At 69.8% G+C, this 56063-nt stretch carries 53 protein-coding genes, 3 tRNA genes and 1 pseudogene (2 of these 57 only partly in view); 27 read left to right on the top strand and 30 right to left on the bottom strand.

The features are described 5' to 3' along the window. Nucleotides 1-704, top strand: the 3' portion of a protein-coding gene (locus ABTU82_RS10140; RefSeq protein WP_116647229.1) for an L-lactate dehydrogenase. The gene continues 253 nt to the left of window position 1, outside the view; only the last 704 of its 957 coding nucleotides appear in the window; the start codon falls outside the window, past its left edge; its stop codon occupies nucleotides 702-704. A 67-nt stretch (nucleotides 705-771) separates the two neighbouring features. Here ABTU82_RS10140 and ABTU82_RS10135 read toward each other — a convergent pair whose 3' ends face one another. Both ABTU82_RS10135 and ABTU82_RS10130 read right to left on the bottom strand, forming a co-directional pair. Then, the gene (locus ABTU82_RS10135) at nucleotides 772-1239 is read right to left on the bottom strand and encodes a PCC domain-containing protein (protein WP_407173240.1); all 468 of its coding nucleotides are present in this window, start codon (nucleotides 1237-1239) and stop codon (nucleotides 772-774) included. A gap of 1 nt (nucleotide 1240) precedes the next feature. Continuing rightward, complete coding sequence (locus tag ABTU82_RS10130) at nucleotides 1241-2227, bottom strand: adenosine deaminase (protein ID WP_407173238.1); 987 nt, start codon at nucleotides 2225-2227, stop codon at nucleotides 1241-1243. 145 nt (nucleotides 2228-2372) lie between these two features. Between ABTU82_RS10130 and radA the strand changes: the two genes are divergently transcribed. Further along, nucleotides 2373-3737 carry a DNA repair protein RadA gene (gene radA / locus ABTU82_RS10125; RefSeq protein WP_407173236.1) on the top strand — a complete coding sequence of 455 codons (1365 nt, stop codon included), beginning with the start codon at nucleotides 2373-2375 and terminating at the stop codon, nucleotides 3735-3737. 178 nt (nucleotides 3738-3915) lie between these two features. Here the strand turns inward: radA and ABTU82_RS10120 are convergent, their stop codons facing one another. The 4 genes from ABTU82_RS10120 to ABTU82_RS10105 form a co-directional block, all read right to left on the bottom strand. Then, the gene (locus ABTU82_RS10120) at nucleotides 3916-4323 is read right to left on the bottom strand and encodes a dehydrogenase (RefSeq protein WP_116647226.1); all 408 of its coding nucleotides are present in this window, start codon (nucleotides 4321-4323) and stop codon (nucleotides 3916-3918) included. A 313-nt stretch (nucleotides 4324-4636) separates the two neighbouring features. Further along, nucleotides 4637-5338, bottom strand: a complete 702-nt coding sequence (locus ABTU82_RS10115; RefSeq protein ID WP_407173234.1) for a hypothetical protein — start codon at nucleotides 5336-5338, stop codon at nucleotides 4637-4639. A 45-nt stretch (nucleotides 5339-5383) separates the two neighbouring features. Beyond that, a complete protein-coding gene (locus tag ABTU82_RS10110; protein ID WP_116647225.1) occupies nucleotides 5384-5893 on the bottom strand; it encodes an amino-acid N-acetyltransferase in 510 nt (169 codons plus the stop codon). Nucleotides 5894-5978: 85 nt separating this feature from the next. After that, entirely contained in the window at nucleotides 5979-8501 is a 2523-nt protein-coding gene (locus tag ABTU82_RS10105; protein WP_116647224.1) for an ATP-dependent Clp protease ATP-binding subunit, read from the bottom strand. 225 nt (nucleotides 8502-8726) lie between these two features. Here ABTU82_RS10105 and ABTU82_RS10100 point away from each other — a divergent pair, with 225 nt between their 5' ends. From ABTU82_RS10100 to ABTU82_RS10090, 3 genes are read left to right on the top strand one after another with little or no spacing between them, the layout of a single operon-like run. Next, nucleotides 8727-9353, top strand: coding sequence for a hypothetical protein (locus ABTU82_RS10100; RefSeq protein ID WP_407173232.1), 627 nt, complete (start codon nucleotides 8727-8729; stop codon nucleotides 9351-9353). Further along, on the top strand, nucleotides 9353-9994 hold the full coding sequence (locus ABTU82_RS10095; RefSeq protein ID WP_407173230.1) for a hypothetical protein: 642 nt from the start codon (nucleotides 9353-9355) through the stop codon (nucleotides 9992-9994). The genes ABTU82_RS10100 and ABTU82_RS10095 overlap by 1 nt, the downstream gene beginning before the upstream one ends. Beyond that, entirely contained in the window at nucleotides 9991-10227 is a 237-nt protein-coding gene (locus ABTU82_RS10090) for a helix-turn-helix domain-containing protein (RefSeq protein WP_407173228.1), read from the top strand. Before ABTU82_RS10095 ends, ABTU82_RS10090 begins: the two co-directional genes overlap by 4 nt. A 265-nt stretch (nucleotides 10228-10492) precedes the next feature. On the opposite strand, the gene ABTU82_RS10085 is transcribed toward ABTU82_RS10090, so the two are convergent. After that, the gene (locus tag ABTU82_RS10085; RefSeq protein ID WP_407173227.1) at nucleotides 10493-11452 is read right to left on the bottom strand and encodes an endonuclease domain-containing protein; all 960 of its coding nucleotides are present in this window, start codon (nucleotides 11450-11452) and stop codon (nucleotides 10493-10495) included. 420 nt (nucleotides 11453-11872) lie between these two features. On the opposite strand from ABTU82_RS10085, the gene ABTU82_RS10080 reads away from it, so the two are divergent. Beyond that, on the top strand, nucleotides 11873-13195 hold the full coding sequence (locus tag ABTU82_RS10080; protein ID WP_116647221.1) for a hemolysin family protein: 1323 nt from the start codon (nucleotides 11873-11875) through the stop codon (nucleotides 13193-13195). Nucleotides 13196-13216: 21 nt separating this feature from the next. Here the strand turns inward: ABTU82_RS10080 and ABTU82_RS10075 are convergent, their stop codons facing one another. The 3 genes from ABTU82_RS10075 to ABTU82_RS10065 all read right to left on the bottom strand — a co-directional run bounded on the left by ABTU82_RS10075 (nucleotide 13217) and on the right by ABTU82_RS10065 (nucleotide 15793). Further along, entirely contained in the window at nucleotides 13217-13963 is a 747-nt protein-coding gene (locus ABTU82_RS10075; RefSeq protein ID WP_407173225.1) for a hypothetical protein, read from the bottom strand. 87 nt (nucleotides 13964-14050) lie between these two features. Next, nucleotides 14051-15517: a cardiolipin synthase gene (cls, locus tag ABTU82_RS10070; protein WP_407173223.1), complete on the bottom strand. Its 1467-nt coding sequence runs from the start codon at nucleotides 15515-15517 to the stop codon at nucleotides 14051-14053. Nucleotides 15518-15595: 78 nt separating this feature from the next. After that, nucleotides 15596-15793: a hypothetical protein gene (locus ABTU82_RS10065; protein ID WP_116647218.1), complete on the bottom strand. Its 198-nt coding sequence runs from the start codon at nucleotides 15791-15793 to the stop codon at nucleotides 15596-15598. Nucleotides 15794-15908: 115 nt separating this feature from the next. Between ABTU82_RS10065 and ABTU82_RS10060 the strand changes: the two genes are divergently transcribed. Further along, nucleotides 15909-17072, top strand: coding sequence for a DUF4192 family protein (locus ABTU82_RS10060; RefSeq protein WP_407173221.1), 1164 nt, complete (start codon nucleotides 15909-15911; stop codon nucleotides 17070-17072). Nucleotides 17073-17087: 15 nt separating this feature from the next. Here the strand turns inward: ABTU82_RS10060 and lysS are convergent, their stop codons facing one another. The 13 genes and pseudogenes from lysS to tilS form a co-directional block, all read right to left on the bottom strand. Then, complete coding sequence (lysS, locus tag ABTU82_RS10055; RefSeq protein ID WP_407173219.1) at nucleotides 17088-18605, bottom strand: lysine--tRNA ligase; 1518 nt, start codon at nucleotides 18603-18605, stop codon at nucleotides 17088-17090. Between the two features lie 62 nt (nucleotides 18606-18667). Then, nucleotides 18668-19519 carry a pantoate--beta-alanine ligase gene (gene panC / locus ABTU82_RS10050; protein ID WP_407173217.1) on the bottom strand — a complete coding sequence of 284 codons (852 nt, stop codon included), beginning with the start codon at nucleotides 19517-19519 and terminating at the stop codon, nucleotides 18668-18670. After that, a complete protein-coding gene (locus ABTU82_RS10045; protein WP_116647214.1) occupies nucleotides 19516-20244 on the bottom strand; it encodes a Rossmann-like and DUF2520 domain-containing protein in 729 nt (242 codons plus the stop codon). Before ABTU82_RS10045 ends, panC begins: the two co-directional genes overlap by 4 nt. Beyond that, on the bottom strand, nucleotides 20241-21941 hold the full coding sequence (locus ABTU82_RS10040; RefSeq protein WP_407173215.1) for a PH domain-containing protein: 1701 nt from the start codon (nucleotides 21939-21941) through the stop codon (nucleotides 20241-20243). Before ABTU82_RS10040 ends, ABTU82_RS10045 begins: the two co-directional genes overlap by 4 nt. Then, nucleotides 21938-22546, bottom strand: a complete 609-nt coding sequence (locus tag ABTU82_RS10035) for a PH domain-containing protein (RefSeq protein WP_116647213.1) — start codon at nucleotides 22544-22546, stop codon at nucleotides 21938-21940. Before ABTU82_RS10035 ends, ABTU82_RS10040 begins: the two co-directional genes overlap by 4 nt. Continuing rightward, nucleotides 22503-22985, bottom strand: a complete 483-nt coding sequence (locus ABTU82_RS10030; RefSeq protein ID WP_407173213.1) for a DUF3180 domain-containing protein — start codon at nucleotides 22983-22985, stop codon at nucleotides 22503-22505. The genes ABTU82_RS10035 and ABTU82_RS10030 overlap by 44 nt, the downstream gene beginning before the upstream one ends. Continuing rightward, entirely contained in the window at nucleotides 22982-23491 is a 510-nt protein-coding gene (folK, locus tag ABTU82_RS10025) for a 2-amino-4-hydroxy-6-hydroxymethyldihydropteridine diphosphokinase (RefSeq protein ID WP_407173212.1), read from the bottom strand. Before folK ends, ABTU82_RS10030 begins: the two co-directional genes overlap by 4 nt. Beyond that, nucleotides 23488-23895 (bottom strand): dihydroneopterin aldolase, encoded by a 408-nt coding sequence (gene folB / locus ABTU82_RS10020; protein ID WP_407173210.1) that lies wholly within the window; start codon nucleotides 23893-23895, stop codon nucleotides 23488-23490. Before folB ends, folK begins: the two co-directional genes overlap by 4 nt. Further along, nucleotides 23883-24701 (bottom strand): dihydropteroate synthase, encoded by an 819-nt coding sequence (folP, locus tag ABTU82_RS10015; RefSeq protein ID WP_116647210.1) that lies wholly within the window; start codon nucleotides 24699-24701, stop codon nucleotides 23883-23885. The genes folB and folP overlap by 13 nt, the downstream gene beginning before the upstream one ends. 134 nt (nucleotides 24702-24835) lie before the next feature. Continuing rightward, a pseudogene (folE, locus tag ABTU82_RS10010) lies at nucleotides 24836-25411 on the bottom strand (GTP cyclohydrolase I); the annotation flags it as partial. Between the two features lie 9 nt (nucleotides 25412-25420). Further along, nucleotides 25421-27424: an ATP-dependent zinc metalloprotease FtsH gene (ftsH, locus tag ABTU82_RS10005; protein ID WP_116647208.1), complete on the bottom strand. Its 2004-nt coding sequence runs from the start codon at nucleotides 27422-27424 to the stop codon at nucleotides 25421-25423. A 114-nt stretch (nucleotides 27425-27538) separates the two neighbouring features. Then, nucleotides 27539-28090 carry a hypoxanthine phosphoribosyltransferase gene (gene hpt, locus ABTU82_RS10000; protein ID WP_116647207.1) on the bottom strand — a complete coding sequence of 184 codons (552 nt, stop codon included), beginning with the start codon at nucleotides 28088-28090 and terminating at the stop codon, nucleotides 27539-27541. Nucleotides 28091-28099: 9 nt separating this feature from the next. Beyond that, on the bottom strand, nucleotides 28100-29110 hold the full coding sequence (gene tilS / locus ABTU82_RS09995) for a tRNA lysidine(34) synthetase TilS (RefSeq protein ID WP_407173207.1): 1011 nt from the start codon (nucleotides 29108-29110) through the stop codon (nucleotides 28100-28102). A 205-nt stretch (nucleotides 29111-29315) separates the two neighbouring features. Here tilS and ABTU82_RS09990 point away from each other — a divergent pair, with 205 nt between their 5' ends. Both ABTU82_RS09990 and ABTU82_RS09985 read left to right on the top strand, forming a co-directional pair. Continuing rightward, a complete protein-coding gene (locus ABTU82_RS09990; protein ID WP_407173206.1) occupies nucleotides 29316-30290 on the top strand; it encodes an acetylxylan esterase in 975 nt (324 codons plus the stop codon). 62 nt (nucleotides 30291-30352) lie between these two features. Continuing rightward, the gene (locus ABTU82_RS09985) at nucleotides 30353-30886 is read left to right on the top strand and encodes an inorganic diphosphatase (protein ID WP_116647204.1); all 534 of its coding nucleotides are present in this window, start codon (nucleotides 30353-30355) and stop codon (nucleotides 30884-30886) included. Nucleotides 30887-30945: 59 nt separating this feature from the next. Here the strand turns inward: ABTU82_RS09985 and ABTU82_RS09980 are convergent, their stop codons facing one another. Beyond that, nucleotides 30946-32406, bottom strand: a complete 1461-nt coding sequence (locus ABTU82_RS09980; RefSeq protein WP_407173205.1) for a peptidoglycan DD-metalloendopeptidase family protein — start codon at nucleotides 32404-32406, stop codon at nucleotides 30946-30948. Between the two features lie 220 nt (nucleotides 32407-32626). Between ABTU82_RS09980 and ABTU82_RS09975 the strand changes: the two genes are divergently transcribed. From ABTU82_RS09975 to ABTU82_RS09960, 4 genes are all read left to right on the top strand, one after another. After that, nucleotides 32627-32699 (top strand) — tRNA-Glu (locus ABTU82_RS09975). A gap of 27 nt (nucleotides 32700-32726) precedes the next feature. Continuing rightward, nucleotides 32727-32800: transfer RNA gene (locus ABTU82_RS09970), tRNA-Asp, on the top strand. An 85-nt stretch (nucleotides 32801-32885) separates the two neighbouring features. Then, nucleotides 32886-32958 (top strand) — tRNA-Phe (locus tag ABTU82_RS09965). A 403-nt stretch (nucleotides 32959-33361) separates the two neighbouring features. Next, a complete protein-coding gene (locus ABTU82_RS09960; protein WP_407173203.1) occupies nucleotides 33362-34015 on the top strand; it encodes a Pr6Pr family membrane protein in 654 nt (217 codons plus the stop codon). On the opposite strand, the gene ABTU82_RS09955 is transcribed toward ABTU82_RS09960, so the two are convergent. Then, nucleotides 33963-35033: an alcohol dehydrogenase catalytic domain-containing protein gene (locus ABTU82_RS09955; RefSeq protein WP_407173202.1), complete on the bottom strand. Its 1071-nt coding sequence runs from the start codon at nucleotides 35031-35033 to the stop codon at nucleotides 33963-33965. The two genes, ABTU82_RS09960 and ABTU82_RS09955, sit on opposite strands and share 53 nt — an antisense overlap. Before the next feature lie 147 nt (nucleotides 35034-35180). Between ABTU82_RS09955 and ABTU82_RS09950 the strand changes: the two genes are divergently transcribed. Next, nucleotides 35181-35828, top strand: coding sequence for a dihydrofolate reductase family protein (locus ABTU82_RS09950; protein WP_407173200.1), 648 nt, complete (start codon nucleotides 35181-35183; stop codon nucleotides 35826-35828). A 76-nt stretch (nucleotides 35829-35904) separates the two neighbouring features. Here the strand turns inward: ABTU82_RS09950 and ABTU82_RS09945 are convergent, their stop codons facing one another. Next, nucleotides 35905-36399 (bottom strand): MarR family winged helix-turn-helix transcriptional regulator, encoded by a 495-nt coding sequence (locus ABTU82_RS09945; protein ID WP_165817947.1) that lies wholly within the window; start codon nucleotides 36397-36399, stop codon nucleotides 35905-35907. 80 nt (nucleotides 36400-36479) lie between these two features. On the opposite strand from ABTU82_RS09945, the gene ABTU82_RS09940 reads away from it, so the two are divergent. The 3 genes from ABTU82_RS09940 (at nucleotide 36480) to ABTU82_RS09930 (ending at nucleotide 40474) form a co-directional block, all read left to right on the top strand. Beyond that, the gene (locus ABTU82_RS09940; protein WP_407173198.1) at nucleotides 36480-38639 is read left to right on the top strand and encodes an MMPL family transporter; all 2160 of its coding nucleotides are present in this window, start codon (nucleotides 36480-36482) and stop codon (nucleotides 38637-38639) included. Between the two features lie 132 nt (nucleotides 38640-38771). Then, nucleotides 38772-39524, top strand: a complete 753-nt coding sequence (locus ABTU82_RS09935; protein WP_407173196.1) for an SDR family NAD(P)-dependent oxidoreductase — start codon at nucleotides 38772-38774, stop codon at nucleotides 39522-39524. Between the two features lie 122 nt (nucleotides 39525-39646). Continuing rightward, nucleotides 39647-40474, top strand: coding sequence for an SDR family oxidoreductase (locus ABTU82_RS09930; RefSeq protein ID WP_407173194.1), 828 nt, complete (start codon nucleotides 39647-39649; stop codon nucleotides 40472-40474). A gap of 60 nt (nucleotides 40475-40534) precedes the next feature. On the opposite strand, the gene treS is transcribed toward ABTU82_RS09930, so the two are convergent. Continuing rightward, complete coding sequence (gene treS / locus ABTU82_RS09925) at nucleotides 40535-42844, bottom strand: maltose alpha-D-glucosyltransferase (protein WP_407173193.1); 2310 nt, start codon at nucleotides 42842-42844, stop codon at nucleotides 40535-40537. Between the two features lie 169 nt (nucleotides 42845-43013). Here treS and ABTU82_RS09920 point away from each other — a divergent pair, with 169 nt between their 5' ends. The 10 genes from ABTU82_RS09920 (at nucleotide 43014) to ABTU82_RS09875 (ending at nucleotide 53327) form a co-directional block, all read left to right on the top strand. Beyond that, nucleotides 43014-44351, top strand: coding sequence for an alpha-amylase family glycosyl hydrolase (locus ABTU82_RS09920; protein WP_407173191.1), 1338 nt, complete (start codon nucleotides 43014-43016; stop codon nucleotides 44349-44351). Nucleotides 44352-44457: 106 nt separating this feature from the next. Continuing rightward, a complete protein-coding gene (locus tag ABTU82_RS09915; RefSeq protein ID WP_407173190.1) occupies nucleotides 44458-45621 on the top strand; it encodes a polysaccharide deacetylase family protein in 1164 nt (387 codons plus the stop codon). Between the two features lie 114 nt (nucleotides 45622-45735). Further along, nucleotides 45736-46863: a glycosyltransferase gene (locus ABTU82_RS09910; protein ID WP_116647177.1), complete on the top strand. Its 1128-nt coding sequence runs from the start codon at nucleotides 45736-45738 to the stop codon at nucleotides 46861-46863. Nucleotides 46864-47131: 268 nt separating this feature from the next. Further along, nucleotides 47132-47782 carry a pyridoxamine 5'-phosphate oxidase family protein gene (locus tag ABTU82_RS09905; RefSeq protein WP_407173189.1) on the top strand — a complete coding sequence of 217 codons (651 nt, stop codon included), beginning with the start codon at nucleotides 47132-47134 and terminating at the stop codon, nucleotides 47780-47782. 36 nt (nucleotides 47783-47818) lie between these two features. Then, a complete protein-coding gene (locus tag ABTU82_RS09900) occupies nucleotides 47819-48010 on the top strand; it encodes a hypothetical protein (protein WP_407173188.1) in 192 nt (63 codons plus the stop codon). Between the two features lie 180 nt (nucleotides 48011-48190). After that, nucleotides 48191-48754, top strand: coding sequence for an NYN domain-containing protein (locus tag ABTU82_RS09895; protein WP_116647174.1), 564 nt, complete (start codon nucleotides 48191-48193; stop codon nucleotides 48752-48754). 44 nt (nucleotides 48755-48798) lie between these two features. Then, nucleotides 48799-49056, top strand: a complete 258-nt coding sequence (locus ABTU82_RS09890) for a glutaredoxin family protein (protein ID WP_116647173.1) — start codon at nucleotides 48799-48801, stop codon at nucleotides 49054-49056. Between the two features lie 30 nt (nucleotides 49057-49086). Continuing rightward, the gene (locus ABTU82_RS09885; RefSeq protein WP_407173185.1) at nucleotides 49087-50823 is read left to right on the top strand and encodes an aldehyde dehydrogenase family protein; all 1737 of its coding nucleotides are present in this window, start codon (nucleotides 49087-49089) and stop codon (nucleotides 50821-50823) included. 187 nt (nucleotides 50824-51010) lie between these two features. Continuing rightward, a complete protein-coding gene (locus ABTU82_RS09880; protein WP_407173183.1) occupies nucleotides 51011-52783 on the top strand; it encodes a cation:proton antiporter in 1773 nt (590 codons plus the stop codon). A gap of 70 nt (nucleotides 52784-52853) precedes the next feature. Further along, a complete protein-coding gene (locus ABTU82_RS09875) occupies nucleotides 52854-53327 on the top strand; it encodes a dehydrogenase (RefSeq protein ID WP_407173182.1) in 474 nt (157 codons plus the stop codon). An 8-nt stretch (nucleotides 53328-53335) separates the two neighbouring features. Here the strand turns inward: ABTU82_RS09875 and ABTU82_RS09870 are convergent, their stop codons facing one another. The 3 genes in view from ABTU82_RS09870 to ABTU82_RS09860 are tightly spaced (at most 49 nt apart) and all read right to left on the bottom strand, a layout consistent with a single transcriptional unit that may run on beyond the window. Continuing rightward, on the bottom strand, nucleotides 53336-54184 hold the full coding sequence (locus tag ABTU82_RS09870; RefSeq protein WP_116647169.1) for a hypothetical protein: 849 nt from the start codon (nucleotides 54182-54184) through the stop codon (nucleotides 53336-53338). Next, nucleotides 54181-54858, bottom strand: a complete 678-nt coding sequence (locus ABTU82_RS09865; protein ID WP_407173181.1) for a response regulator transcription factor — start codon at nucleotides 54856-54858, stop codon at nucleotides 54181-54183. The genes ABTU82_RS09870 and ABTU82_RS09865 overlap by 4 nt, the downstream gene beginning before the upstream one ends. A 49-nt stretch (nucleotides 54859-54907) precedes the next feature. Beyond that, nucleotides 54908-56063 carry the 3' portion of a sensor histidine kinase gene (locus ABTU82_RS09860; RefSeq protein WP_407173179.1) on the bottom strand. 173 nt of this gene lie beyond the right edge of the window, so the window shows 1156 of its 1329 coding nt (coding positions 174-1329); its start codon lies beyond the right edge, outside the window — the gene reads right to left on this strand; the stop codon is at nucleotides 54908-54910.

The following is a 56063-nucleotide window of genomic DNA, read 5'->3' as shown; positions in this document are numbered from 1 at the left end:
AGCAGAACCCCGGGCAGTCGCGCATCGAACTGGCCGCCACGAACGCCGGCATCCTCCGCACGATGATGCCGCAGCTGCTCGAAGCGGCACCCGACGCGATCTACGTGATCGTCACCAACCCCTGCGACGTTCTCACAGTGCTCGCGCAGGAGGCGACGAACCTCCCCCGCGAGCGGATCTTCGCCTCCGGCACGGTGCTCGACACCTCGCGGCTGCGGTGGATCCTCGCCAAGCGCGCCGGGGTGTCGACGTCGAGCGTGCACGCCTACATCGTGGGCGAGCACGGCGACACCGAGTTCCCGCTGTGGTCGCGCGCGACGATCGGCACGGTGCCGATCCTCGAGTGGGAGGCCCCCGGCCACCCCCGCATGACACAGGACGAACTCGACGCGATCGCGATCGACGTGCGCGACGCGGCCTACAAGGTGATCCAGGGCAAGGGCGCGACGAATTACGCCATCGGCCTCTCCAGCGCGCGGATCGTCGAGGCCGTCCTCGGAGACGAGCACGCGGTCATGCCCGTCAGCACGGTGCTGAACGGATTCCACGGCCTCGACGGCGTCGCCCTGTCGGTGCCCTCGATCGTGAGTGCCGCCGGTGCGGTCCCCATTCCCGAGACCTCCTTCTCCGATCACGAGCACACGCTGCTGCGCCGCTCGGCCGACGCCCTGTCGACGGTGGCTGAGTCGCTGCGCGGCGCGTAGCCCGGGGCGCTGTCCGAAGTCTCTCGTCGGAGGGTTCAGATCAGGGCGGGTCTGCCACGCCGTCTGCTCACGACACCGCCGTCGCTTCGTCGAAGTGCAGGCAGTTGATGCCGAACACCGCGTCGGGCTCGAGCCGGAACACCGGATCGAGCACCTCCTGCACCACCATCTCGAGCGTGTAGTGGGTCTCGGCCGCGAGAAGGTGGCCGGCGTACGCGGCCCCGCCCTCCCCCTTCGCGCCGGCGGCGAGGTGCAGATGCACGACCGTCCGACCGCCTACCGTTCCTATCGATCCGGCTCCCACGCCCTCGAGATAGGCAACCTCGACCTGGTCGGGGAGCGGCGGCTCGGGGTCGTCCATCGACCCGTTCGTCGCGATCAGGCGGGCGCTGCGCAGCACGCCGAAGAACATGTCCACCGTGGCAGAGGTGACGCCCTCCCGCTCCGCCCACCGCGTGACCGTTGCGAGCACCTCGTCACCGGGCTCCAGCACCAGCATCCACCGTCGCCCCAGCGTGACCTTCGCCGCCCGCACGTCAGCCCACCGCTCCGGCGCGGATCTGCGAGATCCACCCCTCCACCTGCGCGCGGGGGGCGAAGCTCGATACGAAGCTGTTCTCCGCGAGTCGCCGCATGGTCTCGTCGTCCAGGCGCAGGGCATCGCGCACCTGCCGCAGGTTGTCGTCGACGTAGCCGCCGAAGTACGCCGGGTCGTCGCTGTGGATGCTGACGAGCAACCCCTCTTCGAGCATGACGGGCAGAGGATGCGCCGACAGCTCCGGCGGGGCGGTGCGCAGGGCGAGGTTCGACAACGGGCACACGGTCAACGCGACGCCGTCGTCGCGCAGCCGCGCCACGAGCGCCGGGTCTTCCAGGGCACGGTTGCCGTGGTCGATCCGCTCCACTCCGAGCACGTCGAGCGCCTCCCATACGTAGTCCGGCCCGCCTTCCTCGCCGGCGTGCGCGACGCGGTGGAGTCCCTCTGCGGCGGCGCGCGCATAGACGTCGCGGAACAGCGACGGCGGATAGCCGACCTCGGTGGAGTCCAGCCCGACCCCGATGAACCGGTCGCGCAACGGCAGCGCTGCCTCGAAGATCTCCATCGCGGCCTCGGGTCCGAGATCGCGGAGGAAGCACAGGATGAGATCGGCCGACATCCCCCGCGAGCGCGCCGCATCGACGGCCGCTCCGAGACCCCCGACCACCGCCTCGATCGGGACTCCGCGCCGCACGTGGGCCTGAGGATCGAAGAAGACCTCCGCGCGCACCACTCCCGCGGCCGCTGCGCGGCGGAAGTACATATCGCCGAGCTCCGCGAAGTCTTCCTCGGTGCGGAGCACCGCGGTGTTCGCCTCGTAGACGTCGAGGAAGTCCTGCAGACGGGTGAACGCGTAGGTCGCCCGCAGCTCGTCGACGTCGTACGTCGGCAGGTCGATCCCGTTGCGGCGCGCGAGGCGGACGAGAAGCTCCGGCTCGAGGGTGCCCTCTATGTGTACGTGCAGTTCGGCCGTGGGCCCCATCATCTACCTCCGCGCATCTGCCGGCCGCGTGCGTGACCCGGCACCCCTCGAGCAAACCACGTCCTGCGGCCCGCTCGCGCATCGGCGAGCGATCGAAGAGCGGCGGCACACCGGCCGTGATGTCCGAGGCGCGGGCTAGCCTGATCCCATGGCCACCCGACGCTCCGCTCCGCCCGCGCCGTACCGGTGCACCGAGTGCGGGTGGACCACGTCGAAGTGGGCGGGGCGCTGCGCCGAATGCCAGCAATGGGGCACCGTCGTCGAGGTCGCCGAGCAGACCGGCATCCTGCGCTCCATCAGCGCCGTCGCCCCCACGGCATCACGCGCTGCACGACCCATCACACAGATCGACACCACCGATGCACCCCGCCGCACGAGCGGCGTGGGCGAGTTCGACCGGGTGCTCGGGGGCGGCATCGTTCCCGGTGCCGCGATCCTGCTCAGCGGCGAGCCGGGCGTCGGCAAGTCGACGCTGCTTCTCGAGGTCGCCGCCCAGAGCGCCCGTGCCGGCCGACGCGTGCTCTACGCCAGCGCCGAAGAGTCCACGGCACAGGTGCGCCTGCGCGCCGAGCGCACCGGCGCCCTGCACGACGAGCTGTATCTCGCCGCCGAGACCGACCTGGCGACGATCCTGGGTCACGTCGACGAGGTCGCGCCCGAGCTCCTCATCGTCGACTCCGTGCAGACGGTGTCGTCGTCGATGTCCGACGGCGCGGCTGGTCAGCCGAGCCAGGTGCGCGAGGTCGCCTCGACCCTCATCCGCACCGCGAAAGAGCGCGGGCTCCCCGTCATCATCGTGGGCCACGTGACGAAAGACGGTTCCATCGCGGGCCCGCGCATCCTCGAGCACCTCGTCGACGTGGTCTGCCAGTTCGAGGGCGATCGCCAGACGTCGTTGCGCTTCGTGCGGGCGCTGAAGAACCGCTTCGGCCCCACCGACGAAGTCGGATGCTTCGACATGACCGGCGACGGGATCACCGAGGTGCCCGACCCCAGCAGTCTCTTCCTCGGCCACGGCGACCCCGTGCCCGGCACCTGCGTGACGATCGCCCTCGAGGGGCGCCGCGCGCTGCCCGTCGAGGTGCAGGCTCTGACGATCCCCACCCAGGCCCCCAACCCGCGGCGGATCGTCAGCGGCGTCGACGCGGCCCGGGTCGCGATGGTGCTCGCGGTGCTGGAGAAGCGCACCGGTCTCGACGTCTCGAAGAACGACGTCTACGTCTCGACCGTCGGCGGGGTCCGGCTCGTGGAGCCCGCCGCCGACCTCGCGATCGCGATCGCCGTGTCGGGAGCGATGAACGATCGGGCGACTCCGCCGCAGTCCGCCGCGGTCGGCGAGCTCAGCCTCGCCGGTGAGATCCGCCCGGTCACGCAGTCGGCGCAGCGGAGGTCGGAAGCCACGCGACTCGGCTACCGCCATCTCGTCGACGACAGGTCGAAGAGTCTCAGCGGCGCCCTGAACGACCTACAGGTGCGTCACGCCCCTCGGCGCGGCGATACGCCCGACTTCTGATCGACGCGGGTCGGTGATGCGGTGGGGGCTAGTTGCGCCCCGGACGCCGCCGTCGCGGATCGGCGAGACTCAGCGCCACCGGAAAAACGAGGCCTGCGGCGCACACGGCGCCCACGATCAGGAACTCCATTGGGCCGAGTCTGCCACGAACGGGCAGCGGGGTCGACCCGGGGCGAGCTCAGGCCTCGAGCGCTGCCAGCAGATCGGTCGGCGACGACTGCAGCGGGTGCGGCCCCGCGATATCGAGGAACACCGTCGTGATCTCGTTCTCGTGAGCGGTGAGGAACGCCCGCAGCCACGCGGGTGACTGCAGCGCGACGTCGGGCGGCAGCGTCTCGGGCTTGTGCGCCGCGTCGCTGAACAGCAGCAGCGCGACGTCGCCCGTGTTCGGGTCGCGATAGGTCCACACATCACCGGCGTCGAGAGGGTCGTCGAGCGCACCCACCCGGATCAGCGGCGCCACGGTCGGACCGTGCCGCAGCGCGAAGGCGACGGCGGCCATGTCTTGCGTCTGCAGGGCGTCGGTGAGGGCGGTATTGCGGAACTCGAGGTCGGAGGCTTTTCTTCCGCGCTTCTTTCCGGGCATCACACCAACTTACCCGCGGAGGCGCGGGGCTCCTCCGACGACGACGAGCCCCCTCGACACGGCCGGAGGCGGCGTGTACCGTCGACCCGATCGCATCGTTGCGTACGACGCGAAAGGCCCTCTCGAATCGCCCAGTTGGGGGCTGAAAGATTCGAGAGGGCCCACTGCTTCCCGCGAACGCTCGAACTCGGGCCGTTGGGGACGGTCGAGTGCTACCTGCTGGGGACAGTGACGAGACGCCCGTTGCGGGGAACATTCCAAGAATATCCACGGCCATCCGGCCCGTCTGTCCTCCGTTTGGGGGACAAAACAGCTAGTTGAGCTGAAAAGCAGCCGTGTTCGACGACGAAAGGCCGCCGATCGCGACGCTGAGTCGATAAGTGGCCCCACCGCCGGCGGCCGGCGGTCGGTCACCCTGGCACGTGTCCACCGAGGAGCGGGTGCGATCCCACGTCAGCGGGGTCGCGCTGGTGACCTGCTGACCGGCCGACAGCAGCACCGTCATGTCGCTCGGCTCGGTCTGGCAGTCGGTCGAGCGCCACCAGATGTCGGGCCCGCTCGAGATCGTGAACGCCTGAGCGCTCGTGCCGACATTCAGCGTGCAGTCGGTCGTGCTCTGGTTCGTCAAACGGATCGACAGCTGCGGATTCTGTCCGGCGGCGTAGACGGCCTGATCGGTCACCGCTTCGATGAGCAGATCGGCGGCGATGCAGGGTTCCGCGCTGGGGGTGAGGTCGGGCGCCGGTTCTTCGGCGTCGGCCTCCGGCACAGGCGTCTCGGCGTCAGCCTCGGGTGCGGCCGACTCGCTCGTCGACGATGATGGCGGTGACGACGATGATGACGACGACGACGGCACCGGCAGGGTCTCTGTCGATGCGGAACTCTGCCACGGCTGCGCGATGAAAAGCCACACGAGACCGGCGACCACGATCAACGCCGTGAGCAGCACGACGAGGCGTCGACGCCGGTAGACGGCGGGCGAGTGCTTTCTGCGCCGAGGGGTGGGACCACTCATGCTTTCAGGGTAGGCGCGCAAGCGCGCAGCACCTGTTCGGCGCGCCTAGGCTCTGAGCGTCTTCAGCATTCGCGTGTTGCCGAGCGTGTTCGGCTTCACGTGCGCGAGATCGAGGAACTCGGCGACACCCTCGTCGGGACTGCGGATGAGTTGCGAGTACACATCGGGATCGACGACCTGCTCGCCGATGGGGGCGAATCCCCGTCGCTCGAAGAAGCCGACCTCGAACGTGAGGCAGAACAGGCGTCGCACACCGAGCGTCGTCGCACGATCCTCGAGCGCATCGACGATCAGCCGGCCGACGCCGCGGTGCAGCCATCCATCGGCCACGATCAGGGTGCGCACCTCGGCCAGGTCTTCCCACATCACGTGGAGAGCGCCGCATCCGATGATCTGACCGTCGGCGTCTTCGGCGACGACGAACTCCTGCACCGCCTCGTACAGCACGACGAGGTCTTTGCCCAGAAGGATCCGCCGCTGCACGAACGGCTCGAGCAGATCGCGAATGGCTCGCACGTCACCCGTGCGAGCCGGACGCACGGTGTACGAAGTCATCCTGCAACCCTACGCCCGGCACAGACCGGAACGACGAAGGGGCGGATGCTTCGCAGCATCCGCCCCTCCGTTCGTTGTGGTCGTGTCAGCTCGACGCGGTGATGTCGGGCGTCGCGGTGATCTCTCCGCCGGTGGCCACACCGACGGCCACCTTGTCGCCGCGAGGAGTCGTCTCGAACGTGAACTTGCCGTTCTCGAGCTCCACCTTGACGTGGTCTCCCGAGTTCAGCTCGCCGTGCAGGATCTGCTCGCTGAGGCGGTCTTCCACCTCGCGCTGCATCGCCCGGCGGAGAGGGCGTGCACCGAGCGTCGGGTCGAACCCGATCTCGATGAGCTTCTCCTTGGCGGCCTGCGACAGCTCGATCGTCATGTCGCGGTCGAGCAGACGGTCGGCGAGACGCTTGGTGAACAGGTCGACGATCTGCACCAGCTCGTCCTTCGACAGCTGCGGGAAGACGATGACGTCATCGACGCGGTTGAGGAACTCGGGCTTGAAGTGCCGCTTCAGCTCTTCGTCGACCTTGCCCTTCATGCGCTCGTAGCTCGTCTGCGCGTTGCCCTCGACCTGGAACCCGACCGGGCCGCCGGCGATGGCCGACGAACCGAGGTTGGTGGTCATGATGATGACCGTGTTCTTGAAGTCGACCACGCGGCCCTGACCGTCGGTCAGACGACCCTCCTCGAGGATCTGCAGCAGAGAGTTGAAGATGTCGGGGTGCGCCTTCTCGATCTCGTCGAAGAGCACGACCGAGAAGGGCTTGCGCCGCACCTTCTCGGTGAGCTGGCCGCCCTCTTCGAATCCGACGAACCCGGGAGGGGCACCGAACAGACGCGAGACGGTGTGCTTCTCGCCGTACTCCGACATGTCGAGCGAGATCAGCGCGCCCTCGTCGTCGAACAGGAACTCGGCGAGCGCCTTGGCGAGCTCGGTCTTACCGACACCGGTGGGGCCGGCGAAGATGAACGAGCCCGAGGGGCGCTTGGGGTCCTTGAGGCCGGCGCGCTGACGACGGATCGTCTTCGCGAGGGCCGAGATCGCCTCTTCCTGGCCCACGACGCGCTGGTGCAGCGCCTTCTCCATGAAGACGAGCCGGCTCGACTCCTCCTCGGTGAGCTTGAAGACCGGGATGCCGGTGGCCTGCGCCAGCACCTCGGCGATGAGACCCTCGTCGACGATCGCGTGCGACGCGACGTCGCCCGTGCGCCACTGCTTCTCGAGACGCAGGCGCTCGGCGAGGAGCGACTTCTCCTCGTCGCGCAGCGATGCGGCCTTCTCGAAGTCCTGCTCCTCGGAGGCGACCTCCTTGTCCTGGCGGACCTTGGCGATCTTCTCGTCGAATTCGCGCAGCTCCGGCGGGCTCGAGAGGATCGACAGACGCAGGCGGGCGCCGGCCTCGTCGATCAGGTCGATGGCCTTGTCGGGGAGGAAGCGATCGGAGATGTAGCGGTCGGCGAGGTTCGCCGCGGCGACGATCGCGCCGTCGGTGATCTGCACCTTGTGGTGCGCCTCGTAGCGGTCGCGCAGCCCCTTCAGGATGTTGATCGCGTGGGGCAGGCTCGGCTCGGCGACCTGGATCGGCTGGAAGCGGCGCTCGAGCGCAGCATCCTTTTCGAAGTGCTTGCGGTACTCGTCGAGCGTCGTGGCACCGATCGTCTGCAGCTCTCCGCGGGCGAGGAGCGGCTTCAGGATGGATGCGGCGTCGATCGCGCCTTCGGCGGCGCCGGCTCCGACGAGGGTGTGGATCTCGTCGATGAACACGATGATGTCGCCGCGGGTGCGGATCTCTTTCGTGACCTTCTTCAGGCGCTCTTCGAAGTCGCCGCGGTAGCGGGATCCGGCGATGAGCGACCCGAGGTCGAGCGAGTAGACCTGCTTGTCCTTGAGCGTCTCGGGCACGTCGCCCTTGACGATCGCGATCGCGAGGCCCTCGACCACGGCGGTCTTGCCGACGCCGGGCTCACCGATCAGGACCGGGTTGTTCTTGGAGCGACGCGAGAGGATCTGCATGACCCGCTCGATCTCTTTCTCGCGCCCGATCACGGGGTCGAGCTTGTTGTCGCGGGCGCTCTGAGTCAGGTTGCGGCCGAACTGGTCGAGAACGGCGGAACCGCCCTGAGCGGCCTGACCCGACTCGTTCGCCGCGCCGCTGACGGCGGCGGGCTCCTTGCCCTGGTAGCCGGAGAGCAGCTGAATGACCTGCTGGCGCACCTTGTTCAGGTCGGCGCCGAGCTTGACGAGCACCTGCGCGGCGACGCCCTCACCCTCGCGGATGAGCCCGAGCAGGATGTGCTCGGTGCCGATGTAGTTGTGGCCCAACTGCAGCGCTTCGCGCAGCGACAGCTCGAGCACCTTCTTCGCGCGGGGCGTGAAGGGGATGTGGCCGGTCGGCTGCTGCTGACCCTGGCCGATGATGTCCTGTACCTGCTCGCGCACCGCGTCGAGCGAGATGCCGAGCGATTCGAGGGCCTTGGCGGCGACTCCCTCACCCTCATGGATGAGCCCGAGCAGGATGTGCTCGGTGCCGATGTAGTTGTGGTTGAGCATCTTCGCCTCTTCTTGGGCGAGCACAACCACGCGACGAGCACGGTCGGTGAATCTCTCGAACATCCTCAGTCCCTTTCCGGTGTGGGCTGACAGGCGTTGTGGGGGTGGCAGGCGCACAGCCCCGCGCCGTACATCGAGAGTAACGACGGCCCGACAGCTGAGGACCCGTGTTCGCTGGGGGCATAGCGGCGTTCGTCTTGGTCGCGGAACTCGCGGTTGACACCGCGACCGTATCGTTTATCGTTGTTATCGATATTCGTTACTAGCGCTGATCGATATGGAGCCGAGATGACCTCCCCCCAGACGAAGACGGAACGCGCGCTCTCCCGCCCCGACGCCGCGGCGCTGATCGGGTTCGTGGTCAGCGGCGCGATCATCGCGGTGTGGGTGGTGGTCACCGCCGTCCTGCGCGTGCTCGAGGTGGCCCCGAACCGCGACGTGCCGGTGACGGCCGTCTTCGACGGCACGCCGGCCCAAGCGCCGATCGGCCCTGACGGCGCGGCCGTGACCGTGGAGCTCGCGACGGGCCGGCTCATCGCGCCGGAACTGCCCGTCGCCTCCGTCGCCGCGCTCGTGCTCGAACAGATCGCGCTCGTCGCGACGGTTCTCGTGGTGGTCGGGGCGCTCCTCTGGCTGACGAAGAACATCGTGCGGGGCACGATCTTCTCCCGCACGAACACGGCGCTCGTCTCGACGGCGGGGATCGCCGGCCTAGTCGGCTTCTGCGCGGTGCCTTTCTTCGCGAATATGGGCGCCAACGGGGCGTTCGCCTGGATCTCTGATCGCACGTTCGACAACGCGGTGATGTCGGTCGACCTGTTCCCGCTGCTTCTGCTGGCCTTCATCGCCGCCCTCGCCAGCACCGTCTTCACGGTCGGCGCACGCCTCCAGCGCGAGACCGAGGGGCTCGTCTGATGGTCGGCGAGACCACCGGTCACCTGAAGCCATCCGAGAGCGTCGCCACCTGGATCGTGGGAGGCGGCGCGCTCGTCGCAGGCGTGCTGTCGATCATCGCCTTCGTCGCATCCGCTCTCCATATCTTCAGGGCGACCGCAGTGCGGGTGAACGGGGTGCCCCTAGCCGCCGGGGGCGAGTATCCGCCCGTCCTGGGCAGCTCGGACGCCCCGGTCGACGGCGGATTCGAGACCGCGTGGGTCGAGGTGGCGAATCTTCCCGCGGGGGTGCGCGGGTTGCTCTGGGCCGAGACCGCGCTGCCCATCCTCACCGCACTGGCCATCTCGGCGGCGATCGTCTGGTTGGCGGCGGCGCTGCTGCGAGGACGCCCCTTCACGAGGCTGTTCCCCGGGGCACTCGCCGTCCTGGCGGGTGTGATCATGGTCGCCGGTATGGCGTCGCAGCTCGTCGGTGCGATTGCGCGCGCCGAGACGGTGCTCTTCCTCGGGCCCGCCGACCAGATGACAGGGCCGGGCGGCTTCGCCGGCTTCTGGTTCCCCCTCGACTTCAGCCCGATCGGGTGGGGCCTCGGAATCGGTCTCGTCGCCTCGGCGTTCCAGATCGGCACGCGGCTGCAGCGCGAGACAGCGGGCCTCGTATGAGCCCCGCGGCAGAGGACGAGGGCCCCACCGGGATCCACTGCCGGCTCGACGAACTGCTCGCCGCGCGCGGCATGACCCTCACCCGCCTCAGCGAGATCGTCGGGGTCAGCGTCGTGAACCTCTCGGTGCTCAAGAACGATCGGGCCCGCGCGATCCGGTACTCCACCCTCTCGGCCGTCTGCCGTGCCCTCGACTGCGAGCCCGGCGACCTGCTGGTGCTCGCGCGCGACTGACCCGCAGCATCCGCTCGGCCGCGCCGCACGCACCCTGCTCCCCTGTCACGTTCGGCGGTTCCAACCCGCACTTCGCGACAGGGGAACGATGAAGAGCGCCCTCCCCTGACGCGAATGGCGAGGTGCACCCACCAGATGCGACAGGGGAGCGCAGAGTGGGAGCGGGGTGGGAGCGGGGTGGGAGCGCGAAGGGAGCGGGGTGGGAGCGCGAAGGGAGCGGGGTGGGAGCGCGAGCCGCGCAGGGTGGGAGCGCGAAGGGAATGGGCTAGGAGCGCGAGGCGATCGCACGACGCACGCGCCTGACCACGAGAGACGGAGCACCGAAGAGCTCCGCCTTCGTCACCCGGATCACGATCCACCCGGCTTCTCGCAGACGGTCGTAGCGATCGATGTCGTGCGCCCACTGCTCGGGGTCGAGCAAGTGATGCTCACCCTCGTACTCGATGGCGATCTTCAGCGCAGGGTAGGCCAGGTCCACGCACGCCAGCGCTATTCCGAGCTCGATGACATCGAAGTTCGACTCGGGCTCAGGAAGGCCCGCGTCGGTGAGGGCGAGGCGACATCTCGTCTCGGGCCTGGACGCCGACCGCGTTCGCACGTGGACGAGCGCCTCGCGGAGCTTGACGACCCCCACCCGACGACCCGAATCCACCGCCGCCTGCAGCTGCGCCCGCGTCGCGAGCGGCGCAGGAACTCGCCACTGCCGAACCACCGCGTCGCCGGCCGCGATGAGGTCGTGCGGATGCGTCAGCACCGCCCCGAGCATCGCCCATGTCGTCGCGGGGGTCGTCATCCTCAGGCCCGACACGGGGTCGATGAACGATCGCACCGTCTTCGTCGACGCTTCGTGCCCTCTCACTCCCGACGTGCGGGGCAGCCGCCGGGGTGCGAACACGGCGACATCGATGGCACGATCGATCACCGCAGCGGGTAGGGGCAGTCCGTGAGCGATCGCCGCCGTGACGCTGCAGAAGAACTCGTGGGCGGCCATCCGAGGAAGATAGTCGAGCGCGCGCCGAAGATGGTCGACCTCTGCACGGCCCCGAGGAATGCCGCGCGAGTCGGTGAGGAGGAATTCGGGCAGATCGGCTGCGCGCGCCCGAACACCGTGGAAGGGGCGCCGCAGGTCGCTCGCCCTCAGCCGGCTCGGCGGCACTCCCTCCGCCGCGGCATCCGCTGTGGTGAACCGATCGCCCAGCGACGAGGGCAGGCCTGTTCTTCTCATGCGGCGACTGTGGCGCAGCATCCGCCGCCGATGCACTCCTTCCGCCGTCATCGTGGACAGACCGCCCGCGATTCTCAGCTGTGGAGGAGCGCACGGTTCCACAGCCCCAGTGCACTCCCCCGTCACGAATGGTGCGCCGAACCCGCCGTTCGCGGCAGGGGAGCGGAGTGCTACAGGTTCCCCTGCCGCGAATGGCGCGTCACACCCGCCCGTTGCGACAGCAGAGCGCACGCGCCGCGGTGGGTGATGGACTGCGACGGATGCTGCGCACTAGCGCACGGGCGGGCTGTCGGGGAATACTCGGCTACTCGCACCCGCGGCCGAATATCGTTGCCCCATGAATCGACGCGCAAAGCGAGACCCCGACAGCCATAGAGCCGGCGCCCATTCGGGCGCATCCCGCACGATCGGAGTCGCGCTGTGAGCGGCGACCTGATCTTCAACATCGTTCTGGTTCTGATCTTCGTGCTCATCGGCGGCGTCTTCGCCGCCACCGAGATGGCGCTGGTGACGCTTCGCGAGAGCCAGCTCAACGCCATCGCCGCGCGCGGCAAGCGCGGCGAGAAGGTGGCATCCCTCGCGCGCAACCCCAACCGCTTCCTCTCTGCGGTGCAGATCGGCGTCACCGTCGCCGGGTTCCTCTCGGCCGCGTACGGTGCGTCGTCGATCTCGCCCTACCTCGAACCCCTTCTCGTCGCGATCGGCATGACGCCCGAGGTCGCCGACGGTGTCTCGACGGTCGTGCTCACGCTCGTCATCGCCTACTTCTCGCTCGTGCTCGGCGAGCTGGTGCCCAAGCGCCTGGCGATCCAGCGCAACGCGCAGTTCTCCTACGCCGTGGCCCCCGTGCTCAACGGGTTCGCCGTGCTCATGCGCCCGGTGATCTGGCTGCTCTCGGTGTCGACGAATGCGCTCGTGCGACTCCTCGGCGGCGACCCGGACAAGAACGCCGACGAGATGACCGACGACGAGCTGCGCGACATCGTCTCGAGCCACGGCGGACTCCCCGAAGACGAGCGTCGCATCCTCGACGACGTGCTGTCGCTGCGCGACCGGCAGATCAGCGAGGTCATGCGCCCGCGGCTCGAGGTCATCGCCCTCGACGTCGCGATGACCATCGCCGACGCCGTCGAACGCGTGCAGCATCTCCCGTACTCCCGCTACCCGATCACCGACTCGTCGATCGACGACATCATCGGGTTCGTACACGTGCGCGACCTGTACGACGCCGCATCCCCCGACCCGAAGCGCCCCGTGTCGGAGATCGCACGCGAGATCAGCTACCTGCCGGCGTCGTCGCGGGTGCTGCCGACGCTCACGAAAATGCGCGCCGAAGAGCTGCACATCGCCGTCGTCGTCGACGAGTACGGCGGAACCGACGGGATCGTCACCCTTGAGGATCTCGTGGAGGAGGTCGTCGGCGAGATCTTCGACGAGTACGACGTCGAGGCGGCCGCCCATCCCGACGACCCGGCCGGCGGCACGTTCGACGGGCGCCTGAACCTGCAGGACTTCGAAGAGGCGTCGGGGGTCGAGCTGGAACGCGGAACCTACGACACCCTGGCGGGTTTCATCATGGATCGTCTCGGTCGCATCCCGGCCGTCGGCGACACGGTCGCGGTGCCCGATGCGACCCTGCGCGTGCAGCAGATGGAGAGGCGCCGCGTGGCCGAGGTCGCCGTCATCCGCACGGGTGCAGACGCCGACGACACGACCGACGCCGAGGAGGCGCCGGGCGCCTGACGCGTGTCCTGGTCGTCGCGGTCAGTTCACGCCGGCGATCGGGACGCGGGTTCCGTCGAGACCGTCGCCCTGGAGCACCAGCTCGTAAGCGGTGTCGCTCTCGATGCCGGGAACCTCCCCCAGGGTGACCCGCGGGGCGAAGTCGCTCGTGCAGATGCGGTCGGCGGGCGACTCGGCCAGCGTCACGGTGATCTCGCCCGGGGCGCTCACGAGGGCGTCCTGCACGACGGGCGGGCATCCCGATGACCCCCAGGTGAGCAGGGCGAACACGCCGTCGGCGCTGCTCCACCCCGCGGTGGGCACGCCACCGTCCTGGAGTCCGTCGGAGGGGACGAGCCCGGCGACCCCCGCGAGCTCGACCGACCCGCTGGCCTCCGAGCCCGACACGGCGATCTCGATATCTTCGGCGGGGTCGACACCCTCGGGCACGACCACGGCGAAAGCGCGGAGCACGAAGTCGCGCGTGCAGGCCTGATCGGCCGGCGGATCGGCGAGCTCCACGCTCAGCACCCCGTCGGCGAAGGCCACGTCGGAGGCCACGGGCACGCACGTCGAGCTTCCGCGCGTGAGGACGGCGATCATCGTTCCGCCACTGAGCCAGGCCGCGTCGATGTCGGCGTCGACCGGCGTACTCGTCTCGCTCGACGGCGATGCCGCGGGGGTTTCTGAGGACGCCCCGGAGCCGGTGGGGGTCGCGCACGCGGCGAGGCCTCCGCCCGCGAGCAGCAGCAAGGCGGCTGCGGCCAGGATCGACGTCGTGCGTGTCATGGAGGCGGACCTTCCGGGTGGGGGCGTCCTCCCATCCTGCACAGAAAGCCCCCGCGACGCACGACCCAGGGCCGCGGATGCTGCGCGCTACTGCAGCGCGGAGGTGAGCCTGGCGAGGTTGTCGAGCACGGTGGAGCGCAGCGGCTGCGTGCGCCACTCCTCCATCGTGAGCTCGCGACTGAGATCGCGATACATGTCCTCGACGGCACGGAGGTCGCGGACGAATTCGTCGCCGCGGACGAGCATCGAGATCTCGAGGTTGAGACCGAAGGAGCGCATGTCCATGTTGCTCGATCCGATGACGGCGACGTCGTCGTCGATCGTCAGGCTCTTGGAGTGCAGGATGTAGGGCCTCCGGTACATCCAGATCTTCACGCCCGCCCGCAGGAGCGCCTCGTAGTAGCTCCGCTGCGCGTGGTAGACCATGGCCTGGTCGCCTTCCTCGGAGACGAACAGCTCGACGTGCACGCCCTTCTGGCAGGCGGTCGTGATCGCCAGCAGCAGAGCCTCATCGGGCACGAAGTACGGGCTGACGATGATGATCTTCTTCTCGGCGGCGAGGAGGAGGCCGAGGAACAGCTTCAGGTTGTTCTGGAAATCGAACCCCGGGCCGGACGGCACGATCTGGCAGTCGAGGTCGCCCGGGCCCGACTGCACGCTGGCGATGTCGATCTCTTCGGTGAGGATCTCGTCGGTCTCGCTGTACCAGTCGCTGAGGAAGACGGCGTTGATGCTCGCGACGACCGGACCCTGCACGCGCACCATGAGGTCGACCCAGTGCAGGCCCCGGCGGATGTTCTTCGGCAGGTTGTACGTGGAGTCGGTGACGTTCTGCGAACCCATGTAGGCGAGGTCGCCGTCGATGACGAGGAGCTTGCGGTGATTACGGAGATCGGGTCGCTGATATTTCCCCTTCAGCGGCTGCACCGGCAGCAGGAGGTGCCAACGAGCCCCCATCGCGTCCAGTCGCCGGAGGGTCTGCTTGTAGAAGGGCTTGCCGCGGTTCGCCCAGTGATCCAGCAGCACGCGGACGACGACACCTCGCGCCGCGGCCTGCTCGAGAGCGCGGAAGAAGCCCTCGGTCGCCGCATCCGATTGCAGGATGTAGAACTCGACGTGCACGTAGCGTTCGGCGCGACCGATGGCCTCGGCCATCGCGTCGAGGCTCTCCTGGTAGTCGTGGATGATGCGCGCGTCGTTGTCGCCGGCCAGAGGCATCGCGCCGAGGTTGCGGTTCATGCCCACCAGCGCGGTGAACCAGTGCGGGGCATCCGGGCGGAGCGTTCCGAAGTCGAGCGAGTCGCTCGTATCGTGGAGGTACTCGTTGATCGCCGCCTGCTTGCGTCGGAGCTTCCTGGGCAACCGGGGGTTCCCGATCAGGAGGAACAGCAGCACCCCGATGAACGGGATGAAGTAGATCGCGAGCAGCCACGCCATTGCGGCCGTGGGCCGTCGATTGCGGGGCACGACGATGATGGCGGTGATGCGAATGATCAGATCGACGACGAAAATCGCGACGACCCACCACGTCGCATCGAACGTGATGCTGATCACGAGACCTCCCGGCGAGCTGCTGCCCTCAGCGTAGCGGCGCGAGGGAGGGAGCCCGCACGGCGGGCGGGGTCGGCCGGCTCAGCTGTCGGCGGAGGGCGCGGAGGAGGAGACGGGGGCGAGTCCGCGCTTGGCGCGCTCCTCGGCCTCGATCTTCGCGTAGACCTTGCGCTCGGTGCGATCCATGCGAATGACGTTGCGGATCACGAAGTAGAACACGACCGACACCACCACGGTCGGCAGAAGCGACCAGATCACGGCGGCGGCGTAGGAGTCCACATCCCAAGGATACCCGCAGTTCGCCGCCTCCTCCCCAAGCTCGCGATCCCCGCACTCCTCCACATCCGCGCCTCGCACCGACTCGGGCGGGCGCGCCGCGCACGACGGTGGGTGCATGACTCCGATCTTCAAAGCCACCACCGCCGCCGACTTCCTCGCCCTGGTCCCCCGCCTCGCGGGCTTCTCCCCCTCGCGAAGCCTCGTTCTCGTACCGTTCGCGGGCAATCGCACGCTCGGTGTGATGCGACTCGATCTGCCCGACGACACCGACGACGTCGAACGGGTGGCGTCGACGTTCATCGGGCTGATCTGTCGGATCGCCACGGCAGACGCCCTGGCACCCGTCGTCTACACCGATGCCGGCTTCGCAGAATCCGAGGGCCTCCCCCACGACCGCCTGATGAGCGCACTCCTGGCGCGGGCCGACATCTGCGGTCTCGACGTGCGCGACGCGCTCTGCGTCGCGTCAGACGGTTGGGGGTCGTACATCGATCCCGGGTGCCCACCGGAGGGGCGCGACCTCGCCGAGCTCCGTCTGGATCGCGCGGAGCTCGACGACCTTCCGCTCGACCCGGGCGATCAGTCGACCGGCCACGCGCTGCCGCCGGTCGATCTCGCCGAGAAGGAGCGCGTCGGGCGAGCGCTTCACGATCTGTCGTTCGCGGTGTCGGTGCTGCAGAACGAGACCTGGGCCGACCCCGACCTGCCCGACGACCCCGCGCGGATCGACCCGCGCGCCCTCGCCGCCGCAGAGGCTCTCGATGATCTCCCCCTCCTCCTCGAGGATGCCCTCGACTGGGATCCCTCCCGTCTCGACGCCTTCCAGGCCGCCACCCTCGGGTGGTCGCTCGCGCGGCCCGCGCTGCGCGACATCGCGCTCACGCAGTGGTGCCGCGGACTCGAGGCCGGAGACCGTGCCGCCGAGGCGCAGCTTCGTTGGCAGGACGGCGAGGCGTATCCCGACGAGCTCGCGGCGTCGATGTGGGGCGAAGGGCCGCGGCCCGATCCGGAGAGGTTGAGCCACGCCCTCGAACTGTCGCGGCGGATCGCCGCCGCCGTTCCGCGCGACGATCGGCCGGGCGCGCTGGCCGCGTGCGCCTGGTTGTCGTGGGCGCTCGGGCGATCGACCCACGCGGCTGCCTACGCCGGAGAGGCGGTGAAGATCGACCCCGCGCACGGTCTCAGCGAGATCGTGTTGACCTTCGTCGCGAACGCGCACCTGCCCGAGTGGGTCTTCGAACGTCCGGTGCCGCGCGGGCCGGTCACGCAGGTGATCTGAGGCGCGCGCGTGCGACTACTTGACGAGCGGGAAGAGGATCGTCTCGCGGATGCCGAGGCCCGTGATCGCCATGAGCAGACGGTCGATCCCCATGCCCATGCCGCCGGTGGGCGGCATGCCGTGCTCGAGCGCCCGCAGGAACTCCTCGTCGATGCGCATCGCCTCGACGTCGCCGCGAGCCGCGAGCTGCGCCTGCTCGACGAACCGCTCCCGCTGGATCACCGGGTCGACCAGCTCGGAGTACCCGGTGGCCAACTCGAAGCCGCGCACGTAGAGGTCCCACTTCTCGACGACCCCGGCGATGGAACGGTGCTCGCGCACCAGAGGGCTCGTGTCGACGGGGAAGTCCATGACGAAGGTGGGGCGCGTCAGCGAGGGCTTCACGAAGTGCTCCCAGAGCTCCTCGACCCACTTGCCGTGCGTCGGGTGCGCGGGCTCGTCGACGCCGACCTCCGACGCGAAGGCGGCAAGCTCGTCGGCCGTCGTCTCGGGGGTGATGGAGCGACCGGATGCGTCGGACAGCGACCCGTACATCGAGATCCGGTCCCACTGACCGCCCAGGTCATACTCCGTGCCGTCCGCCCAGGTGACGGTGGTCGACCCGGCCACCGCGATCGCCGCGTTCTGCACGAGCTCCTGCGTCAGATCGGCGATGCCGTTGTAGTCGGAATACGACTGGTAGGCCTCGAGCATCGCGAACTCGGGGCTGTGGGTGGAGTCGGCACCCTCGTTGCGGAAGTTGCGGTTGATCTCGAACACGCGGTCGATGCCGCCGACGACGGCGCGCTTGAGGAAGAGCTCGGGAGCGATGCGGAGGAAGAGCTCGGTGTCGAAGGCGTTCGAGCGCGTCACGAACGGGCGAGCACTGGCGCCGCCGTGCTGCACCTGGAGCATGGGCGTCTCGACCTCGACGAACTCGTGACCCGAGAACGTCTGACGCAGGCTCGCGTTGACCTTCGCGCGGGCGAGCACCGTCTCGCGGGCGCGGTCGCGCACGATGAGGTCGAGGAAGCGGCTGCGCACCCGGCTCTCCTCGCTGAGCTCGGAGTGCAGGTTCGGAAGCGGCAGCACGGCCTTCGCGGCGATGCGCCAGTCGGCCACCATGATCGACAGCTCGCCGCGGCGGCTCGAGATCACCTCGCCCGAGACGTAGACGTGATCGCCGAGGTCGACGAGATCCTTCCAGGCCTGCAGCGACTCCTCGCCCACCGACGCCAGCGAGACCATCGCCTGGATGCGGCTGCCGTCGCCCGACTGCAGCGAGGCGAAGCAGAGCTTGCCGGTGTTGCGGCTGAAGACGATGCGCCCGGCGACGGCGGCCGTCACGCCCGTCTCGTCGCCCGCCTCGAGATCGGCGAACCGCTCGCGCAGCGCGGGGATGGTGTCGGTGACGGGCACGGTCACCGGGTAGGGCCCGCCCGCAGCATTCGTCCGCTCGGCAAGCAGCCGCTCGCGCTTGGCGAGACGCACGGCCTTCTGCTCGATGACGTCGTCGTCGGGCGTTTCAGGGGCGGCGTCGGGCGCGTCGGTCATGCTCTCGATCCTACCGAGCGGCGTCGACCGACTCGGGCGCGGCCCCTCGCCGCAGTGCCGCCTCAGGGCAGCGAGATCTCGGCGTTGTCGATAAAGCGGTGCCCGGCAACGGTCGCCGCGATGAGCGCGAGAGCGCGCCCGGAGTGCGCCTCGTCGACGGGGAGGAAGGTCGCCAGATCGACGGCGTTCAAATACTCGAGGCGGATGCGCTCCTCACCCATGAGCGACGACTGCGCCGCCGCGATGCACGCGTCGACACCGCGATCGGCGTTCGAGGCGGCAGCCTCGAGGGCGCGGGGCAGGAGCGCGGCGGCTCGACGATCGGCGGGTTCGAGAAGGTCGACACGGCTGGAGATCGGCAGCCCGTCGTCGCTGCGCACGGTCGGCACCGTGGCGACCTCGATGTCGAAGAAGAGGTCGCGGATCATCCGTCGCACGAGGAAGACGCGCTGCAGATCGCGCTCGCCGTAGACCGCGATATCGGGCCGGATCAGGTGGAAGAGGATCGCCTCGGCCGTGAGCAGACCGTCGAAGTAGTACGGCCTCGTGCGCCCCTCGTAGCGCAGACCGAGGTCTCCGGCCGAGACGCGCGTGGTCGCGATACCCGCGGGAAGGAGCTCCGCCGCGTCGGGTGCGAACACGACATCGACGCCGAGCCTGTCGAGGAGCGCGTCATCCTGCGCGCGTCGCACCGGGTAGGCCTCGACGTCTGCGGAGGTGCGGAAGCGCAGAGGGTTCACGAACGATGCGACGACCACGAGGTCGGCGCTCTCTCGCGCCCGCTCGACGAGGTCGACATGGGCCTCGTGGAGGGCGCCGAGCGTCGAGACCAGTGCGACCGACGCGGTGCCGCCTTCGGAGCCCGAGCGCAGCTCGGTGAGGCGGGAACGCAGCGCGTCGAGGGAGCGGATCATCCGTCGATCGTAGCGTCGGGACCGAGCGGGTCCCTGTGCGGGGGCGCTCCCTCGGCGAGCGCCTGGTCGACGGTCGAACGCACGAGGGCGGAGAGATAGCCTCCCGCGTTGTCGACACCCAGGCGGGTGAGCATGCCCGCCGCCTGTCGCACGATCGAGCGCGAGAACTCCGTGGCCGTCGCGATCGCCTCGGCGTACGCGGGCCGATCGGCATCGGCGACCACGACCGGCTCGCATCCCAGCTCGACCGCGAGCGCTTGCGCGATGGGCAGCACGGGCCCTGGAGCGGTGACCGCGGCGTAGCCCTGGCTGAGAGCCCGGAGGTCTATCGAGGTGCCCGTGAAGCTGATCGCGGGATGGATCGCCAGCGGGATCGCGCCGGATCGCAGAGCCGGTTCGAGCACCGCGATGCCGTGCGCGGCGTCGGTGTGGAGGACGAGCTGGCCCGGCTGCCACGCTCCGACCTCCGCGAGACCGGCGACGAGCCCGGCGAGCTCGTCGTGGGGCACGGCGATCACGACGAGCTCGCTACGGCGCACGACCTCGTCGGCGGCCAGTACCGGCACTCCTGGAAGGATGGCCTCGACCCGGTCGTCGTCGGACCCCGAGGTGATGCCCACGAGAGCGTGCCCCGCGCCGGCGAGCGCCGATCCGATCACGGGACCGACCTTCCCCGCCCCGATGATGCCGACGCCGAGTCGTCCGTCGCGTCCCGGCCCGCTCATCGGTGAGTCCGATCCGGCGCTTCGACGGGGTCGGCGACCGGGGCCGCGGGGTCAGATGCCGGGGCCGCGGGGTCAGCGGGCGCCGCACCCGGCTCGACGACCGGCTCGCCCGCGGGCGTCTGATCGGGCTCGGACGACGCCCACCGGTGGCTGCGATCGCCGGCGGATGCGGCGACGATCCCGTGCGCAGCATCCTGGAATCCTCGCAGCGCATCATCGCGCTCGAGGATCCCCACGGTGGTCGTCACCGATCCGGCGACCACGTGCGCGGTGAGGTTCGCCACGCCCAGCATGCGGTCGACCGGGCCCTGCGCGATCCCGACGCTCTGCATGCGCGCCAGAGGGAAGACGCCGAGCGCGCGCCAGATGAAACCCCGGCGCAAGAAGAGCGCGTCGGGCGTCAGCAGGTAGCCGTTGCGTCGCCACGACAGCGGGCGCAGGAGCCGGGCGCGCGCGGGCGTCGTCGCGTACGGATCGTCGGCACGGGGGCCGAGGATGCCCTGGTCGAAGACGAACGGCCAGTCCTCGTCGGGGAGGGCCGGCAGGAGCAGCTTGAGCACGCGCTCGACGTCGGCGCGTGTGCCCACCGGCAGCACGGTCGTGAACTGATCGGCGTTCGTGTCGCTGGACGACCGGCCAGAGAGGCGGTTGACCGTGATCGACCACCAGCCGAAGGGCCGCCAGAAGATCGACTGGCGCACCTCGACGGCGTGGACGCGCCCCGGCGGCAGGGTCTCGCTCACGGTCGTGAAGAGACCGAAGGTGATGCGGGTGCCGCTCGGCATGGGAGCGATCGAATAGCGCAGCGCCCGCGTGACCGACCTCACGTAGTAGGCGCCGAAACCGAGGACGGCCGGCACGAACGAGAACAGCACCCAGATCGATCCAACGATCGACCCGACCACGATCGCCGCGATGAGCGCGATCAGCACGAGGGTCGTGCCGCTGAGCAAACGCGAGGCGATGAGTCGGCCGGCCGGAATGTGCACCACCGACTCGGGCTCGACGTCGCCCTGGTCGTCACCATCGACGAGACCCGACAGACCCGCTCCGACCGCCGAGGCAGCCTGCCGCACGCGGGTTCCGCCGCTGCGTGCCGCCGCGCTCCCGCCGAGACGTCGGCCCGAGGCCAACCGCAGGATGTCGGCGCGGATGGTCTCGGCGTCCGACGTGGAGAGGTACTCGAGCTTCACGTTCGAATCGGTGCCGGCCCCGACGACCTCGAGCTTCCCGACCCCGAGCAGACGCGCGACGAGCGGCCGGGTCAGGTTGACGCCCTGCACGCGGTCGAGCGGGGCCCGCCGATGGGTGCGGAAGAGCACGCCCGAGCGCACCTCGACGTCGTCGTCGGTGATGCGGAACGTGTGGAACCGCCACGACAACGAGAACAGCAGCAGCAGCACGACGACGGTGCCGAGCACCGCGAGGAGGGCGATGAGGAGCAGGTTGCGGCTGACGAGGTAGTCGATCGGGTCGGGCGGCAACTCGCCGTCGCCGAACTCCGGGGCGAAAGCCGGCAGCAGCCACTCGACGAGCCGCTCGCGGAGGTTCGCGATCGCGATACCCCCGACCACGAGCAGGAACAGTCCCCCGCGCAGGAGCGGGGTGAGCGGATGCATCCGGTGCCACTCGCCGTCGCTGAGCGGCGAGCGCACCTCGTCTGCCGGGGGCGCGGACGGGGCGGATGCTTCGCTCACAGGCCGGTCCGACGGGTCTCGGCGACGTCGACGAGGGTGTCGCGCAGGTTCTCGGCGGCCTTCTGCGTCAGGCCCGGGATCGTCACGCCGGTGGAGGCTGCGGCGGTGACGAGCTTCAGCTGCGCGATCCCGAAACCGCGGTCGAGGGGACCGTGCGTGATGTCGATCAGCTGCATGCGCCCGTAGGGCACCGCCACCATGCGCTGCCAGAGGATGCCGCGGCGGAACACGAGGTCGTCGCGCCTCAGCTGGTACCCGTACGAACGCGCCTGACGCGGCGTGATCGCGAGCGAGAAGAGACAGACGAGCAGCACGATGCCGGCCGGGATCCACGTCCACGGCTGGTTGAGCCACAGCTGCAGACCGATCGCCACCGCGAGCACGACGAGGGTGAACACGCCGGTCGAGATGATCTGCACCCAGACGTAGGCGCGGGCGAGCTGGTGCCACGTCCCGTCGCCGAGCGGCAGGCGAGCATCGGAGCGGGGCTCGATGATGCGGGTGAACGAGTCCTCGTCGAGAACGGCCGCCGTCTCGCGGACACGCGCGTCGTCGGTGGGCTCAGTGGGCGACGCCTGCGGAGTCGCCTCCGGGTTGTTCGTCATCGTCGTCCTTCCGGATGGTGCACAGGTGCTCGGCGACCAGCGCCGCGGCGACGAGGATGCCGCCGCAGATCGCCGTGGCGATCGTCGTGCCCATCGAGCCTACCGAGGGGGTCACCGGGCGGGTGAAGAGGAAGAGCAGCAGCCCGACCGCGACGCCGCCGATGGCCGCGCCGACGATGCTCGACGCCTTCGCCAGGATGGCGATGCGCAGCGCCCGGAACGGATTGACAGCGGTGGTGGCGAGCCCGCGGGTGGCCCGCCGGATCGGGATGGCGAGCGCGATCACGGCTCCTCCCACCAGGAGGAGAAGGATCGGCAGCGTCACGGCCGGTGCGAACGTCGGCCGACCCGCCGAGCTCAGCGCGGTGTCGAGCACGAACCCCACGACGATGCCGAGAATGGCCGCACCGACGAGAACTCCCGCGCCGGTGCGCTTCACCGGTCTGCTCGAAGATCGGCGAGGAGATCTTCGACGCGCCCGACGCCGGGGAGCTCCGCCTCCGGGTCCACCTCGTGCCACGGAGCGAGCACGAACTCGCGCTCGGCGGCGCGCGGGTGAGGAAGGATCAGCCGGGCGTCGTCCGACACCACCGTTGCGTACGAGACGAGATCGAGGTCGAGAGTGCGATCGGCCCACCGCTCCCCCCGTTCGCGCCCGTGGCGGGCCTCGATCCGGTGCAGGTAGGTCAGCAGCACCGACGGGGCGAGCCGGGTCGCGACCAGAGCGACGGAATTGAGATAGCGCGGCGCCTCAGCATCCGGCCCGCTCGTGGTGACCGCCACCGTCTCCATGACGGCAGAGGTGCGCACCCGGTCGGTCAGCGGTAGTGCCGCGAGGTCGGTCAGCGCGGCATCGAGGGTCGCCTCGCGGTCGCCGAGGTTCGCGCCCAGAGCTACGACGGCGATGGCGGGTTGCGGCCGGCCCTCGACGGCGACGTCGCTCACGGCGCGACTCCGAATCCGAACGGCAGGGCGCGGGGGGCGGGCCGCGTACGGCGGATCGTCACCGACACGTCGGCGAACGGCACCGTGATCGGCGCCGACGGCTTGTGGACCGTGACGACGGCCTGCTCGACGCGGGGGTCGGTCAGCGCGTCGTCGGCGATCCGCGCCGCGAGGGTCTCGAGGAGGTTCACGGGATCCGCGCCGACGAGCGCCACGATCCGCTCGGCCAGTTCGCCGTAGTGAACCGTGTCGACGACGTCGTCGGATGCGGCGGCAGGGGCGGTGTCGATCCGCAGCGTGAGGTCGACGACGAACTCCTGACCCTGCGCGCGTTCGTCGTCGTACACGCCGTGGTGACCCCACGCGCGCACGCCGGTCAGGGTGATCTCGTCTACGGGGTCCATATTCCCTCCAGGTTCTCATCCGACCAGAGCGCCGCGACGCGGAGTGCGTCTCGGGTGGCGGCGACGTCGTGCACCCGCACAGCCCAGGCTCCATCGCGCGCCGACAGCGCGCTGGTGACGGCGGTCGCGAGATCGCGACGAGCCAGGGATGCGTCGTCGCCGAGCGCCTCGCCCAGGAACCTCTTGCGACTGGTGCCGACGAGCACCCGTGGGCCCAGGCCCACGAGCTGGGGCAGGGCGCGGAGGGTCTCCCAGTTCTGGGGCCCCCGTTTGCCGAAACCGATTCCCGGATCGAGCACGATCCGGCTCGGGGCGATGCCGGCGGCGACGGCCGCGTCGACGCGCTCGATCAGCTCGGCCGAGAGTTCGCGCACGAGGTCGACATAGTCGGCGCGGGCGTACATGTCGGCCGACGGGCCACGCCAGTGCCCCAGCACGATGTCGGCGTCGGTCACGGCCACCGTTTCGAGCATGGCCGGATCGGCGAGTCCGCCCGAGACGTCGTTGACGATGCGGGCTCCGGCCGCGATCGCCGCGTGGGCCGTGTCGGCGTTCAGAGTGTCGATGCTGACGACGGCACCGGCGGCGGCGAGCGCTTCGATCACCGGCAGCACGCGTTGCTGCTCGACCCGCGGGGCGACCCGCTCTGCTCCCGGTCGGGTCGACTCACCGCCGATGTCGAGGATGTGAGCGCCCTCGGCGCGCAGCCGGACGCCATGACCGATGGCGACGTCGGGGTCGACGTAGCGGCCGCCGTCGCTGAACGAGTCGGGGGTGACGTTGACGATCCCCATGATGAGCGTCACGTCGCCTCCGGTCCCTGAGCCTGCGCCTGCGGTCCCTGAGCGTGCGCCTGCGGTCCCTGAGACTGCGCCTGCGGCCCCGGAGACTGCGCCTGCGGCCCCGGAGCCTGCACCTGCGGTCCCTGAGCCTGTCGAAGGGAGATCAGCGCGATGAGCTCGGCGCGCGCGGCGGGGTCTGCCAGTTCGCCTCGGGCGGCGATCGTCACGGTGGTGGCGTTCTTCTGCTGCGCACCGCGCATCGTGACGCACTCGTGCGAGGCGTCGAGCACGACGAGCACCCCGCGCGCGTCGAGCGACGCTGCGATCGTGTCGGCGATCTGCTCGCCGAGGCGCTCCTGCACCTGCGGGCGGGCGGCGAGCACCTCGACGACCTTCGACAGGGCGCCGAGGCCGACGACCTGCTCCCCCGGAAGGTAGGCGAGGTGCGCCACCCCGCGGAACGGCAGCAGGTGGTGCTCGCAGATCGAACGGAAGTCGACCCCGCGCAGCATCACCGCGCCCGACGGTACGGTCTCGGGCGCCGGACCCCGCGAGATCGAGATCGTATGCGCGAGCGGAGCCGCAGCATCCTCACCGACCCCTGCGAAGAACTCTCCGTAGGCGTCGGCTACCCGCTCGGGCGTCTGGCGCAGCCCCGGTCGCTCGGGGTCTTCGCCGATCGCTTCGAGCAGCTCCCTGACAAGAGAGCGCACGCGCTCCCGGTCGACGGTCATCGGCCGGGCCTACGCGGTCGCCGGTCGAGCCTGTCCGCTCGGCTGGCGACGCGGGGCCTTCTCGGTCTGCGCTTCGGCCTCGGTGTTCGCCGCGACCCCTGCCGGCTGAGCGCGACGGGGCACGTCGACCGGCGGCAGCTGCGAGACGGGGCGGCCGTCGGAGGACAGCCACTGCGGACGCGGGGGCAGGCGGGTGATGTCGGTGAAGATCTCGGCGAGCTCGAGGTGGTCGAGGGTCTCCTTCTCGAGGAGTTCCAGCGCGAGGCGGTCGAGGATCTTGCGGTTCGAGTTGATGACCTCGTACGCCTCGTTGTGCGCCTGCTCGATGAGCGCGCGCACCTCGGCGTCGACCCGCTCGGCGATGCGCTCCGAGAAGTCACGGCCGTGGCCCATGTCGCGGCCCATGAAGACCTCGCCCGACGACGACCCGAGCTTCACGGGCCCGACGTCGGTGGTCATGCCGTACTCGGTGACCATCTTGCGCGCGATGCTCGTCGCCTTCTCGATGTCGTTCGACGCGCCCGTGGTGGGGTCGTGGAATACGATCTCCTCGGCGACGCGGCCACCCATCGCGTAGGTGAGCTGGTCTTGCAGCTCGTTGCGGGTGATCGAGTACTTGTCGTCGAGCGGCAGCACCATCGTGTAGCCGAGCGCCTTGCCGCGGGGAAGGATCGTCACCTTCGTCACCGGGTCGGTGTGGTTCATCGCCGCCGCCGCGAGAGCGTGACCGCCCTCGTGGTAGGCCGTGATCAGCTTCTCCTTGTCGCGCATCACGCGGGTGCGGCGCTGCGGACCGGCGAGCACGCGGTCGATGGCCTCGTCGAGGGCGCGGTTGTCGATCAGCTGCGCGTTCGAGCGCGCGGTCAGGAGCGCCGCTTCGTTCAGCACGTTCGCGAGGTCTGCACCGGTGAAGCCGGGGGTCTTGCGGGCCACGACCTCGAGGTCGACGCCGTCGGCGAGGGGCTTGCCGCGGCCGTGCACCTCGAGGATGCGCTGGCGGCCCTTGAGGTCGGGCGCGTCCACACCGATCTGGCGGTCGAAGCGGCCCGGGCGCAGAAGCGCGGGGTCGAGGATGTCGGGGCGGTTGGTCGCCGCGATGACGATGACGTTCGCCTTGGGATCGAAGCCGTCCATCTCGACGAGCATCTGGTTCAGCGTCTGCTCGCGCTCGTCGTGCCCGCCGCCCATGCCGGCGCCGCGGTGACGGCCGACGGCGTCGATCTCGTCGATGAAGATGATCGCCGGGGCGCTCTCCTTGGCCTGGTTGAACAGGTCGCGCACACGGCTGGCACCGACGCCGACGAACATCTCGACGAAGTCCGAACCCGAGATCGAGTAGAACGGCACGCCGGCCTCGCCGGCGACCGCACGGGCGAGGAGCGTCTTACCCGTTCCGGGAGGGCCGTACAGCAGCACGCCCTTCGGGATGCGGGCGCCCACGGCCTGGAACTTCGCGGGATCCTTCAGGAAGTCTTTGATCTCTTCGAGCTCTTCGATCGCCTCTTCGGCACCCGCGACGTCCTGGAACGTGACGGTCGGGCTCTCCTTCGAGACGAGTTTCGCCCGGGACTTGCCGAACTGCATGACCTTGCTGCCGCCGCCCTGAGCGCTGGAGAGCAGGAACCAGAACAGCAGACCGAGGATGAGGAGCGGGATCATCAGCGACAGGATGCCGTCGAAGAACGACGGCCGCGGCACGACGTCGTTGTACCCGTCAGCGGGGTTCGCGGTGTCGATCGCGTCGACCACCTCGATCGCGCGCGCCGAGACGTAGTAGAACTGCACCTCGTTGGCGCCCTCGTAGGGCTGGTTCAGCGTGAGGTCGACGCGCTGGTCGCCGTCGGTCGTGGTGGCCTCGGAGACGGTGCCGCCCTTGAGGAGCTCGAGGCCCTCCTGGGTCGAGATCTGCCGAGCGCCGTTGAGGCTCGTGATGAGCCAGAAGCCGACCAGAAGGAGCAGACCGATCACGACGATGTAGAGGATCGGGTTGCGCGTGAGCTTCTTGAAGTCCATGGTGCGGGGCGACGCCCGGGCCCCTTTCGTCAGGATTCCACCGGTTTACGGTGAAATCAGGGTACAGCGGGGTCTCTATGGGCGGACTGTGCATTCGCCCACGGCGTACGCGCCTCAGCTGTAGACGTGCGGCGCGAGCACCGCGACGTCGCGCAGGTTGCGGTACTTCTCGGCGTAGTCGAGGCCGTAGCCGATGACGAACTCGTTGGGGATGTCGAACCCGACGTAGCGGCAGTCGACCTCCACCTTCATCGCGTCGGGCTTGCGCAGAAGCGCCAGCACCTCGATCGACTCCGCCCCCCGCGAGGCGAAGTTCTCGAGCAGCCAACTGAGGGTGAGGCCCGAGTCGATGATGTCCTCCACAATGAGCACATGGCGCCCATGGAGGTCGGTGTCGAGGTCTTTGCGGATCTGCACGACACCGCTCGAGCGCGTACCCGTGCCGTACGACGACACCGCCATCCAGTCCATCTGGATGTGCAGCGGGAGGTGGCGCGCGAAGTCGGCCATGACCATGACCGCGCCCTTCAGCACACCGACGAGGAGGAGGTTCTCGCCCTCGTAGTCGCGGGCGACCTGCTCGGCGAGCTCGGCCAGCTTGTCTTGGATCTGCTCCTCGGTGATCAGTACCTCGGTGATGTCGTCAGAGATCTGGTCGGCGCGCATGGATCGAGTTTAGGCGCTGGCCGGGGCGTGCCCCGTGGCCGCGAACACGATCCGCCCGCCGATGCGGCGTGCCGAGCAGCCGGGCAGATCGATCGGACCCTGTCCCGCCCAGTCGGTGGCGAGACGCGCGACATCGAGCGTCTGCGACCGCGTGAGGCTCTCGCCGAACTCGCTCGAGACGACGAGGCGGATGATGCGGTGGCGTAGCGCCGCCGGATTCGCGGCCAGGGCCGCGGCCGAGACCGAGATGCCCGCCTCCGCGTGCTCGACGATGTCTTCGATCGTCTCGTCGATCATCTCGGCGAAGGCCTCGGCGTCTTCGCGCAGCTGCTCGGCGGTGCGCGCGAGCGCCTCGGCGATGCCGGGGCCCAGCTCGGCCTCGAGCACGGGCAGCACGCGCTCGCGCACCCGCACCCGGGAGAAGCGGGGCTCGGCGTTGTGGGGGTCGTGCCAGGGATCGAGCCCCTCCGCCGCGCACGCGGCCACCGTCGTCGCACGACGCACCCCGAGCAGCGGACGCCACCACCGTCCGGAGTCGTCGACCCGCTCGGGCGCCATGCCCATGAGGCTCGCCGCCCCCGAGCCGCGCGCCAGCCCGAGCAGCACGGTCTCGGCCTGGTCGTCGAGGGTGTGCCCGAGCAGCACCGCCTCGGCGCCGCGCTCGCGGGCGGCGTGCGAGAGCGCGGCGTAGCGGGCGCGGCGGGCGGATGCTTCGGGGCCGCCCTCGGCGCCCACCTGCACCGCGACCACCACGGCGTCGAGGCCGAGAGCGCGAGCGGCGGCGGCGGCGCGTTCCGCAGCATCCGCCGATCCCTCCTGCAGCCCGTGATCGACGGTGACCGCCGTGGCGGCGATGCCGAGCTTGGGCGCCTCGAAGGCGACGGCCGCGGCGAGCGCGAGCGAGTCGGGTCCGCCCGAGAGGGCGACGACGACGGATGCGGGGCGGGAGGTCTGCAGCGCGGTGCGCACGGCACGGCGCACGTCGGCGACCGCGGGGTCGAGGCTCGGACGAACGGGCATCCGCTCACGGTACCGGCCCGCTCGCGCGCCCACGACGCACGGCCGGGGCAACCGGCCTCTCGCACCAACTCAGGCTGGAGGGGGCGGCCCTCGGGCGCATCGCCGGGATCGCGGGGCGGCCGCCGCCGGGCGGCGCGATCAGCCTGAATTACGGCGCGCGACCGCGCAACACACCCCCGGGTCGAGCCCACGGTTAGATGTAGGCATGCTCACCGATCGCCCGCTCTCCGAGCTGCGTACGTTCCAGTCCGATGTCGAAGATCCGGCGGATTTCGACGACTTCTGGGCACAGACCCTCCAAGAGGCGGCCGACCGCGCCACCCCGACCGTGCTCGAGACGGTGGAGACGGGGATGCGGCGCGTGAGGGTCTCGGACGTCACCTTCAGCGGCTACGCCGGCGATCCGGTGCGCGCCTGGCTCGTGACGCCGGCCGACGCCGACGAGCCGCTGCCGGTCGTGATCGAGTACGCCGGATACGGCAGCGGGCGCGGACGCCCGATCACCCACCTGTGGGCCGCGGCCTCGGGGTGGGCGCACCTGGTGATGGACGTGCGAGGTCAGGGCGCCGGACGCGGGTCGGCGGTCGGCGCGACCCCCGACCCGCACGGCTCGGCGCCCGCGCACCCGGGGGTCATGACGCGAGGCATCGAAGACCCGCGCACCTACTACTACCGCCGTCTGCTCACCGATGCCGTTCGAGCCGTCGACGTCGCGCGCGACCTGCCGGGCATCGACCCCGATCGCGTGGCCGTCGTCGGAGGCAGCCAGGGCGGCGCCCAGGCGATCGCCGCCGCGGCGCTCCGACCCGACGTGAGCGCGGCCGTCGCCTTCGTGCCCTTCCTGTCCGACGCCGCGCGCGCGACGCTCATCACGGATGCCGCGCCCTACTCCGAGATCGCGGGGTACCTCACCTCGCAGCGGTCGCGCGTCGAGCAGGTCGTGCGGACTCTGTCGTATGTGGACGGGGTCAACTTCGCTCGGCGGGTGCGCACCCGCATCCACTACTCCGTCGCGCTGATGGACCCGATCTGCCCGCCGTCGACGGTCTTCGCCGGGTTCAACGCCAACGCCTCGGCCGACAAGACGATCGACGTGTGGCCCTACAACGGGCACGAGGGCGGCGGACCCGAAGACCGCGAGCGCGCGATCGGCGTCATCGCCGAGTCGTTCGCCGCCTGAGAGACGACAGTCGGCCGCACTAGGCTGGGCGGCGGAAATCCACTGATCTAAGGAGCACGAGCATGGGTGCGTACGACGCCGTCATCGAGATCCCGCGCGGCAGCCGCGTGAAGTACGAGGTCGACCACGGCACGGGGCGCGTGTTCCTCGACCGCATCCTCTTCACCGCCTTCGGCTACCCCACCAACTACGGCTTCTTCGAGAACACCCTCGGTGAGGACGGCGACCCGCTCGACGTGCTCGTGCTGCTCGACCACGACATCTACCCGGGCGTCGTCGCGAAGGTTCGCCCCGTCGCCGTTCTGAAGATGAGCGACGAGGCGGGCGGCGACGACAAGGTCGTCGCCGTGCTGTCGAAGGATCCCCGCTGGGCGCACATCCAGGACGTCGGCGACATCGCCGAGGAGCTCCGCAACGAGATCGGCCACTTCTTCGAGCACTACAAGGACCTCGAGCCCAACAAGTGGGTCAAGGTCGACGAGTGGGCGGGCGCGGCCGAGGCCGAGCGTCTCGTGCAGGAGGCGTTCGCGCGCTTCGAGGAGCACGAGGGTCAGACCAAGACGCAGGGTGCGGGCGAGGCTCCGAGCACGCTCTGACACACGTCGGAACGAGAAGAGCCCGGTCGGCGACGACCGGGCTCTTCTCGTTTCGACGATCAGACCGAGATGCCTCGGGCGCGCAGGAACGGCGCGGGGTCGATGGTGCTGCCGTTCTGGTAGACCTCGAAGTGCAGGTGGCAGCCGAAGACGTTGCCGGTGAGGCCGACGAGGCCGACGGCCTGCCCGGATGACACCCACTGGCCGCGCGAGACGAGGATGCGGCTGTTGTGGGCATACCCCGTGGCGAGGCCGCCGCCGTGGTCGACGCGCACGTAGTTGCCGTAGCCGCCGTTCCAGCCGGCGTAGGTCACCGTGCCGCTGTTGGCCGCGAAGTTGGATGCTCCGCATCCCGCACCGAAGTCGAGGCCGAGGTGGTACGACGTCGAGCAGTAGCTCGGCGTGCACTGCGAGGAACGCGGGCCGTACCACGAGCTGACCCACGCCGACGACGGACGAGACCAGCCGGACCCGACGACCTGGCCGCCGCCTCCACCGCCTCCGCCGCCGCCTCCACCGGAGTTGCCGCCGCCGCCGCCACCTCCGCCGCCTCCGCCACCGCCACCGCCACCTGAGTTGGCTGCAGCTGCGGCGGCTGCCGCGGCAGCGGCGGCGGCTGCAGCAGCGGCACGCTCACGCTCGCGCTGTTCGGCGGCTGCGCGCTCGGCGGCCTCCCGCGCGAGGCGGGCCTGGCGCTCGGCTTCGACACCGGCTTCGTAGTCGGCGACGGTCTTCGCCGTATTGTCCTGAAGGGCCGCGAGCTGCGCCGTGAGCGTCACCTGGTTGGCCTGCTGCGCCGCGAGGGCTGCCTGCGCAGCATCCGACGCCTGCTGGGCCGCGACCATCTTCGACTCGGCCTCCTGCTTGAGGCGGTCGCGCTCGGCGCGCTTGTCTTCGGCCTGGTTCGTGAGGTTCTGCGCGGCGTTGCGGGCGGCGACCGCGTTGGCGTACACCGACTGGTTGCGCTCGAGAAGCTTGTCCATCGTGCCGAGGCGCGACAGCAGGTCATCGGCGGATGCTGCGGAACCGGCGAAGAACAGTTCGAGCGAGGCGTCGTCGCCGCCCTTGCGGTACAGCTGGGCTGCGACGCGTCCGGCCTGGTTCGCCGCAGCGGTCGCTTCTGCGCCCTGCGCGTCGGCCTGGGCCTGCAGCTGGTCGGCCTCATACGCGGCGTCGAGGAAGGCCTGCTGAGCGGCGTAGTAGACGTCGGACGCCGTCCTCGCCTCGGCCTCCGTGCGCGCAACGTCGGCCGACAGGCCCGCGATGAGGCCTTGGATGCGAGTGATCTCGGCGGCTTTCGCAGCCTCGCTGGCCTTCGCGCGTTCGACGTCGGCCCACGAGGGGTAGGTCGCGGCGAAGGCGCTGGGGATCATCGGGCCACCCACCGCTCCGCCGATCGCGCCGAGCGCGACGACGCTCAGGCCGCCGGAGGTGAGGAGGGTGCGCCGGTTGACCGCGGGCCACAGAGTGCGGCGCTCGCGTTCGGTCGGCGCGCATCCGCAGTCGTCTGCGTCGTCCAAGCGCTCGAGCGTCACAAGATGCCTATCGTCGAGGGGGTCTTAACTTCGAACACACTAGCAACACCCGTCACACCGACAACAGGGCGGATTATCGGGCGCGTGCCAGGTTCATCCTGGGCGCCGAACCCGCGGATCGACGCACGACGCGCCCTCGATTGGCGCATCGGCGACAGATTACGTATGCTTGAGCGTCGGCAAGCGTAAGCCTGCAGAGTCGCTCGGCCCCATCGTTTAGCGGCCTAGGACGCCGCCCTTTCACGGCGGTAGCACGGGTTCGAATCCCGTTGGGGTCACTCGAACCGATATAACTGAATAAGCATGGCCCTGTAGCGCAGCTGGTTAGCGTGCCGCCCTGTCACGGCGGAGGTCGCGGGTTCAAGTCCCGTCAGGGTCGCTCCGAGCGACAGGCTCTTTGTTCCTCCTTTTCGAGGGAAGACAGAGAGCCTTTCGTCTAGGACGCGGCGTTTCACATGCCGCGCGGCTCTGTAGCTCAGTTGGTAGAGCGCACGACTGAAAATCGTGAGGTCACGGGATCGACGCCCGTCGGAGCCACACGGATGACCGTTACAGTCATCCCAGAAACCCTCGCCTAGCTTCTACATGGCGGGGGTTTTGCTTTTCCCTGTCAGCGAGTTCGCTTGTGCGGTCGACGCGAATGGCTCACCACCCGCGGCCCGCCTCGCCTCGTTGCACAGCGAGGCGCATACGCCGCAGCCATAGACCGAGCTCGCCGCTGCGCCGGAGTCAGTCCTCGGCGGCCTCGAGCTCGCGCAGACGACGCAGCTTCGCCCACGGGTAGAACGCGATCCAGGCGATGGACGCGATCGAGCCGCCCATGATCATCGATGCGATATCCATACCGGCCACCCTATGAAACTCGGAACGCCCCGGCCAACGAGGCGACCGGGGCCGCTCCCCGCCGAGGGCACCGACGAGCCGACATAGGCTGGCGCCCGTGACGCACCGGCCGCCCCTCCACATCGGCGCTCGCACGATCGGGGCGGTGCGGGTCGGGGTCGCAGTCACGGTCGTGCTGGTGCTCGTGTACGCCTACGCGCTGCGGATCGGAGCCGGCGATTCGAACCCGTTCGACTTCTTCGGGTACTTCACGAACCAGACGAGCCTGCTCGCCGCGATCGTTCTCGGCACCGTCGGTGGCCGCCTCGTCGCCGGCCGGCCCGTCCCGTCGTGGCTCACGACCGCCCGCGCTGTCGTGACGGCCTACCTGATCGTCGTCGCCGTGGTCTACAACGTCGTCGTCCCCGGCACCGGCTCGGCACCCCCGTGGGTGAGCTTCCTGCTCCACGGGGTGTTCCCCGTCGTGGTGCTGCTCGACTGGATACTCATCGGCGATCGATCGCGACTGCCGTGGCGGGTGCTGTGGACGCTCCTCCCGTACCCGGCCGTCTGGCTCGCGGTCGTGCTCATCCGCGGGGTCACCGACGGGTGGGTGCCCTACGGGTTCCTGCTCCCCGGGCGCGGGCTCCCGTCGCTGACGGCGCACATCGTCGGTCTCATCGCCGCGATCGTCGCCTCCGGCGCCGTCGTGTGGGCGCTCAGTCGGACGAAGCCACGGGTCGTTCTCGCGCACCCACGTCGATCACGGTGATCCCGCTGGGGGCGCGACCCTCGGCCATCTCCGCGATCGCTTCCGGCACCTCGTCCAGGCCGATGCGCCGCGTGATGAGATCCGCCGGTCGTAGAGCACCCGAGACGACCATCTCGATCAGCTCGGGATAGGCGGATGCTGCCATCCCGTGCGATCCGCGCAGGGTGAGCTCGCCCGCGATCACGGCAGACATGGGGATGCGCGGATCTTCCGCGAGGAGGCCCACCTGCACGTGTCGCCCCTGCAGGCCCAGGGAGAGCACGGCGGCGATCACCGCATCCTCCCGTCCGAGCGCGTCGACCGACACATTCACGCCGCCGTCGACGGCGTCGCGGACACGGGCGGCGATCGCTTCGGGCGACAGCCCCGATGAGTCGATCACGAACGCCGCCCCGAGCTCGCGAGCCCGAGCGAGGGCGGTGGCGCTGATGTCGACGGCCACGACGGTCGCCCCGAGCGCCCGAGCGATCATGATCGCGCTGAGACCGACCCCGCCGCATCCGATCACCACGACCGTCTCGCCGGCGACCACCTCACCCTGGTGGACGAGAGCCCGGAAGGCGGTCGCGAAGCGGCATCCGAGAAGCGCCGCGACGCCGCCGTCGATGGCGTCGGGCAGGGCGATCAGGTTGGCCTCGGCGTCGTGCAGGGCGACATACTCCGCGAAGGAGCCCCAGTGGGTGAACCCCGGCTGCGTCTGGTTCGGGCACACCTGCCCCTGACCGGCACGGCACTGCGCGCACGACCCGCAGGACGACACGAACGGCACCGTAACGCGATCACCGACCGCGAAGCGCGTTACCCGCTCGCCGACGGCATGGACGACGCCCGACAACTCGTGCCCCGGCACGTGCGGCACCGTCACGCCCGAGTCGTGCCCGAGCCACGCGCTCACGTCGCTGCGGCAGAGCCCGGTCGTCTCGACCCGCACGACGACTCCGCCCGGCGACGGCTCGGGAATCGCGACGTCGGCCACCCGCGGCATCTCGCCGAACTTCTCGAAGACCACAGCCCGCATCAGGTTCCTCTCGTGTGCGCCGATCACGCCTTTCGACGATATGCCCCTCGAATGCTGCGGTCTGCACTCGGGCACCTGGTACGCCCACGCGGGGGCGGCTACGCTCCGAGACGGTTGCAGACAGCATCCGTCCTCTCGGGAGTGCCCATGTCGCAGGTTCGTGTCCACAACTTCGCCGTCTCGATCGATGGGTACGGCACGGGCGAGGGACAGACCCTCGAGGCTCCGTTCGGCCACGCGCAGGCGCGGCTCATGCAACCGTGGTTCTTCGGCACCCGCACGTTCCAGGCGATGCAGGGCGGCGATGCCGGATCGTTCGGCATAGACGAGGCCTTCGCCAGCAACTGGGGCACCGGCATCGGGGTCGAGATCATGGGCCGCAACAAGTTCGGACCCCAGCGCGGGCCGTGGACCGACGAGGAATGGATCGGCTGGTGGGGCGAGAATCCCCCGTTCCACACCCCGGTCGTCGTCCTCACGCACCATCCTCGCCCGGTGCTCGAGCTCGAGGGCGGCACGACCTTCCACTTCGTCGACGCCGAACCCGCCGAGGCCCTCGCCATCGCGCGCGAACTGGCCGGAGGACTCGACGTGCGCATCGGCGGAGGCGTGAACACCGTCCGCCAGTTCCTGCAGGCCGATCTCGTCGACCGGATGCACCTCGCCGTGGTGCCGATCGTGCTCGGTCGCGGCGAGAACCTCTGGCACGGCCTCGAAGGGATCGAAAGCCGGTTCACGGTGGAGGTCGTCTCGTCTCCCTCCGGCGTCACGCACCAGACCTGGACCCGCGCATGAGCGGCCCGATCGCGCGAGAACTCATGCGTCGTGGAGCTGGGCGTTGCGGAGGGCGTCTGCGCCGACGCCGGTCGCCTCACTCCTCGGGCGCGCGCCTCTCGGCGTGACCCCGCAATCGCTCGACCACCTGGGCGAGATACCTCGTGATCGTCTCCTGCTCCGACGGCGTGAACGCGTCGAGTTCGGCGTCGACCCCCATGATCATGGGCATGAGGCGCCCCATCGCGCGCTGCCGGGACGACTCCTGCGGCACCACCAGAATTCCGCGTCGATCGGTCGGGTGCGGCTCGCGGGTGACGTGGCCCAGCGCCACGAGGCGGTCGATCGCGGTCGTGGTGGCCCCCGCCGAGATCCCGACCCGACGGGCGAGCTCGCCGGGCGCGAGCGGACCGCCCATGAGCAGATGCTCCATCGCCTGGAGGTCGGTCGGGTTGACCTCGAGTTCTTCGCCGATCGACCGCTCGAACTGCTCGCTGAGTTCGATGAACTCCCGCAGCAGCACCGTCGCCGGACGCGTGGGCGCGAAGGCGGCCACGTCGGCATCGGGGGGAAGCGAACCGGTCGGTTGCATGGGCTCCACGATATCGCTAATCTCTTTCGATAGTCGAATAATCCGACGCTCAAACGTTCTTACCAGCCGGGAGACAGACCATGAGCGCACTCCGTCGCTTCCTGACATCTGCCAAGACGTCGTGGATCATGCTCGTTCTGGCGGCCCTGGCCGCCGCCGTGCTGTTCGGCGTCGCCGGGTCGGAGGGGTCCGAGACCGCACCCTCGGTCGGCCTCCCCGACAGCGCCGAGTCGGTGCAGGTCGATCAGCTGCGCGAGAACTTCCCGAGCGCCGACAGCACCTCGGCCCTCCTCGTCTTCGCCTCCGACTCCGGCGAACTCGATGATGAGACCCTCGCCCTCATCGACGCAAAGGCCTTCGGCGAGCTGGCCGACGTCTCCCGCGACGGATTCGTGCCGCCCGCGCAGGTCTCGGAGGACGGCACCGTCGCGCTGCTCGTTGTTCCTCTCGAACCGGAGCCCGACGTCGCCGTACAGACCGAGCGCGCGCAGCAGATCCGCGACGCCGCTGCCTCCGATCTCGACGGGGTGCGGGTGTACCTCACCGGAGCCGAGGGGTTCGAGGTCGACATCGCAGCGGTTTTCGCCGGAGCCGACTTCACCCTGCTTCTCACCACCGTCATCGTCGTCGCCATCCTGCTGCTCGTCACCTACCGGAGCCCCTGGCTCTGGCTCGTCCCGCTCGTCGTGATCGGTCTGGCCGACTCTCTCGCCGGTATCGTCGCGCGCCAGGTGGCCAGTGCCGTCGGCGTGCAGCTCGATGCGTCGATCACCGGCATCCTCTCGGTGCTCGTGTTCGGCGCGGGAACGAATTACGCGCTGCTGCTCATCGCGCGCTACCGCGACGAGCTGCGGCTCTACGAGAGCCGCCGGATCGCGATGCAGGAGGCGCTGCGCGGAGCAGGGCCCGCCATCATCGCCAGCGGCTCGACCGTCGCCCTGGCGCTGCTCACCCTGCTTCTCGCCGAGCTCGCCGGCAACCGCGCGCTGGGCCTCGCCTGCGCCGTCGGCATCGTCGTCGCGATGGTCTTCGCCCTGTTCGTGCTCCCCGCAGCGCTCGTGCTGTTCGGCCGCGGCCTGTTCTGGCCCTACATTCCGCGGTACGGCTCCGCCGACGCCATCTCGCGCAGCGTGTGGGGAAAGCTCGGTCGGGGAGTCTCGCGGCGACCCGTGGTGGTCGCGACGGCGGGCTTCGTCGTCTTGGGCGCGATGGCGAGCGGGCTGTTCTTCGTGCAGACCGGGCTGTCGCAGAACGACCGCTTCCTGCAGAAGCCCGAGGCCGTGCAGGGCCAGGAGGTGCTCGCCGAGGCGTTCTCGGCCGGCACCACGTCGCCCGCCGTCGTCATCGTGCCCCTCGACGAGGCCGAGGATGCGGCGAGCGCCCTGGCCGACCTCGATGGCGTCGATACGGCCACCGTCGGCGAGACGACCGACGATCTCGCCCAGATCAACGTCACGCTCGACGCGGGAGCCGAGACAGAGGCGGCCTTCGCGACGGTCGAGAGCATGCGCGCGGCCCTCGACGACGTCGGCGGCGGCGAAGGGCTGGTCGGCGGCCTCGACGCCCAGGCCCTCGACGTCTCGAATGCGCAGGCCCGCGACCAGGCGCTCATCATCCCGCTCATCCTGGTGCTGGTCTTCGTCGTTCTCGTCGTGCTGCTGCGGGCGATCGTTGCCCCTCTGCTGCTGCTGCTCGCGGTGGTCGCCAGCTTCTTCTCGGCGATCGGACTCAGCTGGTGGATCTTCCAGTCGCCGCTGTTCGGCTTCCCCGCCATCGACACGAACGTGCTCCTGTTCAGCTTCCTCTTCCTCGTGGCCCTCGGCGTGGACTACAGCATCTTCCTGGTGACGCGAGCGAAGGAGGAGTCGGAGCACCTCGGCATCACCGAGGGGATGATCCGAGCCCTCGCCGCCACCGGCGCGGTCATCACCAGCGCCGGCATCCTCCTCGCCGCCGTCTTCGCCGTGCTGGGCGTGCTGCCGCTGATCACCCTCACGCAGATCGGCACGATCGTCTGCATCGGCGTGCTGATCGACACCCTGCTCGTGCGGACGGTGGTCGTTCCCGCCCTGGCCTTCATCACGAAGGACACCTTCTGGTGGCCGCGCACCCCGACCGTGCCCGACGCCGATGGCCCCGCGCACGTGGCGAGCGCGTCAGCCGGACGCGGCGACGACCGGGCGCCGTCCGGTACGCGCCGGGCACGCCGGACCGAGGCGGACCGCCGGCCGTCCCTCTGACCCCGACGGCGCCGATCCGTCTCGTCCGCGCACGGAATGCACGGCGAGCGAGCACGTTGCATCTCTATACACACGCATGAAAAGCGCGGGGTGTGAGATCCGCTCCCCGTGGCAGTGAAGGGAAGTAGTCTCATGGCTCGTTTCGACGGCAAGGTAGCGATCGTCACCGGTGGCGGCAGCGGCATCGGCGCGGAGATCTCGCGTGAACTCGCGGCGGAGGGCGCATCCGTCGTGGTGACCGACATCAACCTGGATGCGGCGCAGACGGTCGTCGACGAGATCACCGCCGCGGGCGGCACGGCGTCGCCCTTCACGCAGAACACGGCGAAGTGGGAGGACTCCGAGGCCGCCGTCGCCTTCGCGACGAAGACCTACGGCGCCCTGCACCTCGCCGTCAACAACGCCGGCATCGGTGCTCCCCCGCAGACGATCGGCGACTACGACATCGCCGCGTGGGACCGCGTGCGCGCCGTCGACCTCGATGGCGTCTTCTACGGCCTGAAGTTCCAGCTCCCCGCGATCGTCGCCGCCGGCGGCGGTGCGGTCGTCAACATGGCGTCGGTGCTCGGCTCGGTCGGCATCGCCCAGAACGCCGCCTACGTCACGAGCAAGCACGCGCTCGTCGGCCTCACGAAGGTGGCAGCGCTGGAGTACACCGCCCAGGGCGTGCGCACGAACGCGGTCGGCCCGGGCTTCATCGACACCCCGCTGGTGCGCTCCAGCCTCTCCGCCGACGCGCTCACCGCTCTCGAGGGCGAGCACGCTTCGCGCCGCCTCGGCACCGACAAGGAGGTCGCCGCGCTCACGCTGTTCCTCCTCAGCGACGCCGCATCCTTCATCTCGGGCAGCTACCACCTCGTCGACGGCGGCTACTCGGCCCACTGACACCGGCCGACCTCCGTCAGTTGCCTCGTTCGGGCCCCTCCGCGACGCCGGACAGCCCGACTCGGGGCAACTGACGACAGCCGGGCGGGAATACCGCGGGCGCCGGCAGCGTCATTGACCCCATGACACAGAAGACCTGGTTCATCACCGGCACCTCCCGCGGCTTCGGACGCGAATGGGCCATCGCCGCCCTCGACCGCGGCGACCGCGTCGCGGCCACCGCCCGCGACACCTCCTCGCTCGACGACCTCGTCGAGAAGTACGGCGACGCAATCCTCCCTCTCTCCCTCGACGTGACCGACCGCGATGCCGACTTCGCGGCGGTGAAGAAGGCGCACGACACGTTCGGCTCGCTCGACATCGTCATCAACAACGCCGGCTACGGCCACTTCGGCATGGTCGAGGAGGTCGGCGAGCAAGAACTCCGCGACCAGATGGAGACCAACCTCTTCGGCGCGGTCTGGGTGACGCAGGCGGCTCTGCCGATCATGCGCGAGCAGGGCCACGGCCACATCCTGCAGGTCTCGTCGATCGGCGGCATCTCGGCGTTCCCGAACGTCGGCGCCTACCACGCGTCGAAGTGGGCGCTCGAGGGCATCTCGCAGGCGCTCGCGCAGGAGGTCGCCGGCTTCGGCATCCACGTCACGCTCATCGAGCCCGGCGGCTTCTCCACCGACTGGGCGGGCCCGAGCGCGCACCACTCCGACCAGAACCCGGCGTACGACGAGCTGCGCGAGGCGAGCGAGAAGGCCCGCAGCGCGCGCGCCGGCAGCGGACCGGGCGACCCCGCAGCATCCGCCGCCGCCGTGCTCAGGATCGTGGATGCTGCCGAGCCTCCCCTGCGCGTCTTCTTCGGCGCCTCTCCGATCGACATCGCCAAGGCCGACTACTCCTCGCGTCTGAAGACGTGGGAGGAGTGGGACGACGTGGCCAAGCTCGCCCAGGGCTGACGCACCGCGAAAAGAGAGGGCGACCCCGTCCACCCGGGGTCGCCCTCTCGTCGTTCTCGCTTACGAACCCGTGATGATCGGGATCGCGCGAGTCATCGGCCGGGGTTCGGGTTCGGGCTCCGGCTCACCCAACAGCAGGAACAGCCCCCCGTAGGGCGGCAGCTCGATCGGGAAGCTCTGCAGGTCGTCGACGCGCGCGAGCGTCTCGCCGCTCTCGGCGTCGATCACTCCGCTGCGCGGGGTGAGGCTCTTCGAGCGCACGGTGCCCTCGATGGTCTCTCCCGAGAAGTTCAGCACCGTGATCTGCAGCGGGGCGTCGTCTCGCCGCTTGTCGCCGCCGTCGAGCCGGTGCACGAGCACCAGCATGCTCTGGTGGGCGACCTGCGGGATGTCGATCTGCGACGCGATCGCGATGTCGTGCGCGCGGCGCGTCGAGAGCACGTCGCGCAGACCCACCGCGAACGACTCGGGGTTGGTCAGCTGCGAGGGCAGCGATCCGTACAGCGACCGGGCCCGCGGCATCCCTGCGAGCGACCTCGTCGCCTCGGGGGCCACGTCGAGAAGGTCGTGCGCGCCGCGCTCGATCCACCGCGTGTCTCCGGTGGCGATGAGCGAGCCCACCTGCTCGGACGGAAGGGTCAGGGTGCCGGTGAGGTCCCACCCCGACAGCGCGAAGACACCGGGCTGCCAGGCGTTGTACTTCGCCAGCAGCAGGTGCGCATCGCGGATGGCGGGCATGTCGTCGTCGGTGATGTCGTCGAGTCGCGCCTTGCCCTGGGTGGCGGCGATCAGCGACGCCGTCGTGCACGCGATGCCGTTCTGCGTGAAGACGAGGTTGTAGTCGGCCTCGATCGTGAGGCTGTCCGTGAGGTCGGCGCGCACCTCCTCGGCGAGCTCGAGCCCGGTCACCTCGCGGTGACGGTACGTGTAGACGTCGTCGCGGTGCGTGGTCGCCCAGTGCACCAGCTCGTACGTCAGCTCGTCGTGGTTCTGCAGGCCGTGCACGAGCTGGGCGGGCTCCACACCGATCTCGAGCGCGGTGTTCAGGGCGAGACGCAGGAACTCGGTGTTGCCGGTCGCGAGAGCGTGGTGGTAGCCGGGCCGGGTGACGAAGTCGTACGACAGGTCGGCGCCGACGGCCCCGGTGTCGCGGATGTCTTCGATCGTGAGGTTGAGCTCCTGGAACGTGAACCCGCCGACCTTGCGCACCATGCTCGCGATGATGTGGTTGGCCGCGTGCGAGAGGGGATGCCCCTCCGACCATGCGGGGAGGCCCTCGGTGCTCTTCTCCACGCCGAGGAAGCCGTTCGCGTCGAGCCGCAGGGCGCTCGTTCCCAGATCGCCGAGCGAGTGCAGCGCGTCACCGATCACGAGCTTCATGCCCGAGAAGGTGGGGTCGAGCCAGTTGATCGACGGCTGCCCCTCCTTGAAGTAGTGGAGGTAGACCCACCGGCGCTCGACCCCGTCGACACCGGTGACGGCCGCGGTGGCGCTCCAGTTCGTCTCCTTCACACCGACCGTGTAGAAGATGACGCGCTGCAGCTCGCCGATGATGTACCCGCGCTCGCTGAGCTCGCGCTCCTGGTCGCGGTCGAGGTTGACCGAGTCGCGGCCGTCGGGGATGACCGGGAGCAGCCCCCAGTCCTCCGGCGGGATCTCGACCATGTGGTAGATGCCCGGATAGTCCTTGTACGCCATCTCGGCGAGGCGGAAGTCGGCACCCTTGCCCGTGTGCCCGGGCACGATGTCGTCGATGACGCTGCCGCCGTGGCTGTCGGCCACGTCGGCGAGACGCCGGAACGAGGCCTCGTCTCCGAACTCCGGGTCGATCTGCGTGCTGATCCGGTCGAAGTGCCCGTCGACGCTCGGGGTCTCCTGCCAGCCGGTGATGCCGCCGGCACGCTTGACGGGACCGGTGTGGATGCCGGTGATGCCGACCTGCTCGAAGGCCTCCCACAGAGCCTCGTCGCCGAGGGCGTGCAGGAACGACTCGCCCGGGCGGGTGATCAGCGACAGCGGATAGGCCGTGAACCACACGTCGCTCGTCTCGATGGCCCGTCGGGCATCGGGGCGGGCGTAGGGGTTGCGCCACATCGAGGGTTGGCCCGACAGCTGCCGTCCGAGCACATCGGCGTCCTTCAGCATCGACTGCCGCACGAGCCACTCGATGTAGGCGGGGTTCGTTCCGTTCGCGGTTCGCGGGTCGGTCGCGAAGCGCCGCAGCGTGCCGCCGCGCATCTGGTCGCGGGGGCGGAGCCGGCGGGGTCTCGCCGGGTAGCGCTGTTCGTCGTAACTGATCTCGGTCGTATCACGCTCGACGATGTCTTCGTCCTCGACGGGTGTCGAGTCGCGCTCGATGGGTTCGTCCACGGAGGGTCCTTCCCAGGCAGCACAGCACAGCATTCAGGTGGTCACGATCGTATCCGCGCGCGAGACGCGAGCAGGTGGAGGTTGACCCTGCCGACGCGACCCGATAGGTCGCGCGGGCCGACGGCGCAACCCTGCGCGGTCGGGCGCGATCTCCGTGTTGACTGGCCCGATGGCACTCTGGGTCGACCACGCGATGTGGTGGCACGTCTATCCGCTCGGCTTCGTCGGAGCCCCCATTCGTCCGGAGGGTAACGAGACGGATGCGGCGCAACACCGTCTCGACCGCATCGGCGGGTGGCTCGACCACATCGTCGAGCTGGGGCTGAACGGTCTCGCCCTCGGCCCGGTGTTCGCCTCGACCACGCACGGCTACGACACGATCGACCACTTCCGCATCGATCCCCGTCTCGGCGACGACGCCGATTTCGACCGACTCGTCGCCGCCGCGCACGACAAGGGAATGCGGGTGCTGCTCGACGGGGTCTTCAACCACGTCGGTCGCGCGCACCCCGCCTTCCGTGCGCTCGAGGAGAGCGGACCGGATGCCGCGACGGCCGACCTGTTCCGCGTGGACTGGAACGGGTGGGAGCCCGGCGCCCCCGTGGCGGCGGAGGTGTTCGAGGGGCACGACGCCCTCGTCGTCGTCGACCACTCCTCGCCGGCCGTCGAACAGCTCGTCGTCGACGTGATGACGCACTGGCTCGACCGCGGCGCGGACGGGTGGCGTCTCGACGCCGCCTACGCGGTCGACCCCGCGTTCTGGGCGCGCGTGCTCCCCCGGGTGCGCGCGCAGCATCCGGATGTCTGGATCACCGGCGAGGTCATCCACGGCGACGCGGCCGCCATCGTGACGGAATCGACGATGGACTCCCTGACGCAGTACGAGCTGTGGCAGGGGATCTGGCACGGCCTCTCCGACGCGAACCTCTTCGAGACGACGCACGCGATCGAGCGCAACAACGCGCTGCTCGAGACCTTCGTGCCCACCACGTTCATCGGCAACCACGACGTGACCCGCATCGCCTCCGCCGTCGGCGACGCGCGGCACGTTCCGCACGCCGTCGTGCTGCTCTGCATCCTCGCGGGCACGCCGATGATCTACGCCGGCGACGAGTACGGGCTGCGCGCGGTGAAAGAGGAACGCCTCGGCGGCGACGACGCGGTGCGCCCGGAGTTCCCCCCGGCACCCCCGGCGGATCCGACGACGCTGCCGGGCGCGGAGTCCGATGCTGCCGCCGTGCTCGCGGTGCACCAGGAGCTGGTCGCCCTCCGACGACGGCACCCGTGGCTGCGCACCGCGCAGACCGACGTGGTGCACGTGGCGAACACCGCGGTGTCGCTGCGGACCGCCACCGGCACCGACGCGCTCGTCACCGTGCTGAACCTGGCCGACGAGTCAGTATCGCTCCCGGCGGCCGGCGCGACGTCGGTGGCGGCGGGGACGGCGACGATCGCGGGCGCCCAGGTCGAGCTCGCGCCGCACGGCTGGGCCGTGCTCGGCAGCTGAGAAACGCGCCACCGGACTCGGGCGACGTGACGCCGCATCCGCACGCCTGCCGAGCTCGGTGGACCCGCGCGGATATGATCGCGAGGCGGGAAATGGGGGGGTAACGATGACGTCGTCACGCGGTGAACGGGTGCGCGCGCGACGCGCCGTCTACCGGGCGCGCCGGTTGTGGGTCTTCGGATCGCTCGCCGCGGTGATCGTGCTCGCGGCCGGTGGCATCTTCACCGCCATGGCCCTTGCCCAGTCCGCGGGGTCGGGTGCGACGGCAGAGGCCGAGCCCGCAGCATCCGAGTCGTCCACTCCGGTTCCCGAAGAGACGCCCCTCACCCCCGCCCAGACGTTGCTCGCCTCCACGACCGACCCGCAGGCCTGTGCGGTGCAGTTCGCCGGCGAGGCCATCGCGCACGACCCCGTGCTGCAGACCCAGGGGGCGTTGTACTCCGCGCTCCCGATCCCCCGCGCGGAGGGCAAGGTCTTCGCGGGCTGGTACGCGAGCGAGGCGGATGCTGCGGCCCTTACGACGGCGGCGCGGGTGAACGGCTCCGACGCGGTGTCATGCGTCGACCGGCAGGTCACGCTGCACGGCGCGTGGACGACCCCGGAGGTCAACGCCGCCAAAGACGCGGGGATCCCGATCCTCATGTACCACCAGTTCACGGCGAACCCCGAGGGTGAGAACAACTCGCTCAAGCTGAACTACGCCTACATCGGCGACTTCGATGCGCAGATGGCCTACATCGCCTCGTCGGGGTTCTACCTCCCGACCTGGGACGAGTTGAGCGCGTTCATCGACGGCGCGCTCTTCCTGCCCGAGCACTCGGTGATCGTGACCGACGATGACGCGCACCAGACGTGGCTCGACCTCGCCGCTCCCGTCGTGGAGAAGTACAAGGTGATGACGACGTCGTTCGTCATCACGAAGTGGCGCACCGAAGGATCGCCCAACCCCTACGTGCTGCAGCGCTCTCACACCCAGGACATGCACGAGGCCGGTGAGAACGGCAAGGGCCGGATGGTCAATTGGACCGCCGACCAGATCGCCGCCGACCTCGAGCAATCGGCCCAGATCCTCGGGGTGAAGGAGGTCGTCGCCTACCCGTTCGGGCACTACAACGACACCACGAAGCGGGGTGTCGCCCAGGCCGGATTCGAGATGGGGCGCACGATCGAGCAGGGATACGTGCGGATCGGCACCGACAAACTCGCCCTCCCGTGCATCCGGATCAACTACGGAATGACCGTCGACGATCTGGCCGGTCTCATCGGCTGATCGCCCGCGCCCGCGGAAAGACGCCCTTTTCCCACCTGTGGGCGCCCATAGCCGCGTCTCAGGAACCCCCGTTAGGCTGAACCGTCCTTGGCACCAGCAGATCGAGAGTCCTTTATGGATGTGTCCGTCATCGTCCCCACGTACAACGAGGGGCCGAACGTTCGGGAGCTTCTCCGACGCCTCGACGCAGCTTTGACCGGCACCGCGTTCGAGGTGGTGTTCGTCGACGACTCCACCGACAGCACCCCCGACATCATCCGCGAGGCCGCGGCGAAGACCGACACCCCGGTGCGGCTCATCCACCGGGAGCACCCCACCGGCGGCCTCGGCGGCGCCGTGGTCGAGGGCATCCAGGCGTCGACGTCGGAGTGGTGCCTCGTCATGGACGGCGATCTGCAGCATCCGCCCGAGGTCATCCCCGACATGCTCGCCCGCGCCCAGCGCGGTGACACCGACGTCGTCGTCGCCTCGCGGTACACCGCCGGCGGCACGTCAGACGGACTCGCCAACGCGGTGCGCACCGGGGTCTCCCGCGCGTCGACGCTGCTGACGAAGGCGATGTTCCCCCGCAAGCTGCACGGCTGCTCCGACCCGATGACCGGCTTCTTCCTCGTGAACCGCCCGGCCATCGACGTCGAATCGCTGCGCCCGCGCGGATTCAAGATCCTCCTCGAGATCCTCGCGCGCAAGCAGATGCGCGTCGCCGAGGTGCCGTTCGACTTCGCCGAGCGCTACGCGGGCGAGTCGAAGGCGTCGTTCACGCAGGGCATCCGCTTCCTCACGCAGCTGACGATGCTGCGCTTCGGCCGCATGTCGGCCTTCGCGCTCGTCGGCGGCGTCGGCGCGCTGGCGAACCTCGGCATCATGTGGGCCCTCATCGGCTTCGGCATGGAGTACATCTGGGCCTCGATCGTCGCGAGCATCGTGACGATCATCGGAAACTTCCTGCTGCTCGAGTACCTCGTCTTCGCCGACATGCGCGAAGACTCGGGACTCATGCGGCATCGCTTCCTCAAGTCGTTCACGTTCAACGGCCTCGAGGCGATCGTCCGCATCCCCGTGCTGTGGGTGCTCGTCGAGCGCACGCACATCCCGAGCGTTCTGGCCGCCGCCCTCACGCTCGTCGCCGCGTTCGTCGTGCGGTTCCTCTTCCACGCGCTCGTGGTCTACGCACCCCGCAAGCAGCGCGGCGCGAAGGCGGAGGAGTCGCAGACTCCTCTGGCCGACGAACTCGCCCTCTAACGCCGCCGTCGCCCGCACGCGGGCTTCGCGAGCTGCGCCCTCCCCCAGACGCGGGCAATCGGCCCGCACGCGGGCTTCGCCGCGCGCAATGCCCGCGCCCCGCCCGAAGGCCCGCGTCTCGCGACGCCGGCGAGACGGGGCCTGCGGGCAGCCCGACGACGGGCTTCGATCGCCGGGGGTTCGCGCTGGACAAACGACCCGTCGACGAATAAGTTGTGGAGCACAACGAATAGACGGCAGTGCAGCCGAGACCCGCGAAAGATGCTCCATGAACTCGTCACTCATCGATCCGAACTTCGTCATCACCGACGAGGCACTCCTCAGAAGCAGGTTCCACGACGTCACTCCGCTCGCGACGCTGAAGAGCCTTCCCTCCCTCGATGCGCATGCGCGAGCGTTCATCGCACTGTCGCCGTTCCTGTGCATCGGCACGCAGAACGCTGACGGTGACGCCGATGTCAGCCCTCGCGGAGACCCGGCGGGTTTCGTGAAGGTGCTCGACCCCACCACCCTGGCGGTACCCGACCGCCCCGGGAACAACCGGCTCGACAGCCAGGTCAACATCCTTGCCAACCCCCACGTAGGGCTGCTCTTCATCATCCCGGGCTTCGACGACACACTGCGGGTCAACGGGCGAGCGACGCTGACTGTCGATCCGGGCATCCTCTCGGGCTTGGAGGCGAAGGGCCGCGCCCCCAAGCTCGCCATGATCGTGGAGGTCGAAGAGGTCTTCCTCCACTGCGCCAAGGCATTCCGTCGGTCGCACCTGTGGGATGCATCGCGCTTCCGCGACCGCGCAGAGCTGCCCTCCCTGTCGAAGATGATCCTCGACCAGACCACCGGCGCTCCACAGACCGACGACGAGATGCGCGCCATCGACGCTGACCTCGAGATCGAGTACGCGAAAACCCTCTACTGAGGCCCGCCCCACCTTCCGCGCACCCCAAGGAGAGCCATGCGCGAACACACGATCGACGAATCGTTGCCCACCGACGACGCCGAACCTGTCGAGGTGACCCCGCTCGGCGGCAGCTACGTCACGACGACGGCCACCAGCATCCGCACCTTCGGTCGATACACCGACACCGACTTCGCCCCGCCCCGTCGGCAGCACGACCCGAGCCGACGACAGCGTCGCCGCGGCTGATCACGCCCCGCGTTCGCCCTCCTCCAGACGCGGGCAATCGGCCCGCACACGGGCTTCGCCGCGCGCAGTGCCCGTGCCCCGCCCGAAAGCCCGCGGCTCGGCCGGCGTGCGCGACGCGAATCGCTGCCACGGGAGCGGCGCGCATAGGATGCGGCTGGAACTCCCACGAAAGGGGACGCAGTGCCGGATACGGATTCGCGGACGACCTGGGTGCTCGTGGACGGGGAGAACATCGACGCCACCCTGGGCGCCTCGATCCTCGGCCGGCGGCCGCAGCCCGACGAGCGGCCCCGGTGGGACCGCCTCGTCTCCTTCTCGGAGCGCGTCTGGGCGCAGCCCGCGCAGGGAGTGTTCTTCCTCAACGCCTCCGCCGGAATCCCGATGCCGTTCGTACAGGCGTTGAAGGCGATGGACTACGTCGTCGTGCCGCTGTCGGGCGGGCCCGACGAGAAGATCGTCGACATCGCGATCCAGCGCACGCTCCGGGCGATGCGCGACCGCGACGCCGACGTGATGCTGGTGAGCCACGACGGTGACTTCCTGCACGACCTGTCCGACCTCATCGGCTCTCCTCGGCGGGTCGGCATCGCCGCGTTCTCGGAGTTCCGAAACGCCGGGTTCGCCTCCATCCCGGGGCTGGAGAAGTTCGACCTCGAATACGACGCCCGGGTGTTCGACGCCCCGCTGCCGCGGATCCGCGTCATCCCGATCGACGAGTTCGACCCGAGCGCATTCCTCGGCTGAGGCCGATCGCCCGGCGGGCGTCCAACCCGGCGTAGCCTGGAGCGATGACTTCGGATACTCCCGTGAAGATGTTCGGCGCCCAGTGGTGCATCGACTGCCGCCGCACAAAGAAGCAGCTCGACGAGCTCGGCATCTCGTACGAATACGTCGACCTCGAGGCCGACCCCGCCGCCGCTGATGTCGCCCGCGAGATCTCGGGCCGCACGCAGATTCCCGTCGTGGTCTACCCCGACTCGTCGCACCACGTCGAGCCGTCGAACGCCGACGTCGAGGCCAAGCTCCGCGAGCTCGCCCTCATCTGAGGCTCCCGCCGGAGACACCCGGAGCGCGTGATGGCGGAATCGACAGCGCAGATCGTCCCCGACGCCGATCGGATCGACGCCGACATCGCCGCGCTCGAGACGGGGGCCCGGCTGTGGACGGTGTTGACGGTCGCCCAGCGCGCGCGATTGCTCGGCCGTCTGCACGAGACCGTCGGCGCGGTCGCGAGCGAGTGGGCCGACGTCGCCGCAACGTCGAAGCAGCTCGGTCGGCAGCACCCGCTCCGCGGCGAGGAATGGCTCACCGGCCCGTATGCGACGCTCGGCGCGCTCGAGGCCGCCCGGGCGACGCTCGAGAAGCTCGCCGCGGGCCGCGCTCCCCTCGACGGGGTGCGCCTCGACGGCGCCCCCGGCGGCCGGCTCCGCGCACGCGTGCTGCCCGCGCAGCCGATCGACCGACTGCTGCTCTCGGGGTTCCGCGGCGACGTCTGGCTCGAACCCGGAACCTCGCGAGCGGAGGCCCAGGATGCCGCGGGCCTCGCACAGCTGCACCCTGACGCGTCGGGCGGGGTCGGGCTCGTGCTGGGCGCGGGGAACGTCACATCGATCCCGGTGCTCGACGTGCTGTACGAGCTGCTGTCGGCCAACCGGGTGTCGCTCTTGAAGGTCAACCCGACGCAGGACGCCCTCGTGCCCGTCTTCGAGCGCGCCCTCGCGCCGCTCATCGAGCCGGGGTTCCTGCGGATCGTCCGCGGCGGCGGCGACGTGGGCGCGTACCTCACGCAGCATCCGGCCTTCTCTCACGTGCACATCACGGGGTCGGCGGCCACATTCGACGCGATCGTGTGGGGCACCGGCGACGAGGCCGCCCGTCGACGCGAGGCAGACGACCCGAAACTGACCACGCCCATCACGGCCGAGCTCGGCGGGGTCGCGCCGGTCATCGTCGTGCCGGGCCGATGGAGCGACGCCGACCTGCGCTTCCAGGCCGCGCACATCGCGACGATGCGACTGCAGAACAGCGGGCACAACTGCATCGCCGGACAGGTCGTCATCGTGAGCTCCGAGTGGCCGCAGCGGGCGGCGTTCCTCGACGCACTCCGCACCGCCTACGACGCCGCCCCTGCGCGACCGGTCTGGTACCCGCGCAGCGACGAGAAGGTGCACTCCGCGGCATCCGACTACCCGACCGCGCGGCGCGACGCAGACGGGTCGCGGATGCTGGTGGAACTGCATGCAGGCGATGACCCGACCGCCCTGGAGACCACCGAGTACTTCGCCCCCGTTCTCGGGGTGGTCTCGCTCGCCGGCACCGGGCAGCGCTTCCTCGACGCGGCCGTCGCGCACGCGAACGAGCGTCTCACCGGCACCCTCGGCGCGAACGTGCTCATCGACCCCGCGACCGAAGCATCGCTCGGCGCCGGCTTCGATCGGGCGATCGCGTCGCTGCGGTACGGCGGCATCGCCATCAACGCGTGGACGGGCGTGTCGTTCACCGTGCCGCAGCTGAGCTGGGGCGCCTTCCCGGGCGGCTCTCTGCACGACGTCGGCAGCGGCCTCGGCGTCGTTCACAACGCGCTGCTGCTCGATCGTGTGGAGCGGTCAGTGCTGCGCGGACCCTTCCGGCCGTTCCCGCGGTCGATCGGGGCGCTCATCCAGCGCAAGGGCGTCTTCACCGTGCTGCCGAAGCCACCGTGGTTCGTGACCGCGCGCACCGGAACCGCGGTGAGCGAAGGACTCGCGCGCTTCCGCGCCCGCCGCAGCTGGCCCGGTCTGCTCGTGACCCTTGCTCGGGCCTTCCGCGCCTAGCGGCCCGCCGGAGGCTCCCCGCATACCGCAGGCGCCCTCGTCCCTCAGAATGCAGGAGTAATCGGGCCTCGGGGGCACGGCAGACACCCCCGACGGCGATTTCTCCTGCATTGTGTGCGTGAACTCGACCACACTCCGGGGTCGACGCGTAACAACGCCGCGCGCGTGCGGGTCCTATGCTCGTGTCGTGCTCGACCCCCTCCTCATCTTCGTGGGCGCGGTCGTCGTGATCTGCCTCGCGACCGCGTTCGGCCCGCGCTTCAACCTCGCCGGCCCGCTGATCCTCATGGCGCTCGGCCTCGGCGTCAGCCTGCTGCCGTTCGTGCCGGCGCTCGAGATCGACCCCGAGCTCATCCTGGTCGTCGTGCTGCCGCCACTGCTGTACTCGGCCGCGGTGCAGTTGCCGGCCATCGAGTTCCGCCGCGACTTCGGACCGATCGCCGGGCTCTCGGTGCTTCTCGTGGTGGTCAGTTCGATCGTGCTCGGCCTGTTCTTCGCCTGGTTGATCCCCGGCCTCGGCATCGCTCTCGGGATCGCCCTCGGCGCCATCCTGAGCCCCACGGATGCCGTGGCCACCTCGATCGCGAAACGTCTGGGCATCTCGACCAGGGTCGTCACCCTGCTCGAGGGCGAGAGTCTGCTGAACGACGCCACGGCCCTCGTGCTGCTGCGCACCGCCATCGCGGCGGTGGCCGGCGGATTCGCCCTGGGCGACACCGTCTTCGCCTTCGCCCAGGCCGTACTCGTGGCCGTGCTCGTCGGCGCGGTCGTCGGCTGGGTGAACCTGCGCGTGCGGGCCTGGGTGGCCCACTCCGCGGCGAACACCGCTCTCAGCTTCACCATCCCGTTCATCGCCTACCTGCCGTCGGAGCACCTGGGCGGATCGGGACTGGTCGCGGCGGTGGTCGCGGGCATCGTCACCGGACAGGGCGCGGCACGCTGGTTCACCCCCGATGAACGCATCTCCGACCGCCTCAATTGGCGAACGGTCGAGCTGCTGCTCGAGGGTGCGGTGTTCCTCGTGATGGGTCTCGAGCTCAAAGAGATCGTGCAGCGCAACCTCGAGCGCGACCAGGGTCTCTGGCAGGGCGCGTGGCTGGCCGTCGCCGCTCTCGCCATCGTGCTGATCGTGCGGAGCGCCTACGTCGCGATGCTCATCTGGCTGCAGGGGCGACGGCGGAGGCGTCACGGGCGCACCCGCGAACGCGTCGAAGCCATGGACGGCCGGCTCGACCAGTTCGAAGCCAGACTCGACGCCGGCCCCACCGACGCCGACCGCCCCCCGGGCCGTGGTGGCGGTCGCCCGACGCGGCGGTTCGACATGGCCCACGCGCGGCGCCGTCTCGAGATGGGGCGCTCGCGCCTGCGGCGTCTCGTCGCCGACCTCGACTACTACCGCGACACCCCGCTCAACTGGCGGCACGGTTCGGTCATCGTCTGGGCCGGCATGCGCGGCGTTGTCACGCTCGCGGCCGCCCAGACCCTCCCCCGCGACACCGTCGAGCGGCCCCTGCTCATCTTCGTCGCGTTCCTCGTCGCGGTTTTCAGCCTCTTGCTGCAGGGGCTCACGCTGCCGGGGCTCGTGCGCATGCTCGGCCTCACCGACGACAAGGCCGAGGGCCCCACGCGCGAGGAGCAGCAGGCGCTGAACGCCGAACTGCGCGTGGCCGCCGGCGAGGCGGTCGCCGCCGGCAAGCTCCAACGACGCGACGGGCGACCCTTCCCGGAGAACATCGTGCGGGTCGTCGGGGCGCGCATGACGCAGCCGCCCGACGAAGACGTCGACGCGCGCACGCAGGAGGTGCTCGAGCTGCGTCTCGCGATCATCGAAGTGATGCGCGCACGCCTCGGGGAGCTCTCGCACGACGGCCGACACGCGACAGCGGCGCTCCGACACGCGCTGGCCGAGCTCGACGCCGACCAGCTCAGCCTGGAGCTGCGCCTCGACAACGCCGAATAGCATCACCCCCTCTGCTCGATAGTGCGATCGGGGGTGGCGTCCCGCACAATGGAGGGAGCGGGAGGGTGTCATGACGAAGACGACGGATGCTGCGCAGTCGCACGGTCCGGTGACGGACGACGCACTGACGAGCCCCCTCCACCTGCCCCACATCGCGGCCGATTGCCCGAAGTGCTTCACCGAGTTGCAGCGCGACCGCGACTGGTGGCTCGCCCGTCCGGCCGGATCTCGGCTCGTCGGCCTCGTGGTCTCACGCCCCGGCATGCCCTCCGTGGTCGAGCAGCGCGACGACCTGACGCGGTTCGGGGTGCCGATCGAGGGATTCCGGCACCCGTCGCCCGAGACGCTCGAGGTGTGGCCCGACCGCCTGACCCGCTTCTTCGACACCCTGTCGCGAGGTGACGTGTTGGTCGTCGCCAACGTGCATGCCCTCGGCGCGACGCTCGAGCAGGAGACCCGGGCCGTCGCCGACCTGCACGCCCGGGGTGTCATGGTGAAGGTGCTCGGCCACGGCGGCCGGCATCTGTTCGACACCGGCCGCTGACCGCTTCGTCAGTCGGAGGTGACGCGGGCCGTGCCCGCCGCCACGTCGACGCTCACCGAGTGAGATGAACCGGTGTTCGTCCGCAGCCGGTTGTCGAACGAGCCCGCCTCCACGTTCGCGGTGACGGCGTACTCCGCGTCGGGCAGCGTCAGGGTCGCCGCGCCCGCACTCACCGACAGCCGCACGTCATCGGGCGCCGCGCCATCGAGCACGGCCTGAAGCCTGCCCGCCGAGATAGACAGGTCGGCGGTGCGCACCCCCGCGAGTTCCAGGTCGGCAGCGCCGGCGCCCAGATCGACGGTGAGGTCTTCGGCACTTCCCGACGCGGTCACCTGCCCCCCGCCCATGTCGATAGAGAGCCGATCGAACGCCCCCTCCAGGCTGAGCCCGCCCCCGCCGAACGACACCTTCGCATCGATGCCGCTCGCCTCGAGCGAGCGAGGCAGCGTCAGGGTCGCCGTACCGCCGCCGCCCCCGCCGAACCACAGCCCGAAGGTATTCGGCGACACCACCCGGAGCGTGTCGCCCTGCCGTTCGAGACGCCAGTCGCTGCCTCGCACGCTCTGAAGATCGAGCGTCGCCTCGGCGGCGGTGCCGAAACGCACCGAGAACGACGTCGCATCGACATCGAGATCGAGTGAGCGCACGCCCGCGACGTCGAGCGACGTCGTGCCTGTATGCCCCGAAGCGGAAGCGAGAGCGGGCACCGCGGCGCTCGCGACGGTGGCCGCCACGACCGCGACCCCGAGGGCGGCGGTGAGCAGCGCGATCACCCTCGGCGCGGTGCGCCCGCCGTGATGGGGGGCCCGCATCGGCGGGCTGTCCGCCGGCGGCGGCGGGGAGATCTCGGTGGTCATCGTGCTGCTCCTGTCTGCGGCGTCGTGCCGCCGTGCTCGAGATGGACGAGCGCTGCCTGCACTCGGCGATTGCCCGACTCGTCCTGCTCGAGTCCGAGTTTCTGGAAGATGGCGGTGATGTACTTCTCCACGCTCGCCTCTGAGACGAACAGCGCGCCGGCGATCGCCTGATTCGAGCGCCCCTCGGCGATGAGCGCGAGAACCGCGCGTTCGCGATCGGTGAGCCGCTGCATCCGCGCATCGCGGCTGCGCCGACCGAGCAGCTGGGCGACGACCTCGGGGTCGAGCACCGTCGCCCCCTCGGCGATGCGGCGGAGCGTATCGAGGAAGTCGGAGACGTCGGCGACCCGGTCCTTCAGCAGATAGCCGAAGGCGCCCCCTCCCCCAGCGATGAGGTCGCTGGCATAGCGCTCCTCGACGTACTGCGAGAGCACCACGACGGGGAGGGTCGGATGCTGCGCACGCAGCCGCACCGCGGCGCGGATGCCCTCGTCGGTGAAGGACGGCGGGAGCCGCACGTCGAGGATGCAGAGGTCGGGCACATCCCGGGCGACCGTCTGGTCGAGCCCGTCGGCGTCGGCGAGCGCCGCGATCACCTCGTGGCCGGAGTCGTCGAGCAGACGGACGAGGCCCTCACGAAGGAGCACGGAGTCCTCGCAGATCACGATACGCATCGCACGGTCCTCACGTCGGTCGCGTCGGCTTCGGTCATCGAGGCGGTGATCACGATGCGCACGGGACGCTCACCTCCAGGGCGGTCGGGCCGCCGTTCGGACTATCGAGGCGGAAGGTTCCGCCGGCGGCGGCGATGCGGTTCGCGATGCCGTCGAGGCCTCCGCCCGGAAGGATGCGGGCGCCGCCGAGTCCGTCGTCCTCGACGCGGGCCCAGAGGCTGCCGTCCTCGCGGCTGCGCACGACCACCCGCACGCCCGTCGCCCGGGAGTGCTTCGCCGCGTTCGTGAGCGACTCCGCGATCGCGAAGTAGGCGGCGGCCTCGGCGGTGCGTCCGCATCGCCCGTCGATGCGGACGTCGAGATGCACGGGCACGTGCGAGCGAGCAGCGAGCGCCGAGAGCGCAGCATCCAGCCCCCGGTCGTCGAGCACCGAGGCGTGGATGCCCCGCGCGAGCTGGCGGAGTTCGGTGATGGCGGCCTTCGTCGAGGTGTGCGCCTCTTCGATGAGCGCTTTGGCCGCGGTCGGGTCGTCGTCGATCTTCTGCCGGGCGAGTCCCAGCGTCATTCCCACCGAGACGAGCCGTGGCTGCACGCCGTCATGGAGGTCGCGCTCGATGCGCGTGCGCTCGACCTCGGAGGCCCGGATCGCGCCGGCACGCTGAGCCCCGGCCTCTCGCGCCTCGGCGGCCAGCTGGGTCTCTCGCGAGGGGACCATGATCAGACGCGACAGCACGCCGTGCAGTAGAGCGAGGCCGATGATCACCGCGACCGAGAACAGCGCGACGATCGGTCCGACCAGCGGCGCCCAGGTGACGGGAACGTCGAGTCCGAACATCGAGACCGTGTCTGCGTAGAGGGGTGCGAAGGCGATGGTGACGCCCGTGGCCGCGACCGTCACCAGGGTGACGACCAACGCACCGAGGATCGTCGAGATGGCGAGGTTCGCGATCGCTCGCCAGACCGAGGGGTCGATCGCCTGACGCCAGAACATGCCGAGCACCCCGGCGAAGCCCGGTTGCGTCGGTCTGCGAGCCGACAGCGGGGGGAGGCCGAAGCCGTAGAGGCCGTCGATCCGGGCGTTCTCGAGCCACGCGACGGCGAACAGCACGTAGGCCAGCGCGATGAGCACGATGATGCCGACACCGGCGGCGAAGACGAGACCCAACCCGCTCGCCAGTGCGGCGAAGAGGCCGATGAAGACGAAC

The organism is Microbacterium deferens (assembly GCF_045517775.1).
Classification (GTDB): Bacteria; Actinomycetota; Actinomycetes; order Actinomycetales; family Microbacteriaceae; genus Microbacterium.
The sequence above is the reverse complement of the archived record's forward strand: the minus strand, read 5'-3'. Positions and strand labels throughout refer to the sequence as shown.

Bases quoted from the DNA above. Each gene is read 5' to 3' on its own strand.
- ABTU82_RS10130 (WP_407173238.1), bottom strand. From the start codon at position 2,227: ATGATGGGGCCCACGGCCGAACTGCACGTACACATAGAGGGCACCCTC.
- radA (WP_407173236.1), top strand. From the start codon at position 2,373: ATGGCCACCCGACGCTCCGCTCCGCCCGCGCCGTACCGGTGCACCGAG.
- ABTU82_RS10120 (WP_116647226.1), bottom strand. From the start codon at position 4,323: ATGCCCGGAAAGAAGCGCGGAAGAAAAGCCTCCGACCTCGAGTTCCGC.
- ABTU82_RS10115 (WP_407173234.1), bottom strand. From the start codon at position 5,338: ATGAGTGGTCCCACCCCTCGGCGCAGAAAGCACTCGCCCGCCGTCTAC.
- ABTU82_RS10110 (WP_116647225.1), bottom strand. From the start codon at position 5,893: ATGACTTCGTACACCGTGCGTCCGGCTCGCACGGGTGACGTGCGAGCC.
- ABTU82_RS10105 (WP_116647224.1), bottom strand. From the start codon at position 8,501: ATGTTCGAGAGATTCACCGACCGTGCTCGTCGCGTGGTTGTGCTCGCC.
- ABTU82_RS10100 (WP_407173232.1), top strand. From the start codon at position 8,727: ATGACCTCCCCCCAGACGAAGACGGAACGCGCGCTCTCCCGCCCCGAC.
- ABTU82_RS10095 (WP_407173230.1), top strand. From the start codon at position 9,353: ATGGTCGGCGAGACCACCGGTCACCTGAAGCCATCCGAGAGCGTCGCC.
- ABTU82_RS10090 (WP_407173228.1), top strand. From the start codon at position 9,991: ATGAGCCCCGCGGCAGAGGACGAGGGCCCCACCGGGATCCACTGCCGG.
- ABTU82_RS10085 (WP_407173227.1), bottom strand. From the start codon at position 11,452: ATGAGAAGAACAGGCCTGCCCTCGTCGCTGGGCGATCGGTTCACCACA.
- ABTU82_RS10075 (WP_407173225.1), bottom strand. From the start codon at position 13,963: ATGACACGCACGACGTCGATCCTGGCCGCAGCCGCCTTGCTGCTGCTC.
- ABTU82_RS10060 (WP_407173221.1), top strand. From the start codon at position 15,909: ATGACTCCGATCTTCAAAGCCACCACCGCCGCCGACTTCCTCGCCCTG.
- lysS (WP_407173219.1), bottom strand. From the start codon at position 18,605: ATGACCGACGCGCCCGACGCCGCCCCTGAAACGCCCGACGACGACGTC.
- panC (WP_407173217.1), bottom strand. From the start codon at position 19,519: ATGATCCGCTCCCTCGACGCGCTGCGTTCCCGCCTCACCGAGCTGCGC.
- ABTU82_RS10045 (WP_116647214.1), bottom strand. From the start codon at position 20,244: ATGAGCGGGCCGGGACGCGACGGACGACTCGGCGTCGGCATCATCGGG.
- ABTU82_RS10035 (WP_116647213.1), bottom strand. From the start codon at position 22,546: ATGACGAACAACCCGGAGGCGACTCCGCAGGCGTCGCCCACTGAGCCC.
- folB (WP_407173210.1), bottom strand. From the start codon at position 23,895: ATGGACCCCGTAGACGAGATCACCCTGACCGGCGTGCGCGCGTGGGGT.
- ftsH (WP_116647208.1), bottom strand. From the start codon at position 27,424: ATGGACTTCAAGAAGCTCACGCGCAACCCGATCCTCTACATCGTCGTG.
- hpt (WP_116647207.1), bottom strand. From the start codon at position 28,090: ATGCGCGCCGACCAGATCTCTGACGACATCACCGAGGTACTGATCACC.
- tilS (WP_407173207.1), bottom strand. From the start codon at position 29,110: ATGCCCGTTCGTCCGAGCCTCGACCCCGCGGTCGCCGACGTGCGCCGT.
- ABTU82_RS09990 (WP_407173206.1), top strand. From the start codon at position 29,316: ATGCTCACCGATCGCCCGCTCTCCGAGCTGCGTACGTTCCAGTCCGAT.
- ABTU82_RS09985 (WP_116647204.1), top strand. From the start codon at position 30,353: ATGGGTGCGTACGACGCCGTCATCGAGATCCCGCGCGGCAGCCGCGTG.
- ABTU82_RS09955 (WP_407173202.1), bottom strand. From the start codon at position 35,033: ATGCGGGCTGTGGTCTTCGAGAAGTTCGGCGAGATGCCGCGGGTGGCC.
- ABTU82_RS09950 (WP_407173200.1), top strand. From the start codon at position 35,181: ATGTCGCAGGTTCGTGTCCACAACTTCGCCGTCTCGATCGATGGGTAC.
- ABTU82_RS09945 (WP_165817947.1), bottom strand. From the start codon at position 36,399: ATGCAACCGACCGGTTCGCTTCCCCCCGATGCCGACGTGGCCGCCTTC.
- ABTU82_RS09940 (WP_407173198.1), top strand. From the start codon at position 36,480: ATGAGCGCACTCCGTCGCTTCCTGACATCTGCCAAGACGTCGTGGATC.
- ABTU82_RS09935 (WP_407173196.1), top strand. From the start codon at position 38,772: ATGGCTCGTTTCGACGGCAAGGTAGCGATCGTCACCGGTGGCGGCAGC.
- ABTU82_RS09930 (WP_407173194.1), top strand. From the start codon at position 39,647: ATGACACAGAAGACCTGGTTCATCACCGGCACCTCCCGCGGCTTCGGA.
- ABTU82_RS09920 (WP_407173191.1), top strand. From the start codon at position 43,014: ATGGCACTCTGGGTCGACCACGCGATGTGGTGGCACGTCTATCCGCTC.
- ABTU82_RS09915 (WP_407173190.1), top strand. From the start codon at position 44,458: ATGACGTCGTCACGCGGTGAACGGGTGCGCGCGCGACGCGCCGTCTAC.
- ABTU82_RS09910 (WP_116647177.1), top strand. From the start codon at position 45,736: ATGGATGTGTCCGTCATCGTCCCCACGTACAACGAGGGGCCGAACGTT.
- ABTU82_RS09905 (WP_407173189.1), top strand. From the start codon at position 47,132: ATGAACTCGTCACTCATCGATCCGAACTTCGTCATCACCGACGAGGCA.
- ABTU82_RS09900 (WP_407173188.1), top strand. From the start codon at position 47,819: ATGCGCGAACACACGATCGACGAATCGTTGCCCACCGACGACGCCGAA.
- ABTU82_RS09890 (WP_116647173.1), top strand. From the start codon at position 48,799: ATGACTTCGGATACTCCCGTGAAGATGTTCGGCGCCCAGTGGTGCATC.
- ABTU82_RS09885 (WP_407173185.1), top strand. From the start codon at position 49,087: ATGGCGGAATCGACAGCGCAGATCGTCCCCGACGCCGATCGGATCGAC.
- ABTU82_RS09875 (WP_407173182.1), top strand. From the start codon at position 52,854: ATGACGAAGACGACGGATGCTGCGCAGTCGCACGGTCCGGTGACGGAC.
- ABTU82_RS09870 (WP_116647169.1), bottom strand. From the start codon at position 54,184: ATGACCACCGAGATCTCCCCGCCGCCGCCGGCGGACAGCCCGCCGATG.
- ABTU82_RS09865 (WP_407173181.1), bottom strand. From the start codon at position 54,858: ATGCGTATCGTGATCTGCGAGGACTCCGTGCTCCTTCGTGAGGGCCTC.